The organism is Allosaccharopolyspora coralli, assembly GCF_009664835.1.
Lineage (GTDB): Bacteria > Actinomycetota > Actinomycetes > Mycobacteriales > Pseudonocardiaceae > Allosaccharopolyspora > Allosaccharopolyspora coralli.
Map to the genome: position 1 here is coordinate 4302855 of NZ_CP045929.1, position 57142 is coordinate 4359996.

A 57142-nucleotide genomic window follows, 5' to 3' on the forward strand; every position below is an offset into this window, starting at 1 on the left:
GCGCCACCGTCGGGCAGACCGTGGCCGGCCGAGTGGAACACGGCGGCTGCGACCGGTTCCGGCACCAACACCGACTCACGACCGAGTCCCTGCGCAGCCGCCCGCAGCACGCTCGTGCGCACCGAGCCCCAATCGGCCGGGTGAGTGAGCACCAGCAGATCCACCGCTGCGCCGCCCGCGTATCGCCGCGCCTCACCGACGGCGCGCTGCAGGACCGCGCGGATCACGTCGACCACCGGCAGGACGCTGCTGCCCAGCAACAGCTCTCCGTCGTCGATGCGGCGTTTCGGGTGCGGCTCGAACCGGGCCGGGTCGACGGCCGCCTGCCGCTCGGCCTCCTGCCCGACGAACAGCGTGCCGTCCGCGGCCGCGAACACCGCCGACGGCACCAACGGCTGACCGTCGATCACGACGACCTGCGGTTCGGCACCGTCGCGGGACACGACCGTGCAGGTACTGGACGTGCCGAAGTCGACAGCGACGTGCAGGGTCACGCACTACTCCTTCACCGTCGTCGGACGTGGTGCGCAGGCCGGCGGCGCGGCAGGCCCCAAAACGTGGACGACGTCGTCTTCCGACCCCCGGCACGACCGGACGGTCGGTTCCCCACGAGCACCCTAGGCAGCGGGCGCGAACGTTCCAACAGTCTGCCCCGGATCGAGTGATCACGGCGAGAGCCTCTTGACGAAACGAGCCGGTCGCCGAAACGTCCGGTGCAGGAAAAGCGGGAACCTCTCCACCCGAGGGCGGAGAGGTTCCCGTTCTCGTTCAACCGCGTTCGGCCAGCGGCACTCGCGTCGGACCGGTCACTCGGGACGGAGGAACGCGGTCTGGATCATCTGCGGCCCGCCCCGCATGCTGCGACTGACCAGCGTGCCTCGTCCGGGAGGCAGCTCACGCGACTTGATGTTCGCGACCAGCTGCCCCTCGTCCTTGTTCGCGCTCATGGCCAGACCCGGCGAGGACACCTCGCGCATCTTCGCCAGCACCGGGTCGTAGAGACCGCGACTGGCGCCGCCCGAGTTGCGGGCGAGGATGACGTGCAGCCCCACGTCCTGAGCCTGCGGCACGAAGTCCGCCAACGGCTGCAGCGGGTTGTTGCCCGACGGCGCCACCAGCTCGTAGTCGTCGACGACGACGAACAACTCCGGGCCGGTCCACCAGGAACGGTCCTTGAGCTGCTGCTGCGTCACGTCCGGACCTGGCAGGCGCTTCTTGAGCGCCGCGCACACGTCCTTGACGTTGTTCTTGAGCATGTCCGCGCTGACCGAGTACTCGAGCTCGTGTTCCGGGTTGAGGAACCCGATCAGCGTGCGCCGATAGTCGACGAGCAGGACGAGCGCTTCCTTCGGCGTGTACCGCGTGGTGATGCCCTGCAGGATCGTGCGCAGCAGCGCGGTCTTGCCCGATTCGCGCTCGGCCAGCGCGTAGAAGTGCGGCTCCGCCTTGAAGTCGAGGTACACCGGGTTGAGGCCGTCCTCGTTGACACCGATCGGCACCAGCTTCGGCGAGGGCTGCTGGTCGACGGACGGCATCTGCTCGTACGGCAGCAGGTCCGGCAGCAGCCGCACCTGCGGGGCCGGACGGCCCATCCACGAGCTTCGGACCCGGTTGACCAGGTCGGCGGCACCGTCGGCGAGGTCGTCGTTGTAGAGCTGCCACCCGGGCCGCGGAGCCTCGCGCTCCTCCTCGGCCCTGGCGGCCTCCGCCTCGATGCGACCGGCGAGCTGCTCGCTGTCCACTCGGGGCAGTGCGGTGAGGAAGTGCAACTCCGACGGGTGCACTCCGCGGCCGGGACGCCCGTTCGGGACGTTGACGGCGACCTTGCGGTTGATCTCGGACTCGCTGGAGTCACCGAGGCACAGCTCGAGGCGGGTGCCGATGAGGTCCTTGAGCGCCGGACGGATCTCGGCCCACCGGTTCGCCGAGACGATCACGTGGATGCCGAAGGTCAGACCCTGCGCGGCGAGGTTGAGCACGTCCTGTTCGAGCGTCTCGAAGTCGTTGCGGAACGAGGCCCACCCGTCGATGAACAGGAACACGTCCCCGTACGGATCGTTGGTGATCTCGCCCTTGCGCTTGCGGTTGCGGAAGTCGGTCATGCCCTCGATGGCCGTCTCCTGGAAGCGTGCTTCCCGCTCGGCCATCAGCGACTTCAGCTCGGCGATCGTGCGGCGCACCGTGTCGACGTCGCGACGACCGCCGTAGCTGCCGACGTGCGGCAGGTTCTTCAACGCGGCCATCGAACCACCGCCGAGGTCGACGCAGTAGCACTGCACCTCCTGCGGCGTGTGGGTCAGCGCGAGCGAGGCGATCAGCGTTCGCATCAGGTTCGACTTGCCCGTCTGCGGGCCGCCGACCACGGCGCCGTGCCCTGACGCGCCGCCCAGATCCAGCATCATGTGGTCCTGACGCTGGTGGTACGGCACGTCGATGATGCCGACCGGAACCTGCAGGCGACCGCTCCCGGAGAAGCCGACCGAGCTGTAGCCGCGGTCGTCGGTCGCCGACAGCGGCGGCAGCAGACCGTCCAACGTGGGCGGCGCGTCCAGTGGCGGCAACCACACCTGGTGCGCGGGCGGACTCTGGTTGGTCACCTTGTCGATGACGATCTGGAAGTCCGTCGGAGCGAGATCGTCCTTCTTCTCCTCCTTCGGGGCTTCCTCCACCTCGGGAACCTCCGGTTCCGGCGGCGGTTCCACGTAGTCGGCGACGAACAGCTTCGGCCTGCGCTCGCCGGTGACCTTCGCCGCCGCCGCGCCCGCCGGGCGGCGACCGGAGGTCTGGTGCAGGTGACCGGACACGTACGCGGCGCGGAACCGGTCCATGCCGTTGGGGTGCTTGAGGTAGCCGTGACCACCGCTGGCAGGCAGGTCGGCGGCATCGGGGATGCCGATCGCCGAGCGGGATTCCGCCGCGTTGAAGGTCTTCAGACCGATCCGGTACGACAGGTGGGAGTCGAGACCGCGCAGCTTGCCCTCTTCGAGCCGCTGCGACGCGAGCAGCAGGTGCACCTGCAACGAACGACCGAGCCGGCCGATCATGGTGAACAGGTCGGCGAAGTCCGGCTTCTGCGAGAGCAGCTCGGAGAACTCGTCGATGACGACGAACAGCGCGGGCAGCGGTTCCTGGGCCTTCTCGTCCCCGGCGTCCCGCTGTTTGCGGTAGTCCCACACGTTCTTGGCGCCCGCCTTCTGCAGGATCTCCTGGCGGCGGTTCATCTCGCCCTCGAGTGCGTCCTTCATGCGGTCGACGAGCGTGGTGTCGTCACCGAGGTTGGAGATGCTCGCCGAGACGTGCGGCGCCGACTCGAAGCCGTTGAACGTCGCGCCACCCTTGAAGTCGACGAGCACGAAGTTCAGCGACGTGGACGGGTGCGTCGCGATGAGTCCGAGCACGATCGTGCGCAGGAACTCGGACTTACCGGAACCGGTCGCACCGATGCACAGCCCGTGCGGGCCCATCCCGCCCGACGCGGTCTCCTTGATGTCGAGGTGGACGATCTCGCCCTGCTCACCGGGGCCCATCGCGACCCGGTAGAGGTTGTCACGCTGGCGCGGGCGCCATGCTTCACCGAGGTCGAAGGTGATCGGGTCGCCCTGCAGGCCGAGCTGCTCGACGTAGTTCAGGTGCGTGGTCAGCGGCTCGTAGCCGCCGGTGTCGGCCTCGGCCTGTCCGCCGCTGCCCGCGACCCGGTAGGGCGCGAGGCGACGGGCGAGCGCGGTCGCCTCGGTGGCGCTGAGGGTGTCCGGCTCGCCGAACCACTCGACGCCGGTGTTGCTGCGGGCACCGACGCGGTCGGGTTCGACCACGATCCGCATCCCGCGCTTGGCGGAGATCGGGTCGAAGACGTCGGAGAGGTCGAGCACCGTGACGCCCGCGAGGCCCGCGGAGAGATAGATCTCCTCTTCGCGGCTGATCTCCGCGTCGTCGATGACCACGACGACGTGCGGCTGTCCCTCGGGCGGGGCGGCGTTGCGCTGGAACCGCTGGCGCCCGGCGAGCTCTTCGTCGAGCACCTCCTCGATCCCGCGCAGCGACGGTTCGATGAGACGGACCGAACCGAGTCCGTCGGTGCGAGTCGGGCTCTGGGCGTGCGGCAGCCACTTCACCCAGTCCCACTCCGCGCGGGTGCGCGCACCGGCGGCGACCGCGATGACCAGGTCGTCCGGAGTGTGGAAGGTGGCCAGCTGCGCCAGGATCGCGCGGACCAGGCCTCGCGTGAGCTCCCGGTCGCCCTGGAACCCGACGGAGGCGAAGCCCTTCAGCGAGATCGCGATCGGCAGGTCCGACACCAGCGAGTGGGCGCGCACGAACCGGCGCAGCGCCAACGTCGTGATCGGCTCCAGTTCATCGACCGGGCCGGTCTGCGGCGGCACCAGACGGGTCTCCAGACGCTGCGAACCGCGTCCGACCCGCACCTGGCAGAAGTCGTTGTCGCCCGGCCTGCGTTCCCACAACCGACGCGGCGACTGCGCGATCGACCACAGGGTCTGCGGGTCCGGATGCACCCAGTCCCGCGCCAGTCGCTGCTCGTCGGCGGCCTCGCGCGCACGCTCGCGCATCTGACCGAGATACCGCAGGTAGTCCTTGCGGTCCTCGTTCATCTCGGCCTTCTTCTGGCCCTGGCCCTGGCCTCCGCCCGCCATCATGCCGAACGTCGACACCAACATCATCATCGGCATCATCAGCATCATCGGGTTGTTGGAGGCCCGCTGAAGCATGAAGACCATCATTCCCAGCGACGCGACGATCATCACGACCGGCAGGAACTTCTGGACGATGTTGCCCGGGACCGCCCTGGGGATCTCGGGTGGTGGTTCGAGGTGCACCTCCCCGCCCGGTGGCCGTGGAGCGGCCAGGCGTGGCTTGCGCTTGAACTGCAGCGTGCTCACCGGACGCAGCAACCTTTCCGTCTCGAACGTGCGCGACCGGACCGGCCGCAGCAAGCATTCTGTACTGTCCGCACCGCCGACGTGAGCGGGGTGGCCGACCGTCCGTGCCACCTCGGTTCACCAACCGATCGGCACGAGTTCGACCAAACCGTCACCCGCTCGCGGGCGGTGCGGCCATACTAGGGGCGCTCTCCGTCCCGGCGGGTGCGTTTCGGAAGAAAACGTGCGCGCTAGGTTGGTCCGGTCACGGGAACCCGGTTCCCCGCGCCGCCGCCCCCGCGTACCCGCGCGAGGACGCGAGAGCGCTCGACGAGGAACGACAAGTACAGGGACTGGAAACGAAGTAGGGGGCCCTAGTGGCGACCGGTACGACGGTGTTCAGCCGCGTGACAGTGGTGGCGCCGAATACACGCATCGATGTGGCGCTGCCCGCTGACGTCTCGGTGGCGGACCTGATGCCGATGCTGCTCGAGATGGCCGGCCAGCTGACGAACGACGGCGGTTCGCGGCACGGCGGCTGGTGCCTGGCCAAGCTGGGCGAGGACGAACCGCTCGACGCGAGCGAGACCCTCGCCGCGCTGCGGGTCGTCGACGGCGACATGCTCCAGCTGCGCCGCCGCTCGGACAATCCGCCGCCGCCGCTCTACGACGACGTCGTCGACGCGCTGGCCGAAGCGGAGCCGGGTAGCTACCGCCCGTGGACGAAGGAGACCGCCGCCAAGATCGGCCACGCGGCGGGCGCCCTCGCGCTGATCGCCGCCGCCGTGGCACTCGGCATCGCAGGCGCCGGCGGGGTGCTGCTGCAGATCGTCGCCGCCGTGACAGCCGCCGTCGTGGCGATCTTCGCTGTCGGTACCGGCGCAGTCGTTGCCCGCGCTTACGGTTCGGCGACCACCGGCACCGTGATCGCCGCCGCAGGCGGTCTGCCGATGGCGTTCGTTGCCGGCCTCAACATCGTGCCGGGTACCGACCTGCGGCCGAAGCTGCTGCTGGCCGCGGCGCTCGTTCTCATCTTCGCCTCCGTGTCGATCATGGTCAGCGGCGCGGGAATCGTGGCGTTCATCGGTGCCGCGACCGTGGGGCTGTTCGGGACGCTCGCGCTGGTCGTGGCCACCCTGCTTGGCGCGAAGGCCACGGCCGCCGGGGTGGCAGCCGGTGTCGCCGCCGTGGGACTGGCCGGGATCTCCCTGCTGCCGCGGCTGACGATCCAGCTCGCGAAACTTCCGCTGCCACACGTGCCCGGCAGTGCCGAGGACCTCAAGGAGGACTCGAGCTTCCCGGACTACCGGGTGATCGAGCTGCAGTCCGGTCGCGCACACGAGTACATGACCGGCATGATCATCGGCTGCGGTGCGACCGCCGCGCTCGGCGCCGTCGTCGCCGCGACCGCGCCCAACGTCTGGGGACCGCTGCTGGCCGTCGTCGTCGCCGCCGTGCTGTTGCTGCGCGGGCGCAACTACGCCAACAGCAGCCAAGCCGTCGCGCTGCTGGTCAGCGGCCTGCTCGCCGCCGTCGGCGTCACGGTCGGACTGCTGATGCCGGTCGAGCTCGTCGGTTTCGGCACCACCGCGGCACAGAAGCTGATGTTCGTGTTCGGGCCGCTGCTGCTGATGGGCATCGCCGCGCTGATCTTCGGGGTGGTGTTCCCGCACCGCCGGTTCTCCCCGGTGCAGCGCCGGACCGTCGACATCCTGGAAGCGGTGCTCATCGCGCTGGTGCTGCCGCTCGCACTCGGGGTGATGGACCTCTACATGACGATCCGCGACCTCAACCTCAACCTGTTCTGAGGGGCTGCTCGATGGCTTCCAGCACACACTCGCGCGGGCGTCGCTGCCTGGCGTTGACGGCGGCGGCCGGGCTGCTGGCCCTGACGGGTCCGGTCCTGCCCGCCACCGCCCAACCCCCGGCACCCGGGCAACCGGCGGAATCCGGGCAACCGCCGCCGCAGAACGACGCGTTCCAGCCGGACAGCGGTCCCCTCAGTCCCGTCGGACCGGAGTATCAGCAGCAGACCGCGTGCATGGCACCCAATCCGGGCGGCGGGGCCATCGAGGAACGGCCGTGGAGCCAGATGGTCCTCGGCTACGAGCAGGCGCACTCCGAGGAGCTGACCGGCGAGGGCCGCAAGATCGCCGTCATCGACACCGGGATCAACCCGCACCCGTTCCTGCCGCCCGTCGACGACGGAGGCAGCAGCGTTCCGGGTGGCGGCGCGAACTTCGACTGCGACGGCCACGGCACCATCGTCGCCGGGATCCTGGCGGCACAGCCGAACGACGGCTCCGGCTTCATCGGGGTGGCACCCGACGCCCAGCTCATGTCGCTGCGACAGTCGTCGAAGCTGTGGCAGACGCAACAGGACGGTCAGACCGTCGGCGACACCGAGACGATGGCGCAAGCCGTGCAGCACGCGGTCGACTCCGGCGCGAACGTGATCAACATTTCGCAGTCCTCGTGCCAGGCGATCGCGCAGGCCGCCAACCCGAACGATCCGTTCAACGGCGCCCTGCACACGGCCGTCAAGAACGCCTACGAGCGCGGCGTCGTGGTGGTCGCGGCCGCGGGCAACGTCGAGGGCGCGTGCCAGAAGAATCCCTCCGGCGACCCCACGACAGCGGTGCTGCCTGCATGGTTCGACGACTACGTCCTCACCGTGGCCTCGGTGAACGAGCAAGGCGCTCCGTCCGAGTTCACGGTGCCGGGCCCGTGGGTCGACGTCGCGGCTCCCGGCGAAGGGCTCGTGTCGCTCGACCCGGGCCCCGGCGGCACCGGGCTCGCGAGTCAGATCGCAACCGGCCAGGGCGGCGAGCTTGGACCCATTCAGGGCACCAGCTTCGCCGCTCCCTACGTCTCCGGCCTCGCGGCCCTGATCCAGGAGCGGGGAATCGAGGAAGGACAGCAGTACTCCGCCCAGCAGGTCATGGAGCGGATCAAGAAGACCGCGTTGAGCCCGGGCGGCACCGGCGGCCGCAACGACATCGTCGGTCACGGCATGATCGACCCGATGGCGGCGCTGCACAACGTGATCCCCGCCGAGCACGGCAAGGCTCCCGCCGACACCGGGCCTGCCCGGCTCGACGCGGACGTCATCCCGCAGAAGAACTGGCCGGCCATCATGGTCGCGCTCGGCACCACCGGCGGCGGCATCGCGGCGCTGATCTTCACCGCGTTCCTCATCAACGCCGTCAAACGAGTCCGCAGCCGGCAAGGCTGACAGCACCACTCGACGGAGCGAACGGCACTTTCGCCTCACCAGACGAGGTGAGAGTGCCGTTCGTCTCACCACCGGATTCCGCGGACGCACCCCCTCCAGCACACCCAGCTACCCGTCCCAGCGAGCGAACGGCACTTTCGCCTCACCAGACGAGGTGAGAGTGCCGTTCGCTTCACTCCAGGGGCCTCTTCTGGGGCGCGCCGAAGATGGCAGGAGCGGTGTGGTCCGGCTTGCCGAACAGGTCCTCGGGGCTCGCCTTCAACCGCGACGCGTTCTGGCGCGGGCTTTCCTGGTTCCGCCCCATCATCCCGGCCATCGGCATCGCCCCCACCATGCCGCCGCCCCACGTGCCACCGACTGCAGCGGCCGCCGAACCGGCATGACCGGTTCCCGCCGCGGCAGCGGGAACCGGAGACTCCGGAACCTCCTCTGGGCTCGGACGGCCACACTCCGCGAATTGACTGCACGAGCTCTCGGCGTCCACAGGGGACACACCGTCAGCACCTCCCACCGACGGTGCACCACTGCCTGTGGACGCCGAAACCGCCTCGCTTCCGCTCGCCCCCTCCTGGCGAGCGGAAGCGGACTGTGGTGCGGGCGAGCCGTACGCGTGCTGCGACGCACTCCGCAACGGCGTCTGCTCCGAGACACCGCGACCAGAGTCGAACTCGTCGCAGAAGCGCACGAAATCGCGCACCACGTTCTCGGCCGACCGGACCAGCTCACGTGCCGGTTCCTCCGCGTCGAGCAGGAGTCGGCGTACCCGACCCTGCTCGACGCCGGGAACCACGGCGGCCGAGACGTTCTCCGCCGTCTCGGCCACGTGGTCGGCGAACTTCTCTCCCACGATGCGGAGCGCCTCGGCGGCGCGATCCAGCGCGTCGGCCCACTCCCGTATCGCGTCGACCACGTCGTTGCTCGCGAGCCCGACGTCCCCGAACCAGCGCTCGCCCAGCCGCCCGGTCTCGTCCAGCAACGCCCGAGACACCCGCTCGTAGGCATCAGACGCTCCCAGCGAACGACCGACACCCCCGAACGCGTCCACCGGCTCCGGCGCCACGCACGTGCTCCGCGTAACGCCGCAACGACTCCGTGTCCACCCGAATGCCCGTCACCGTGACCTCCCGATCGGACCCGCTCGCCAAAAAGCGAACCGCCCGCAGCGTTCCCACACAGGGTGCTGCGGGCGGAATCGCTTCCACTCCGACGGGCCGGGACCGGCGACGGTTCCCGCAGTCAGCCTCCGGCCGGGCCGCCTGCCGCGGCGGCGCCGTTCTCGTTCTCCGGTGGCCGGTTCACGCCCTCCTGGACCTCGATGGAGTCGTAGACGAAGCTCGCCTGCGCCGGATCCAGGTAGTCGCCCTTCGGCAACGTCCGCATCACCCAGCCCGGAGCGTCCTTGATGTCGCCCGGCGCGTTGATCACGCCGAGTCCCTGCGCCGTAGGGGCGTCCTTCACGCCGTACACGACACCCTGGTCCGAGACGAAGTAGGTCGGACCGATGCCCGAACCCGCCTCGTTCGTATTGCCGTGCACCACGGCCGCCTTACCCGGCGGCATGAAGAAGTGGTCGACGCTCGGTCCGGCGTCGTCGGCCTGAGCCAGCTTCACCGGAGCCTTCGGCGTGTTCACCTCGTCCCGGTACAACGTGGCCCGGATCTCGTGATTGCCGCCGTTGTCCACCCAGCTCAAGCACGAGCTGTTGAAGTCGCGGAACGGCACCGGGTCCGGCACCTTCGCCGGGAAGTTGCCGAGCTGCTCGATGCCCTCCGGCACGTCGTTCACGTTCGGCAGCTGACCCGTGGTGTTCGGGATCGCGTCGATGTTCGTGCTGTTGGTGCGGCTCGCGTGCATCACGGCGGCGGCGCCTGCCGAGATCGGCTGTTTGCCGTTGCCCAGCAGCAGGAAGAACTGGTCCGCGTCGCCAGGGACGGTCTGCTTGACGACGTCACCGATCGCCTGCCCGCGCGGCAGGTTCGGCGACGTCCCGCCCTGGTTCGGCACCTGCGGCAGCTCCAGCGGCGCGACCTCCGGGATCGCGTTGAGCATGTGCGTACTCACCTGACGCGGCACTGCCTGGTTCAGGCCGTACATCTCCGTCACGGCGGCCTCGTTGGGGTTGATCCGAGCCTTCACCGTGTGCGTCGAGCTCGGACGGTCCGAGAGGTTCGGGTCCACGTTGTACACGAGGTACTGCTGGCCGGACGCCGTGTCCTGCACGAACAACGACTGGTCGTCGCGCAGTCGCTGACCGTGATCCGTGACACCGCCCATGACCGTCGTGGAGATCTTCGCCGACTCCTCGGCCCGCTGCTGCCCCAGAGCCTCGTTGACGTCGGCCTGATCGCAGACGGCCCACGCGGCGGGAGCCTGATCGTTCGCCGACGGCAGGAACTCGGGCGCGTTCGGCATACCGGTCCGAGGGCCCCGCGGGAACTCCGCCAGCGCGGCCTCCTTCACCGTCGTCGGCTCGATCGCCTGGCCCTGACCGCCGCCGCCCTGCGCCATCACCAGCAGCTTCGCCGAGGCCATGTTGAGCATCGGGATGAGTCGTTTGTCGGCCGCGTCGTCGGCGGTGACGACGTAGACACTGCCGCTCTCCTTCGCGATCACGACGGAACCCGGATCCGGCACGGACCCCTTGCCGCCGAACAAACCCCAGACCAGGAACCCGATGCAGCCGATGCACGCGAGGACCACGCCGCCGATCGTGGCTCGCTTGTGGGAGCCCATGGGGTCGTGCAGCATCACGGAGTCCTTGCGCACCAGCGCCGACTCCATGCGACGCACCACGAACTTGTACGCCTGAACCTGTGACTTCGTTGTGGGTGTTGATGCCATTCTTCGCCTACAGCTCTCCCGGTCGCGGTACCGTTCGGCAGGATAGCCGCACGGGGGCACCGCACGGGTCCAGTTCCGACGACTCGGCAGTATTCTCTCCGCGCGGCTCCGCCAGACAACCACCCGCCTGGTGACGTCCGCCGCACCAACTCCGAGGGGGAGAGACCGAACGGATGGCCGTGAACACGCAACATCCGGCCCAGCAGCAAGAAGCACCAGGGCAGCCCGGCGCGGCCCGCCCCGCGCGAATCCGCGCGCGGCGGCGCACCATCGGCGCCAGCCTCGGATTCATGCCGGTGGCCAACATCATCGTCATCGAGATCGGCCTCGCGATCGGGCTGATCCTCGTCCTGGTCAACACGGCGTTGTGGCCCGTCGCCGCCGGTGTCGCCGGCTTGGCGCTGGTGATCGCCCTGCTGCGCCGCAAGGGCCGCTGGTTCACCCAGTGGTGCGGGCTCGTGCTCGAGTACGCGATGCGCGACCACATCCGGGTCTCGGAACCTCCGGTCACCCAGTTCGACGACGACGAGACCGGCGACCGGCAGGACGACACCAAGCTCATCGGTGGTGAGAACCACCGCGTCGCGCTCCTGCGGCTCGCCGTCCCGGGGCTCGTCGTCGCGAGCCGTGACGACCACAACCACAACCCCGTCGGGATGGCCTGGAACAACGGCACCTGGTCGGCGGTGCTCATGGTCGAACCCACCCCCTCGCTGATCAACGAGATCGGCAGCGACACGAACCTACCGCTGAGTGCACTGAGCGGCTGTCTCGAAGATCGCGGCGTGGTGCTCGACTCCATCCAGGTGTTGTGGCACTGCTACCCGGGCAGCGCGGCGCTGCCCGCGAACTCCCCCGCGCTCAACGCCTACCTCGACCTGCTCGGGCCGCGACCGGCGGCCGCGCGGCGCACGACATGGATCGTGGTGCGCCTCGACCCGCAGCGCTGCGCCAAGGCCGTCCAGGAACGAGGCGGCGGCGTCGTCGGCGCCCACCGCGCGCTCATCGGTGCCCTGTCCCGTGTTCGCAACGCGATGGAACGCAGCGGCGTCTCCACCCGCCCGCTCGCACCCGACGAGCTGCTGCAGGCGGGCATCACCTCGGCGGAGCTCAACGACTCGCTGCGGACCCCGCGCCCCGTCGGCCTCCAGGAACGATGGAGCGGGGTCACGGCGGGTGGCGTCGGTCACACCAGCTTCGCCATCACCGGCTGGCCGAGCCAGATGGGCAAGCCGCTCAACGAGATCACCGGCGTCCGCGCACTGTCCACGACGATCGCGATGGAGATCTCGCCGAGCGGGGAACCCGACGAGGTGGGTCTGCGCGGTCTCGTCCGCGTCAGCGCACGGGTGCCCTCCGAGCTCAGCGCTGCCGAGACGCAGCTGCAGAGCGTCAGCAAGAAGGTCGGGATCACGCTGACCCCGCTGCGGGGACTCCAGATATCCGGCTTCTCCTCGACGATCCCACTGGGAGGTGCGGCATGAGCCGGACCCGCGCAGTCGACAAGCCCGGCAACCCGCACGGTGCCGCGCCGCAGTTCCTCATCGACCCCGAAGCCCTCGACACGATCGCCCCGTCCGGTGACCGTGGCGGGGTGCTCGTCGGCGCGAGCCCGCACGGTAAACCGCTGAGCGCCTCGGTGCTTCGGCCGCAGCCGACCCGCATGGTCATGGTCGGCGGTCTCTACCTCGCCCGCCAGATCGCGCTGCGCTCGCTGGCCACCGGCGCCTGGGTGCAGATCGCCACCGGACGGCCCGCCGCGTGGAAGATGCTCGAACGCGCCGCCGGGCTCGCCCCGGACGGCAGACCCGTCCCGTCGATGCAGATCAAGAAGCTCGCTCCGTTCGAACTGCCGACGGCCACCGAGGACGCACCGCTGCTGGTGATCCACGACGGCGGTGCCGTGCCGCAGGAACTGTTCCCGCCACGGTCGCCGTGGCAGACGACGCTGTACGTGCTGCCGTACCTGCACCCGCAGGTCGGCAACGGCACGACCGCCAACGGCGCGGACCTCGTGCTGCTGCAGCGGCTACCGCTGAACCAGGCCGAGCTCGCGGCCCGGATCTGGCATCTCGACCCGGCGACGAAGCAGCGGCAGGTCAACGAACTCACCCAGCTACCGGACGACATCGTCATCGCACTCGGCAACAACCTGTGGGAGCCGATCCAGCTCGGCACCAAACCGGCCGAGAGCGAGATCCTCGGCCCCGTCCGCCGCGGCGACTGACGGGGGTGGCAAATTCGCGCGAATTTGCCACCCCTCCATCCACAGGCGCCGGAGTTGTCCACAGATTTCGATTCGGGGCTGCAGCCCTCGAGCGGTCGTGACGACTCTGGAGTGATGGACGAGACTGCGAGGTCGGATTGGCTCGCCCGGCGAGTCACTCCGACCGAAACACGATTCGGCTTGTTCACCCGGGCGGAGGCGCTGAGCCGGGGCGTGACCGACCGCCGCTTACGCAGCGGGGAGTTCGGACGAGTCCTACAGGGCGTCTACTGTCCCGGTGACAAGCCGATCGATCACGAACTCCGTTGTCACGCCGCAGCACTCGTGTTGCCGCCGTCGGCGGTCCTCACCGGCAGATCCGCGGCCACGCTCCACGGAGTGCCACTCGCCAAGACGTGGGACCACGTCGAGGCTCTCGTCAGCGGCGCGAAGTACATGAACCGCCGCAAGGGCCTTCGATGCTGGTCGGTCCGCAGCCGTCCCGCGGAACACCGGCCGTGGCACGGGATTCGTCTCGCGACACCGCTTCGCACGGCCTTCGACCTGCTGGCTCGCAAGCCGCTCCGGCAGGCGGTGGCCTCGTGCGATGCCATGCTGCACGCCTGCGTAATACAGCTTCCGGACCTGGTGCGCTTTCTCGCGGGGCGCAGTGATCGCGGCATCACCAGGGCCAGGATCGCTCTCCAACACCTTGACGCGCGTTCGGAGTCCGTCCCCGAGTCCGAGCTGCGATTGCTGCTGAACTGGAACGGATTCCCGGTAGAACCCCAGGTGCAGGTGCACGACGAGTTCGGGTTCGTGGCCCGGGTCGACCTCGCCCTTCGGTCGCGCAAGGTCGCCATCGAGTACGACGGGGCGTGGCACGGGAATCCTGCACAGTTCGCCCGCGATCGCATCCGCCAGCAACGGCTCGAGCGATGCGGCTGGACCGTGGTCGTGGTGACCGCCAAGGACCTGTACGGCTCACCGGACGACGTCGTCGCCAACGTTCACCAGGCGGCCCGCATCAAGGCCTGAGGCACGGCGGAGCGGCAAATTCGCGCGAATTTGCCACCTGGCTATCCACAGGTGTCGGAGTTGTCCACAGGGTGGGTGGTCTCCCCGAATGCTCCCTCAGGGAAGGGTGCGCACGGCGCGGATCCGCGCGGCGCGGGCGGCCAGATGCTCGTCGTCCGGGTAGTCGACGCCGACGAGAGCAAGACCGTGCGGCGGCGCCACCGCGCTCGTCCGGACGCCTGCGGCGAGTATCTCCACAGCCCACGACGGCTCACGGCGCCCGTCACCGACCATCAGCAACGCGCCGACGAGGCTGCGCACCATCGAGTGGCAGAACGCGTCCGCGCTGACCTGAGCGACGACCAGGTTCTGGTCGACCCGACGCCAGTCGAACCGCTGCAACTCGCGCACCGTCGTCGCGCCCTCGCGCTGCTTGCAGAACGCCGCGAAGTCGTTGAGCCCCAACAGCTCCTGCGCACCACGGTTCATCCGGTCCACGTCCAGCGGCCGGTTCCAGGCGAGCGTGTCCCCCCGGCGCAACGGATCGGCGCCCCAGGGCGCGTCCGAGACCTGGTATCTGTAATGCCTGCGCAACGCCGAAAACCGGGCGTCGAAGCCGTCGGGCGCGAGCCGGGCACCGAGCACGCGCACGTCGCCGGGAAGGATCCGGTTCCAGCGCGCACACATCCGCTCCAGGTCCGGCACACCCCGCTCGCCCGCGGGAACACGTCCGGACTCACCCGGGGAGAACGGCTCCACGTCGACGTGGACGACCTGCCCGTGGGCGTGCACACCCGCATCGGTTCGTCCCGCCACGACGACCGACTTCACGACCGACCGCCCTGGGGGCTGTTTCGCCAACGCGTCCTCGAGCAGTCCCTGCACCGTCCGCAACCCCGGCTGACGCGCCCAACCGGAGAACCCCGCCCCGTCGTAGGCGACGTCGAGACGCAAACGAACGAACCCGCCGCCCCCGGAGGGTGCGACGGGTTCGTTCACAGAATCCTCGTGCGCCGAGATCAGGACTCGTCCTTCTTCTCCGCGCCCTCGGTGTCCTCAGCGGACTCGGCGGACTCGCCGGACGCAGCGGCCTCGGAAACCTCGGTCTCAGAAGCGTCGGTGGACTCCGTCGACTCGGTGGTCTCCTCGGCTACCGGAGCCTGCTGCTGGTCCTTGGCGAACTTGGTGCCGCGAGCGGCCTCCGCCTCCGACGTAGCCGTCTTCTCCGTCACCAGCGCGAGCACCGCCATCGGCGCGTTGTCGCCACGACGCGGCATCGTCTTGACGATCCGCGTGTAACCACCGTGGCGATCGGCGAAGAATGGACCGATCTCGGCGAACAGCTTGTGCACGATGTCCTTGTCGCGGATGGTCTTCATGACCTCGCGACGGTTGTGCAGGTCGCCTTTCCTGGCCTTGGTGATCAGGCGCTCGGCGAGCGGCCGCAGCCGCTTCGCCTTCGCCTCGGTCGTAGTGATCCGACCGTGCTCGAACAGCGACGTGGCCAGGTTGGCCAGCATCAGCCGCTCGTGGGCCGGCGACCCGCCGAGACGCGCTCCCTTGGTGGGGGTGGGCATCGGATTGCTCCTCTCAAGGCGCGGTCGGACACGCCGTCCCGCGCATCACAGCTACAGCTGCTCTGTCTCCGCGTAGTCCTGGCCGTCGTCGAAGCCACCGTCGTCGAAGCCGCCTTCGTCCAGCGACACGCCTTCGATCGCGCCCTCGTCGGCCGACCAGCCCTCGCCCGGGTATTCCGCCGCGGCGGCGGTCGGGTCGAATCCGGGCGGGCTGTCCTTGAGCGCGAGCCCCAATCCGACCAGCTTCAACTTGACCTCGTCGATGGACTTCGCACCGAAGTTGCGAATGTCCAGCAGATCCGCCTCGCTGCGCGAGACCAGCTCGCCGACCGTGTGGATGCCTTCCCGCTTGAGGCAGTTGTAGGACCGCACCGTCAGGTCGAGGTCCTCGATCGGCATCGCGTAGGCCGCGATGGTGTCCGCCTCCGCCGGAGACGGCCCGATCTCGATGCCCTCGGCGTCGACGTTGAGTTCCCGCGCCAGACCGAACAGCTCCACCAACGTCCGACCGGCCGAGGCGACCGCGTCACGCGCGGTGATCGACGGCTTCGTCTCGACGTCCAGGATCAGCTTGTCGAAGTCGGTGCGCTGCTCGACACGGGTGGCCTCGACCTTGTAGGTCACCTTCAGCACCGGCGAATAGATCGAGTCGACCGGGATCCGGCCGATCTCGGCGCCCGCCTGCTTGTTCTGCACAGCAGGGACGTATCCGCGGCCGCGCTCGACGACCAGCTCGATCTCCAGCTTGCCCTTGCCGTTGAGGTGGGCGATGTGGAGATCGGGGTTGTGCACGGTGACACCCGCGGGCGGCACGATGTCGGCGGCCGTGACCTCACCCGGTCCCTGCTTGCGCAGGTACATGGTGACCGGCTCGTCCTCTTCGGAGCTCACGACGAGCTCCTTGAGGTTCAGGATGACGTCGGTGACGTCCTCCTTCACGCCCGGGATCGTGGTGAACTCGTGGAGCACACCGTCGATGCGCAGGCTGGTGACGGCCGCACCCGGGATCGAGGACAGCAGCGTCCGACGCAGCGAGTTGCCCAGGGTGTAGCCGAAGCCCGGCTCCAGCGGCTCGATGACGAACCGGGAGCGAGTCTCCGACACGGCCTCCTCGGCCAGTGTGGGTCGCTGGGAGATGAGCACTGGTACTTCCTTTCCTCACGACGCCCGCTATTTGACGCCGATGGGACGGGATGCCCGCGTCGACTGCGCGGGCGGTACGGCGGCGTATCGGACGCCACCGCACCACGCACGTCCGGCGGGGCGGCCGTGTGACCGCCCCGACCGGATGTCACTTCGAGTACAGCTCGACGATCAGCTGCTCGGTGACCGGAGTGTCGATCTGTGCGCGCTCCGGACGCTGGTGAACCAGCACCCGCAGGTTGGACGGCACGACCTGCAGCCACGCCGGGACGGGACGCTCGCCGAGGGTCTCCTTGGCGATGACGAACGGCGTGGTGGCCAGCGACTTCGGCTTCACGTCGATGATGTCGAACTTCGAGACCTCGAAGCTCGGGATGTCGACCTTCTTGCCGTTGACCAGGAAGTGGCCGTGGTTGACCAGCTGCCGCGCCATTCGGCGGGTGCGGGCCAGACCTGCGCGGTAGACCACGTTGTCGAGGCGGGACTCCAGCAGCTGCAGCAGGTTCTCACCCGTCTTGCCGGGACGCCGGTTGGCTTCCTCGTAGTAGCTGCGGAACTGACGCTCGAGCACGCCGTAGGTGTACCGGGCCTTCTGCTTCTCCTGGAGCTGCAGCAGGTACTCGGTCTCCTTGATGCGGGCGCGACCGTGCTGCCCCGGCGGGTACGGCCGACGCTCGAACGCCGTGTCACCGCCGATCAGATCGACCTTGAGACGGCGGGACTTGCGGGTCGCGGGACCGGTGTAACGAGCCATCTTTGTCTACTCCCTTCCCGCGATCAGACCCGGCGCCGCTTCGGCGGGCGGCAGCCGTTGTGCGGCTGCGGGGTCACGTCCTGGATCGTGCCGACCTCGAGGCCGGCGGCCTGCAGCGAGCGGATCGCCGTCTCGCGACCCGAGCCAGGGCCCTTGACGAAGACGTCGATCTTCTTCATGCCGTGTTCCGACGCCTTGCGGGCGGCGTTCTCGGCGGCCATCTGCGCGGCGAACGGGGTGGACTTCCGGGAGCCCTTGAACCCGACGTGGCCGGCGGAGGCCCAGCTGATCACCCCACCGGTCGGGTCGGTGATCGAGACGATGGTGTTGTTGAACGTGCTCTTGATGTGGGCTTGCCCATGAGCAACATTCTTCTTTTCCTTGCGCCGGACCTTCTTGACGGCCCCAGCGCGTGACTTGGGTGGCATAAGTGTCGTGGTCTCCTACCGAGGCTTACTTCCGACCGGCCTTCTTCTTGCCTGCGACCGTCTTCTTCGGTCCCTTGCGGGTGCGGGCGTTGGTCTTCGTCCGCTGCCCGTTGACCGGGAGCCGACGACGGTGACGAAGCCCCGCGTAGCAGCCGATCTCGATCTTCCGACGAATGTCGGCCTGGACCTCACGGCGGAGGTCACCCTCGACCTGGTAGTGGTTCTCGATGTGCTCGCGCAGCGTGGCGAGCTGATCGTCGTCGATGTCCTTCGCACGGACGTCCGGCGAGACGCCGGTGTCCGCGAGAATCTTCTTCGAGCTCGTTCGGCCGACCCCGAAGATGTAGGTCAGCGCGATCTCCATCCGCTTCTCGCGCGGGAGATCGACGCCGGCGATCCGTGCCATCAGGCAGATCCCTTTCGTCGTATCCGGGTCTGCTCCCTCACCGTCCCCGCCCGGTGGTCCACCTCAGGGTGGCCGCTCCGCCACGGAGCCCCGGCCCGAATTCCGGGGGTCAACCGACTCACTCCCGAGTCGGCAGGTTGGAGGGAGGTCTCTGTTGTCTGAGATCCTGCGACGGCTCGCTCAGCCCTGGCGCTGCTTGTGGCGCTGGTTCGAGCAGATCACCAGTACCCGCCCGTGACGGCGGATGACCTGGCACTTGTCGCAGATCTTCTTCACACTCGGCTGGACCTTCACGGTCGTGCTCTCCTGCTCGGACGCGTGTCCGGTCTCCCGGACACCGTGGAGGTCACTTGTAGCGGTAGACGATGCGCCCACGGGAGAGGTCGTACGGGGAAAGCTCCACCACGACCTTGTCCTCAGGCAGGATGCGGATGTAGTGCTGTCGCATCTTGCCACTGATGTGTGCGAGGACCTTGTGGCCGTTTTCCAACTCGACACGGAACATCGCGTTGGGAAGCGGTTCGATCACCCGACCCTCGACCTCAATGGCCCCGTCTTTCTTGCCCATGTCCTCCGCGTTTCGTGACGGTGACGTTTGTCTTGCCGCCGACCCCGGAGGGTTCCGGAACCGACTTTCGGGCACACTGCCACCGGCCCGACGAGCCAAGGAACACCGAGCGAGAATCACTCGGCGAACGCAACCGCGGGAGCGAGCCGGGCTGTCCGGTTGACCGGACCACCGAGCGCGCCTCCGACGAGCGCGAGGCACAACGAACCGGCGCGACGAATGCGCCGTTGCTCCACTGTACGCGCCGCTCAACAGAGGCCGCACGCGACCCCTGGCCTCGACGAACGTCGCTCCGATGGACGCGGACAGTGTTCGGGATCATACTGAGGGCGGTCACGCGTTCGGCACGTCCCCCGGGGCGCCTTGCGAGTCGTGACAGCGCGTGGCTACGGTCGATCATGTTTGTCCTGGGGACGATTCACGAGCCTATCGAGGAGACGTGTGACCTCTCGCGCCGCCGACCGAACCTTGCCCCTCGGACGGTTCTTGCCGACCCCGGAAACCGTCGATGAGTACCGCACGTTCTTCACCACGGCGCTGCGTCACCCGACGATGCTCGGCGCGGCCACCCCCACCTCGCACGCCGTCGCGGCCACGGTCGCGCAGGTCGTTCCGACCACCGGCACCCCCACGGTCGTCGAACTCGGACCCGGCACAGGCTCACTGAGCGGGGCGATCCGCGACCGCCTCCCGCGCGGTGCGCGGCACATCGGCATCGAACTCAACAACGTCCTGGTGGCCCACCTCCGCGAACACAAGCCGTGGCTGGAAGTGGTGCACGGTGACGCGCGGGACCTCACGGTCCTGCTCGACAAGCTGGCCGTCGACCACGTGGACGCCGTCGTGAGCAGCATCCCGTGGTCGCTGCTGCCGGACGAGACCCAGGCGGACATCCTCGGGCAGGCCACCGACAGGCTCGCTCCGCACGGTGCGTTCACCGCGCTGACCTACCTCACCGCACTCCACCGCACCGGCGGCAAGCGATTCCGGCAGCGGTTGGAGGCCCGGTTCGACGAGGTGCTGACCCACACGACGTGGCAGAACGTGCCGCCGATCCTGCACTACCTCTGCAGGCGCCCGCTGCACTGACCACCTGGCACCAGGCCCAGCCGTCCGGCGAGAGCACCCGCGAGCAGGACCGCTCCCCACGGGCCGGCCACCCAGATCCACCACGGATGGACCGGTTCGTCGACGCCGACCGAGACCAGCGCCCAGATCACCACGTTCACGGCCACCGCAAGGAGCCAGGCTCCGAACGAGGTCCGCAGCACCATACGCATCCATTTCGGTGTCGAGGACCGCGTCGTCGCAGGTGAGGAAGGCTGTTCCGGGAGGTCGGCTGTGAGGCGGGCGAGGTCGTCGGCCGTCTGCGCCGCCCACGCGAGCCGGACCCGCTCGTCGAACTCGGCCAGCTCGATCCGCCCCTCGGCCACGGCCTGCTGAAGTCGGTCACCGACACGTCGGCGGTCGGCGTCGGAGACTCGGATAGTCGGCATGACGCACCCCCTTTGGGATCCCGAAGCTACTGTAACAGCGTTACGTTTCTTCGGCATCGACTCCCGGCAGTGCCGTCGAGAGAGCCCCGGATACTGTTGACGGCGAACCCGCCACGTCCGGACCGGGAGTCCGTGTTGAACTCACGCGCCACCCTGCACGAGTACCGCACTTTCCTCAGCCGAGCGCTGCAACGGCCGTCGACGGTCGGTGCCGTCCTGCCTACGTCGCAGCACGTCGCCTCCGCCGTCGCCGACGTCGTCCCCGCCACCGGTACGCCGACCGTCGTCGAACTCGGCCCGGGAACCGGCGCGCTCACCGACTTGGTCGAACAACGCCTCCCCAGCGGGTCACGGCACCTCGCCGTCGAGATCGACCCGGACATGGTCGACTACCTGCGCCGGTCGCGCCCCTGGCTGGAGGTGCACCACGCCGACGCGGCCGACCTGCCCACCCTGCTGAACCAGCAAGGCATCACGCACGTGGACGCGGTCATCAGCAGCATTCCGTGGACCCTGCTGCCGCTGTACCAGCAACGACGAGCGCTCGACGCGGTGGCGCACAGCCTCGCACCACACGGAGTGTTCACGGCGCTGACCTACATCACCGCACTGTGGCGGCCCGGCTCGGCCGCGTTCGACAGGGCCCTGCGCACGACATTCGAAGAAGTCGTCCCTCGCACGCCGGTGTGGCGCAACGTCCCCCCGGCCCGCGTCTACATCTGCCGCCGCGCCCGCCCCTAGCTGAGACGGCGAAAGTGCCGTTCGCTTCATGTGGACTGGTTGGCTTGAGTGCTGCGGTCAGGCACCCAGCACCTACAGTTTCCCCGGCGCCTACGCAGACCGCTCACCCGCGGGTTCTCACCTCGCGGCTGGCGAGGACAGCGTCGACGAAATGTAGGGCGCTACCTGATGTCGACGATCCCGCAGCCAGCCGCGAGGTGAGGTTCCGCCACGGAACCACCCACGCAGGTAACTGCGCGCACCCCTCTAGCTAAGGTCAGTCCGCGTCGGTGAGGACCCAGGGGCCGGAGTCGGTGATGGCGACGGTGTGCTCCCAGTGCGACGCACGCGAGCCGTCGAGAGTCACCACGGTCCACTCGTCATCGAGTTCCTCGGTGTCGGCCGATCCCAGCGTGAGCATCGGCTCGACCGCGATGGCCATCCCCACCTTGAGTCTCGGTCCCTTGCCGGGCTTGCCGAGGTTCGGCAGGAACGGCTCCATGTGCATCTGCGAACCGATGCCGTGGCCACCGTACTCGGCGATGATGCCGTACTCGACACCGTCGGCCGCCCGCGAATCCAGCACGGAGTGCTCGATGGCGTGTGAAATGTCGGTCAATCGGTTCCCCGCGCGGACCTGCTCGATCCCCGCCCACATGGACCGCTTGGTCGCCTCGGACAGTGCCAGGTCCCGCGGCGAGAGCTCTCCTACCGCGACCGTCACCGCCGAGTCGCCGTGCCAGCCGTCGAGTATGGCCCCGCAGTCCACGGACAGCATGTCGCCCTCGTCGAGCACGTCCGTGGAAGCGGGGATGCCGTGCACCACCCGCTCGTTCCGCGAAGAACAGATCGAACCGGGAAACCCGTGGTAACCCTTGAACGACGGCACCGCCCCCGCGTCCCGGATGATCTGTTCCGCGACGGCGTCCAACTCGGCGGTGCTCACCCCCGGCTTGGCCTGCGCCGTGACCTCGGCGAGCGCGCGGGCCACCACCAGACCGGCGGCCCGCATCGCCTCGATCTCACCGGAGCTCTTGAGCTCGATGCCCTTGCCACGGCGGAGCAACGCGTTCACCCGCGCTCGGACCCGGCGGGCAGCGCCTGCAGCGCTCGCCCGGTGACGTCCTCGACCTCGCCGACCGCGTCGATCGTGAGGACCTTGCCGCGGTAGTACTCCAGCAGCGGGGCCGTCTCCGAGTGGTACACGGACAGCCGGCGACGGATGACGTCCTCCGTGTCGTCGGCACGCCCACGGCTCAGCATCCGCCGTACCAGTTCCTCTTCCGGCACCTCGAACTGCAGTACCGCGTCCATCTCGACGCCGTACTCACCGAGAATGGCCGTGAGCACGTCGGCCTGGGCGGTGTTGCGCGGGTAGCCGTCGAGCAGGAACCCGCAGCGCGCGTCGGACTCGGCGAGCCGCTCGCGCACCATGTCGTTGGTGACCTCGTCCGGCACGAGCTCACCCGCGTCGAGGTAGCTCTTCGCCTTCTGCCCCAGCGGGGTCGACGCGCTGATGTTCGCGCGGAACAGGTCACCGGTGGAAATGTGCGGCACCTTGAGGTGCTCGCTCAGCACGGCCGCTTGGGTGCCCTTGCCCGCACCCGGCGGGCCGACGAGAACCAATCGCACCAAGGGTCTGCCTCCGAATCAGTCTGATGGCGCACGCCACCGATCTTTCAGCGCTCCGCGAGTGAAGCACCGCCCGCAGAACGGGACTGGACGACGCCGCACGGACGACGATCCCGATCGGGACCTCCGCACCGCGTGAGGCGCCGCGATCGGCGACGCCACCACACACGGCATCCGCGGAACGAAGCACGTTCCGCCCGGACGGTTGAGCTTACCGGAGGAAGCCCTCGTAGTTCCGCTGCGTGAGCTGGCTCTCGATCTGCTTCACCGTGTCCAGACCCACGTTGACCATGATCAGCACCGCGGTACCGCCGAACGGGAAGTTCTGGTTCGCCCCCTCCCCGGTCAGGCCGAGGAAGAAGTTCGGCAGGATCGCGACGATGCCCAGGTACAACGCACCCGGCAGCGTGATGCGCGAGAGCACGAAGCTCAGGTACTCCGCCGTCGGCCGTCCCGGACGGATCCCGGGGATGAACCCGCCGAACTTCTTCATCTCGTCCGCCCGTTCCTCCGGGTTGAACGTGATCGAGACGTAGAAGTAGGCGAAGAACACGATCATCGCCATGTACAGCAGGATGTGCACCCAGCTGGACGGATCCACGATGTAGGTCTGGATGAACCGGGCCCACCAGCTGTCCTGGTTGCCCGCGAGCTGGCCGAGCAGCTGCGGCAGGTACAGCAGCGACGAGCCGAAGATGACCGGGATGATGCCCGCCTGGTTGACCTTCAACGGCAGGTAGGTCGAGGTGCCGCCGTACATGCGACGACCGATCATCCGCTTCGCGTACTGGACCGGGATCCGGCGCTGCGCCTGCTCGATGTAGACGACGGTCGCGATGATCGCCACGGCGAAGGCGCAGACCACGGCGAAGACGAGGCCGCCGTGCGTGTTCAGGATCGAGCCGCCCTCGGCCGGGATCCGGGCCGCGATCGAGGTGAAGATCAGCAGCGACATGCCGTTGCCGATGCCGCGCTCGGTGATGAGCTCGCCCATCCACATGAGCAGCCCGGCACCGGCGGTCATGACGATGACGATGGTGACGAGGTTGAGCACCGACTTGTCGGGGATGACCTCGGCGCTGCAGTTCTGGAAGAGCTGTCCCCGCACGGCCAGGGCGACGATGCCGGTGGCCTGCAGCAGCGCGAGCGCGATGCACAGATACCGGGTGTACTGCGTCAGCTTGGCCTGGCCGGACTGGCCTTCCTTCTTGAGCTGCTCGAACCGGGGAATGACCACCTGGAGCAGCTGCACGATGATGCTGGCGGTGATGTAGGGCATGATGCCCAGCGACAACACCGACAGCTGCAGCAGCGCACCGCCACTGAAGAGGTTCAGCAGCGAGAAGACGTTCTGTCCGCCGCCTTCCATCTCCTGGATGCACTGCTGAATGTTCGGATACGACACCCCGGGAGAGGGAATCGTGGCGCCGAGCCTGTAGAGGACGACCATCCCCAGTGTGAACAGGATCTTGCGGCGCAGGTCCGGCGTCGCCAGAGCCGAGCGGAAGGCGCCGAGCACGCGAGACCTCCTGTGCGCGAGCCGGAATGAGCCGGCCGAAGACGGTGGCCGGCTCCGCGAAGAACCCGACCGGGGCTGAATTCAGGCAGCACCGCACGCATGCACGGCTGCTGCGCCCGCGACTCTAACAGGCCGACGACCGGACACTTCCAGTGACCGGTGCCCACGCTGTGATCACGGACCCATTCCGAAATACGGGAAACAGCCGGTCCGAAACTGGCGGGAGACCAGCGGCTCACGAGTCTGCTGGTGCGCGTGAACAGCCGCGGACACACCGAGGCCGGCCGACCCGTGGGTCGACCGGCCTCGGTGCTACTGCTGGGTCGCTCAGGCTTCCAGCTTGGTGGCGCTGCCACCCGCGGAGGTGAGCTTCTCCTGCGCGCTGCCCGTGAACGCGTGCGCGGTCACGTTCAGCTTCACGCCGTCGAGGTCACCGCCGCCGAGGATCTTCACCAGCTCGCCCTTCTTGGTGAGCCCGGCGGAGATCAGCTCGTCGAGACCGACCGTGCCGCCCTGCGGGAACGCGGCGGCCAGCCTGCCGAGGTTGACGCCCTGGTACTCGGTGCGGAACCGGTTCTTGAAGCCACGGAGCTTCGGAAGCCGCATCTGCAGCGGCATCTGCCCGCCCTCGAAGCGCGGGGCGACGTTCTTGCGTGCCCTCGTGCCCTTGGTGCCGCGACCGGCGGTCTTGCCCTTCGAGCCCTCGCCGCGACCCACACGGATCTTCTCGCGGTTCGAACCCGGTGCCGGACGCAGATCGTGAATCTTGATGGCCATGCTCAGTTGACCTCCTCGACCGTCACCAGGTGACGAACGACGTTGACCAGACCGCGCACGTCAGGGGTGTCCGGACGGACGACCGACTGGCGGATCCTGCGCAACCCGAGGGTGCGCATGCTCGCCTGCTGGTTCGCCCGCGTTCCCACCAGACCCTTGGTCTGAGTGATCTTCAGCTGTCCCATGTGGATCACGTCCCCTGACCGGCACGCGCACGCAGCACGCTCGCCGGAGCGATGTCCTCGAGCGGAAGGCCACGACGCGCCGCGACCTCTTCCGGACGCTGCAACATCTTCAGTGCCGCCACGGTCGCGTGCACGATGTTGATCGCGTTGTCACTGCCCAGCGACTTGCTCAGCACGTCGTGGACGCCGGCGCACTCGAGCACCGCACGCACCGGACCACCGGCGATGACACCGGTACCGGCGCTCGCCGGACGCAGCAGGACGACGCCGGCGGCGTCCTCACCCTGCACCGGGTGCGTGATCGTGCCTCCCAGGCGCGGGACGCGGAAGAAGTTCTTCTTCGCCTCCTCGACACCCTTGGCGATCGCGGCCGGAACTTCCTTGGCCTTGCCGTAACCGACGCCGACCATGCCGTCGCCGTCACCGACGACGACCAGCGCGGTGAAGCTGAAGCGACGACCGCCCTTGACGACCTTCGCGACACGGTTGATGGTCACGACCCGTTCGAACTGCGGGGTCTTCTCTTGGGCCGCCCCGCCACGGCCACCGTCGCGACGGTCCTTGCGGTCTTTGCCGCCGGATTCCGAACCGCCGTCACGCCGAGTGCGTCCAGGCATCAGGCGTCCCTTCCGTTCCTCGCTGTCATGGTCAAACCCGGAGTCCTGTCAGTGTGTGCCACTCGTCAGAACTCCAGACCGCCGTCGCGCGCGGCGTCGGCGAGCGCGGCGATCCGGCCGTGGTAGGCGTTGCCGCCACGGTCGAACACCACCTTCTCGACGCCGGCGTTCTTGGCGCGAGCGGCGACGAGCTCCCCGACCTTGGTGGCCTTGGACTTCTTGTCGCCCTCGACTGTGCGGACGTCGGCTTCCAGCGTGGAGGCCGAGGCCAGCGTGTGACCCGCGACGTCGTCGATCACCTGCGCCACGATGTGGCGCGTGGATCGGGTGACGACCAGCCGCGGACGAGCAGGCGTTCCGCTGATCTTCTTGCGGAGCCGGAAGTGCCGCTTGGCGCGGGAGATCCGACGGGTGGTCGAGATGTCCTTGCCCACGGGCTTCCGCTTCGCTGTGGTGGTCTCGCTCATGTCACTTACCCGTCTTTCCGACCTTGCGGCGGATGTTCTCGCCCGCGTAGCGCACGCCCTTGCCCTTGTACGGGTCGGGGCGACGCAACTTCCGGATCCTGGCGGCGATCTCACCGACGAGCTGCTTGTCGATGCCCTTGACCGACAGCTTCGTCGGGCCGTCGATCGCGAACTCGATGCCCTGCGGCGGCTCGATCACGATGGGGTGGCTGTAGCCCAGGGCGAACTCGAGGTTCGCACCCTTGAGCTGCACGCGGTAACCCACGCCGTGGATCTCGAGGTCCTTCTGGTAGCCCTGGCTGACGCCGAGGACCATGTTGTTCACCAAGCTGCGGGACAACCCGTGCAGCGAACGGTTCACCCGCTCGTCGTCCGGGCGGTTCACCACGAGCGCTCCGTCGGAGTCCTTCTCGACGGAGATGGGCTCGGCGATCCGCTGCTCGAGAGTGCCCTTCGGCCCCTTGACCGTGACTGCCTGGCCGTCGATCGTCACCTCGACGCCGGAGGGCACGGTGATCGGCAGCTTTCCGATGCGCGACATACCGGTACTCCTCCCTTACCACACGTAGGCGAGGACTTCCCCGCCCACGCCCTGCTTGATGGCCTGCCGGTCGGTCATGAGACCGCCCGAGGTCGAGATGATCGCGATGCCCAGCCCACCGAGCACCTTCGGCAGGTTCGTGGACTTGGCGTAGACCCGCAGACCGGGCTTGGAGACCCGCCGGAGACCGGCGATGCTCCGCTCACGGTGCGGGCCGAACTTCAGCTCGACAACCAGGTTCTTGCCCTTGTCGCCGTCCTCCACACGGGAGCCGGAGACGTAACCCTCACGCTTGAGGATCTCGGCGATGTTGCCTTTGAGCTTGGAGTGCGGCATCACGATCTCGTCGTGGAATGCCGAGTTGCCGTTGCGCAGACGCGTCAGCATGTCTGCGATGGGGTCGGTCATCGTCATGAGTGACCTTGTCAACCTTTCTCGTCTGGTCCCCTGGGCCCCGACGCGGCCGAACGGGTCGACCGGACTGGGCCCGGGCCTGGACGAAGTCGAGAGGCACCTGCCGTGCGACAGGGCTCAATGTCACGCGTGGGCGCGAGCAAGGAGGCGGACCGCGGGTGGAACACCCTGGTCACGCCCGACGAGAGTACCTGTCACCAGGACACTCTCGTCGGGCGGGACCTGGCAGGTCACCAGGAAGACTTGCTCACACCCGGCAGCTCGCCCGCGTGGGCCATGTCGCGGAAGCACACACGGCAAAGTCCGAACTTGCGGTAGACCGAGCGCGGACGGCCGCAACGCTGGCAGCGGGTGTAGGCCCGCACAGCGAACTTCGGCTTGCGAGCAGCCTTGTTGATCAGTGCCTTCTTGGCCATCGGCTCAGTTCTCCTTGAACGGGAAGCCCAAGCGCTTCAGCAGCGCCCGACCCTCCTCATCGGTGGTGGCCGTAGTCACCACGGTGATGTCCATACCGCGGGGACGGTCGATCGAGTCCGGGTCGATCTCGTGGAACATCGACTGCTCATCGAGACCGAAGGTGTAGTTGCCCCTGCCGTCGAACTGCTTCGGCGACAGACCCCGGAAGTCGCGGATGCGCGGCAGGGCGATCGTGACCAGCCGGTCGACGAACTCCCACATGCGGTTGCCGCGCAGCGTCACGCGGGCGCCGATCGGCATGCCTTCACGCAGCTTGAACTGGGAGATGGACTTGCGGGCACGGCGGACCTCCGGACGCTGACCGGTGATGATGGTCAGGTCGCGGACCGCACCCTCGATGAGCTTGCTGTCCCGCGCAGCGTCGCCGACACCCATGTTGACGACAACCTTGACCACACCGGGGATCTGCATCCGGTTGTCGTACGAGAACTCCTCGTTCAGAGCCGGGACGATCTCGTCGCGGTAGCGGGTCTTGAGCCGGGGGACGATCTTCTCGGTCGTGGTCATGATCAGACGTCCTTACCGTTGCGGCGAGAAATGCGCACCTTCTTGCCGTCTTCGCCTACGCGGTATCCCACACGGGTGGGCTTGCCCTCCGAGTCCACGACCATCACGTTCGAGACGTGGATCGGGGCTTCCTGCGTGACGATGCCGCCGGACTGCGCACCACGCTCGGTTCGTGAGACCTTGGTGTGCTTCTTGATCCGGTTGACGCCCTCGACCAGGACGCGCGAGCGCTGCGGATAGGCCTGGATGACCTTGCCCCTGGCGCCCTTGTCCTTGCCCGAGATGACGACGACCGTGTCACCCTTCTTGATCTTCATCACAGCACCTCCGGCGCGAGCGAGATGATCTTCATGTACTTCTTGTCACGCAGCTCGCGGCCGACGGGCCCGAAGATGCGGGTCCCACGCGGCTCGCCGGCGGGCCTGATCAGCACCGCGGCGTTCTCGTCGAAACGGATGTAGGAACCATCCGGGCGACGACGTTCCTTCTTCGTGCGGACGATGACGGCCTTGACCACATCGCCGCGCTTGACTCCGGCAGCGGGGATGGCGTCCTTGACGGTCGCCACAACGACGTCCCCGATGCCCGCATAGCGCCGACCCGAGCCGCCGAGAACCCGAATGGTCAGGATCTCCTTGGCCCCGGTGTTGTCGGCGACGCGCAGTCGCGATTCCTGCTGGATCACAGCTTTCTCCCTGACCCTAAGTTTCCGCACTCACGTGCGGAGACACTGTGGCGCGCCGGATCCCGACCCGACACGCGCGGTCACTTCCGATGTCCGTCCGCCCCGAAGACCGAACGAACATCCAGCGCCACTCGACACGAGCATTTCCCACCCTCGCCGGGTGACCACCGGCGGGTTCTCACGGGTCTTCTCGCAAGGACAGCCCGGACGCTGTGTAGTGGCATACACGAGGTCCGGGCTCCCGCAGCGAGAAGGCCCGTGAGGTTCCGCTTACCGGACCGAGCACGCAGCGCGCACTCGATACCGAATTACTTGGCCCTCTCGAGGACCTCGACCAGTCGCCACCGCTTGGTCGCGGACAACGGCCGGGTCTCCATCAGCAGCACCCGGTCGCCGACACCCGCCGTGTTGTCGTCGTCGTGCACCTTGACCTTGGTGGTCTGGCGCATGACCTTGCCGTACAGCGCGTGCTTTTTGCGGTCCTCCAGCGAGACCACGACCGTCTTGTTCATCTTGTCCGAGACGACGTAGCCCTCGCGGGTCTTGCGGTAGTTGCGGCTCACGCCCTGTCCTTCACTCATGCGGCGCCCTCCTCGGTGTCCTCAGGGGAAACCGTCAGGCCCAGCTCACGCTCACGCATGATCGTGTAGATCCGGGCGATGTCCCGACGCACGACGCGCAGCCTGCGGTTGTTCTCCAACTGGCCGGTCGCCATCTGGAAACGAAGGTTGAACAGCTCTTCCTTCGATTCCCGAACTCGCGACAACAGCTCCTCGTCGTTGAGCTCGCGGAGCTCGGAAGCGGTGACACCCGCTGCCATCAGAAGTCACCACCCTCGCGAGACACGATCTTGCACTTCATCGGGAGCTTGTGCACCGCGCGGGTCAGCGCCTCGTACGCGATCTTCTGGTTCGGGTAGTTCAACTCGAACATGACGCGGCCGGGCTTGACGTTCGCGACCCAGTACTCGGGCGAACCCTTACCGGACCCCATCCGGGTCTCGGCCGGCTTCTTGGTCAGCGGGCGGTCCGGGAAGATGTTGATCCAGACCTTGCCGCCACGCTTGACGTGCCGGGTGATGGCAATACGAGCCGACTCGATCTGACGGTTCGTCACGTAGCCGTGCTCGATCGCCTGAATACCGTACTCACCGAAGTTGATGCGGGTGCCGCCCTTGGCGAAGCCCTTGCGCTTCGGTGCGTGGCTCTTGCGCCACCTCACCTTACGTGGGACCAGCACTCGTCAGCCCTCCGTCTTCTCGTCGGCGGACGGCGAGCTGACCTCGGGAGCGTCGGCGGCGGCCACGTCACCCGCGGTCTGCGCCTGCTCCGGGCTCTCCGCCGAGCCGCCCTTGTTGCCCTTGTCGGCAGCGGCCCGACCGGCTTCCGTGCCCACCGCGGTGGTACCGGAGGCACCGGAACGCTTGCGGCCACCACGCTCGGAGCGACGGCCACCGCCGCCCTCACGCTCACCGCCGCGCGGCGGACGAACCTCGGACTCCTGCTGCTTCTGCTTGAGACCACCGACGAGCTCGCCCTTGTAGATCCACACCTTCACGCCGATACGGCCGAACGTGGTGCGGGCCTCGAAGAAGCCGTAGTCGATGTCCGCGCGCAGCGTGTGCAGCGGAACCCGACCCTCGCGGTAGAACTCCGAACGCGACATCTCCGCGCCGCCGAGACGGCCACCGCACTGCACACGGATGCCCTTGACCTGCGGCGACCGCATCGCCGACTGCATGGCCTTGCGCATCGCGCGGCGGAAGGAGACGCGGTTGGACAGCTGCTCTGCCACACCCTGCGCCACCAGCTGCGCGTCCGCCTCGGAGTTCTTGACCTCGAGGATGTTGAGCTGGACCTGCTTGCCCGTCAACTTCTCCAGCGAACCGCGGATGCGGTCCGCCTCGGCACCGCGACGGCCGATGACGATGCCCGGCCTGGCGGTGTGAATGTCCACCCTGACCCGCTCGCGGGTGCGCTCGATCTCCACCTTCGAGATCCCGGCGCGCTCCATGCCGCGAGAGAGCCGGCGACGGATCTTGACGTCCTCCGCCACGTACTCCGCGTACTGCTTGTCGGCGTACCAGCGAGACTTCCAGTCCGTGGTGATGCCGAGTCGGAAGCCGTGCGGGTTGATTTTCTGACCCACTACCGGGCACTCCCCTTCTGGCTGTTCTTCCGAGCCTTGCCGGCGGGGCGAGACTCGACCTCGACCGTGATGTGGCTGGTCCGCTTGCGGATCCGGTACGCACGCCCCTGGGCGCGCGGCTGGAACCGCTTCAGCGTCGGACCCTCGTCCACGTACACCCGGTGCACCCACAGGGTTTCCGGGTCGAGGCCGAGGTTGTTCTCCGCGTTGGCCATCGCACTGCCGAGCACCTTCGACACCGGACCGCTGGCGGCCTGCGGCGCGAACTTGAGCACGGCCAGGGCCTCGCTGGCGCTGCGGCCCTTGATGAGCTCGACCACGCGACGGGCCTTCATCGGCGTCACGCGGACGAAGCGGGCCCGCGCCACTGCGCGCGAGGTTTCCTCCGCGGCAGTGTCGTCGATACGGGCGTTCATCCTGGTTACCCCTTGCTTGCTAGTTCGTGTCACAGACCGCTCAGCGGCGGCGCGACTTCCGGTCGTCCTTGACGTGGCCCTTGAAGGTGCGGGTCGGGGCGAACTCGCCCAACTTGTGCCCGACCATGGACTCACTGACAAACACCGGCACGTGCTTGCGGCCGTCGTGGACCGCGAAGGTGTGCCCGAGCATGTCCGGAATGATCGTCGACCGGCGCGACCAGGTCTTGATCACTGTCTTCTTGCCCGAGTCGTTCAGCGCGTCCACCTTCTTGAGCAGGTGGTCGTCCACGAACGGGCCCTTCTTCAGGCTGCGTGGCATGGTTGCTTACCTCCCTGCTCAGCGCTTCTTGCCGGTACGCCGGCGGCGGACGATGAGCTTGTCACTGGGCTTGTTGCGGCGGGTGCGGCCTTCCGGCATACCCTTCGGGTTGACCGGGTGACGACCACCCGAGGTCTTACCCTCACCACCACCGTGCGGGTGGTCCACCGGGTTCATGACCACACCGCGGACGGTCGGGCGCTTGCCCTTCCACCGCATGCGGCCTGCCTTGCCCCAGCTGATGTTGGAGTGCTCGGCGTTGCCGACCTCACCGACCGAGGCGCGGCACCGGGCGTCCACGTTGCGGATCTCGCCCGAAGGCATCCGCAACTGGGCGTACGGGCCGTCCTTGGCCACCAGCTGCACCCGTGCACCCGCCGAACGCGCGATCTTGGCGCCGCCACCGGGGCGGAGCTCGATCGCGTGGATCACGGTGCCCGTGGGGATGTTGCGCAGCGGGAGATTGTTGCCGGGCTTGATGTCGGCCCTGGCACCGCTCTCCACGCGGTCACCCTGCCGGACCTTGTCCGGCGCGATGATGTAGCGCTTCTCCCCGTCGGCGTAGTGCAGCAGCGCGATACGTGCGCTGCGGTTGGGGTCGTACTCGATGTGCGCGACCTTGGCCGGCACACCGTCCTTGTCGTTGCGGCGGAAGTCGATCAGGCGGTACGCCCGCTTGTGACCGCCACCCTTGTGCCGCGTCGTGATCTTGCCGTGTGCGTTGCGACCGCCACGACCGTGCAGCGGACGAACCAGCGACTTCTCCGGCTCCGACCGAGTGATCTCGGAGAAGTCGGCCACGCTGCCGCCGCGACGACCTGCCGTCGTCGGCTTGTACTTGCGAATGCCCATCTCTAACGCAGTCCTCGTCTGTATCGGCGCCGTCAGGCGGCCGGTCCGCCGAAGATCTCGATCGGCTTGCTGTCGGAGGACAGCGTGACCATGGCCCGCTTGGTGTCCTTCCGCTTACCGAACCCGGTCCGGGCCCGCTTACGCTTGCCCTGACGGTTGATCGTGTTGACGTTCACGACCTTCACGTCGAAGATCTTCTCGACCGCGATCTTGATTTCGGTCTTGTTCGAGCCGGGACGGACCAAGAAGGTGTACTGGTTGTTCTCGAGCAACCCGTAGCTCTTCTCGGAGATCACCGGCGCGATCACGATGTCGCGCGGATCGGGGATCACTGGTCTGCCTCCTCAGCCTCGGCGGACGTGGCCGCGGCCTTGGCCGAACGACCCTGGGGCGGGCCCGCGACGAAACGCTCGAACGCGTCACGGCTGAACACGACGTCGTCGTTGACGAGAACGTCGTAGGTGTTCAGCTGACCGGGCTCGATCACGTGCACGTTCTGAAGATTGCGCAGGCTCAGCCGCGTCGTCTCTTCGTCCCTGGTCAGCACGACCAGAACACGCTTGGCTCCGGTGACCGCCCGCAGTGCGGCCTTGGCCTGCTTGGTCGACGGCGTCGTCCCGCTGAGCAGCTCGGTCACGACGTGCAGCTGCTCGGATCGAGCACGGTCCGAGAGCGCACCGCGCAACGCGGCCGCCTTCATCTTCTTCGGGGTGCGCTGGCTGTAGTCGCGCGGGGTGGGCCCGTGGACCGTGCCACCACCGACGAACTGCGGCGCGCGGATGGAGCCCTGCCGGGCGTTACCGGTGCCCTTCTGCCGGTAGGGCTTCTTGCTCCCGCCCGCGACCTCGCCGCGCGTCTTCGTCGAGTGCGTGCCCTGGCGCGCCGCTGCCAGCTGGGCCACGACCACCTGGTGCATCAGCGCGATGTTGGCCTGCGCGTCGAAGATCTCCGCGGGGAGGTCGACGGAACCGTCGGTCTTGCCGTCCGGGGTACGGACGTCGAGCTTGGCGGTCATCACGCACCACCCTTCGCAGCACTCTTGACGACGACCAGGCTGCCCTTGGGGCCGGGGACGGCGCCCTTGATCAGCAGCAGGCCCGAATCGCCCTCGACCTGGTGGACCTTGAGGTTCTGCGTGGTCACCCGCCGGTTGCCCATCCGGCCGGCCATGCGCATGCCCTTGAACACCCGTCCCGGGTAAGCGCAGCCGCCGATCGAACCGGGCTTGCGGTGCACCGCCTGCGTACCGTGGCTCATGCCCTGACGGCTGAACCCGTGACGCTTGATGGTGCCCGCGAAACCCTTGCCCTTGCTGGTGCCGACCACGTCGACCACGGTGCCGGCTTCGAACGCCTCGGCCGTGATCTCCTGGCCCACTTCGTACTCACCGGTCTGCCCGGTCCGCAGCTCCACCACGTGACGGCGCGGGGTGACACCAGCCTTGGCGAAGTGGCCGCCGCGCGGCTTGTTCACCTTGCGCGGGTCGATCGCGCCGAACGCCAGCTGCACGGCCGAGTAGCCGTCCTTCTCCTGGGTTCGAATCTGGGTCACGACGTTCGGCCCGGCCTGCACGACGGTCACCGGGACGACCCGGTTGTTGTCGTCGAAGACCTGGGTCATGCCGAGCTTCGTGCCCAGAATCCCCTTGATCTGCCTGTCAGACATCAGTCTCGTTCTCTCCGCCGCTCATCTCGAACGCGTCATGTTCACTGCGCGAGCCCACTCCCGGGCCCTCGACGCACTTACTGGATGTTCACGTCGACGCTGGCCGGCAGGTCGATGCGCATGAGCGCGTCCACCGTCTTCGGCGTCGGTTCGAGGATGTCGATCAGCCGCTTGTGCGTGCGCATCTCGAAGTGCTCCCGCGAGTCCTTGTACTTGTGCGGCGAGCGGATGACGCAGTAGACGTTCTTCTCGGTGGGCAGCGGCACAGGACCGACGACCCGAGCGCCGGTGCGCGTCACGGTCTCGACGATCTTGCGCGCGGACGCGTCGATCGCCTCGTGGTCGTAGGCCTTGAGCCGGATGCGGATCTTCTGTCCCGCCATAGTGGCTTGCCGTTCCTCTAGTCTCGTGCCGCTAGGTCAACTAGCGCGGTGCGGTTGATGCTGGCGTCCGTCGAGGAAATCGGTCCCGCCGGTCACGAGCCGGAGCTCGCACACCGCCGGGGCGCTTCCCGTCGCGGGACTTCACAGTCCGCGGTCCGCCCCTGTTCAGGTGTATGGGTGCCCGGTACACGCGGTCGGGCGTGTCGCCTTCCCGTCGCAGACCGGTCCCGCCGAACATCGCCAGCGGGATGGACCCTGGGGTCCGTACACCAAACTTTGTCCTACCCCGGTACGCGGACGAACCAGACGGTCGATCCTCGTCGATGCGATCGACGAACCAGGGGTATGGATTTCTCGCAGCAGAGCGGCCGGGCTTCCTCACGGAACCGGCCGCCCTGACGAGCAACCCGTACAGGATGGCACACGCGGTGCACCAGCCTCAAATCGGGGGGTGGTGAGCCACGGCTCGTGCCGAACTCACCGCAGAGGCCCTGCCCCCGGACTGCGAGAGCAGGGCCTCTGCCGGAGTCACTTCTTGATCTTGGTGACGCGGCCCGCGCCGACCGTGCGGCCACCCTCGCGGATCGCGAAACGCAGACCTTCGTCCATCGCGATCGGCTGGATGAGCTGCACCGCCATCTCCGTGTTGTCGCCGGGCATGACCATCTCCGTGCCTTCGGGGAGGGTCACGACGCCGGTGACGTCGGTGGTGCGGAAGTAGAACTGCGGCCGGTAGTTGTTGAAGAACGGCGTGTGCCGCCCGCCCTCGTCCTTGGACAGGATGTAGACCTGTGCGTCGAACTCGGTGTGCGGGGTGGTGGTGCCGGGCTTCACGACGACCTGGCCGCGCTCGACGTCCTCGCGCTTGATGCCGCGGATCAGCAGGCCGACGTTGTCCCCGGCCTGACCCTGGTCCAGCAGCTTGCGGAACATCTCGACGCCGGTGACCGTGGTCTTGGTCGACTTCTGGTTGATGCCGACCAGCTCGACCTCTTCGCCGCTGTTGACGACGCCGCGCTCGACACGGCCGGTGACGACGGTGCCGCGACCGGTGATCGAGAAGACGTCCTCGACCGGCATCAGGAACGGCTGGTCGGTGGCGCGCACCGGGTCCGGAACGCTCTCGTCGACGGCGTTGAGCAGCTCCATGATCTTGGAGCCCCACTCCGCGTCGCCCTCGAGCGCCTTGAGCGCGGAGACACGCACGACCGGCACGTCGTCACCCGGGAAGTCCTGCTCCGAGAGAAGCTCACGGACCTCCATCTCGACGAGCTCCATGATCTCCTCGTCGTCGACCATGTCGGCCTTGTTCAGTGCGACGAGGATGTAGGGCACGCCGACCTGACGGGCGAGCAGCACGTGCTCACGGGTCTGCGGCATCGGGCCGTCGGTGGCGGCGACCACGAGGATCGCACCGTCCATCTGAGCGGCACCGGTGATCATGTTCTTCACGTAGTCGGCGTGACCGGGGGCGTCGACGTGTGCGTAGTGACGCTTCTCGGTCTGGTACTCGACGTGCGCGATCTGGATCGTGATGCCGCGCTGCTTCTCTTCCGGCGCCTTGTCGATCTCGTCGAACGGCGTGTACGGATTCAGCTCCGGGTGATTGTCGTGCAGGACCTTGGTGATCGCCGCGGTCAGCGTCGTCTTGCCGTGGTCAACGTGACCGATGGTCCCGATGTTGACGTGCGGCTTGTCCCTCTCGAACTTCGCCTTCGCCACTGGATTGTCCTCCTGGACTTGTGTTCTCTTTCCGCCGTACGAACCCCGCGTTGATCGCGGAGAAGCTGTGCCAGGCGGAGTCCTGTCGGGTTGGCAACGGGCCGGCACCTCGTCGTCGAGTGCTCACCGGAGTCGGAACCGGCCCCTCACCGAACTACAGGGGATCACTCCCCGTTGCCTACGCAGTGTTGACGCGGCACGTCGGTCCTGCTCGACCCCGGGAGAGTTCCCCCACTGCTACGCAGTGGTGTCACTCACCCGTAGCCTTCGCAATGATCTCCTTCGCCACGTTCGCGGGAACCTCGGCGTAGGAGTCGAACTGCATCGAGTAGTTCGCACGACCCTGCGTCTTCGAACGCAGGTCGCCGATGTACCCGAACATCTCGGACAGCGGTACGAGCGCCTTGACGACGCGGGTCCCACTGCGCTCCTCCATGGACTGAACGTGTCCACGACGGGAGTTCAAGTCGCCGATGACCTCACCCATGTACTCCTCGGGAGTGGTCACCTCGACGGCCATCATCGGCTCGAGCAGCGCGGGGGACGCCTTCTGGGAGGCCTCCTTCAGCGCGATCGAGCCCGCGACCTTGAACGCCATTTCCGAGGAGTCGACCTCGTGGTACTGGCCGTCCAACAGGGTCACCTTGAGCCCGACGAGCGGGTAGCCGGCCAGCACGCCGTACTGCATGGCGTCCTGGGCACCCTGGTCGACCGACGGGATGTACTCGCGCGGAACGCGGCCACCGGTGACCTCGTTCTTGAACTCGTACGTCGCGCTCTCGTTGGTCTGCTCGATGGGCTCGAGCTTGATGATCACACGCGCGAACTGACCGGAACCACCGGTCTGCTTCTTGTGCGTGTACTCGTACTTGTCGATCGTCTTGCGGATCGTCTCGCGGTAGGCCACCTGCGGCTTACCGATGTTCGCCTCGACCTTGAAGTCGGTCTTCATCCGGTTGACGAGCACCTCGAGGTGCAGCTCGCCCATACCCTCGATGATCGTCTGACCGGTCTCCTCGTCGTGGTTGACCCGGAAGGTCGGGTCCTCCTCGGCGAGCTTCTGGATGGCCGTGGACAGCTTCTCCTGGTCGGCCTTGGTCTTCGGCTCGATGGCGACCTTGATGACCGGCTCGGGGAAGCTCATCGACTCGAGCACGATCTGGTTCTGCGGGTCACAGAGGGTGTCACCGGTGGTGGTGTCCTTGAGCCCGACCACCGCGTAGATGTGGCCGGCCTGGGCCTCGTCGACCGGGTTCTCCTTGTTGGAGTGCATCTGGAAGAGCTTGCCGATGCGCTCCTTGCGCTCCCGCGTGGAGTTCATGATCTGCTGCGCCTGCGCCACCTTGCCGGAGTAGACCCGGATGTAGGTGAGCTTGCCGAAGAACGGGTGCACGGAGATCTTGGACACCAGCGCCGAGAACGGCTCCTCGGTGCTCGGCTTGCGCTCGGCCTGCGTCTCACCGTCGGTGAGCAGACCCTGCACCGGCGGAACGTCCAGCGGCGAGGGCAGGTACTCGACGACCGCGTCGAGCATCGGCTGCACGCCCTTGTTCTTGAAGGCGCTACCGCACAGCACGGGGAAGGCTTCCCTGTCGACGGTGAGCTTGCGGATGCCTGCCTTGATCTGCTCGGTGGTGAGTTCCTCACCGGCGAAGTAGGCCTCCATCAGCGCTTCGTCGCTCTCGGCGACGGCCTCGACGAGTTCCTCGCGGTACTTCGCGGCGGTCTCGGCGAGGTCGGCCGGGATGTCCTCGATCTCGTACTGCTCGCCCTTCTTGACGTCACCACGCCAGGTGAGCGCCTTCATGGCGACCAGGTCGACGACGCCCTCGAAGTCGGACTCCGACCCGATCGGCAGCTGCAGGACCAGCGGACGGGCACCGAGACGGTCCTTGATGGTCGAGACGGTGAAGTAGAAGTCCGCACCGAGCTTGTCCATCTTGTTGACGAAGCAGATGCGCGGAACCTCGTACTTGTCCGCCTGCCGCCAGACCTGCTCGGACTGCGGCTCGACACCCTCCTTGCCGTCGAAGACGGCGACCGCACCGTCGAGGACGCGCAGCGAGCGCTCCACCTCGACGGTGAAGTCGACGTGCCCCGGGGTGTCGATGATGTTGATCTGGTGGTCGCCCCAGAAGGTCGTGGTAGCAGCCGAGGTGATGGTGATACCCCGCTTCTGCTCCTCTTCCATCCAGTCCATCGTCGACGCACCGTCGTGCGTCTCGCCGAGCTTGTGGTTGATCCCCGTGTAGAAGAGGATCCGCTCGGTCGCGGTGGTCTTGCCCGCGTCGATGTGGGCCATGATGCCGATGTTGCGGACCTTGGTGAGGTCCGTCAGCACGTCGCGTGCCACGAGTTTCTTCCCCGTTCCTACAGCAGGTGTGAGCTGTCAGATCGGTGAGCCGAGGCGGGCAGGAGCCGACCCGGTGTCACCAGCGGTAGTGCGCGAAGGCCTTGTTGGACTCCGCCATCTTGTGCGTGTCTTCGCGCTTCTTGACGCTCGCGCCCAGACCGTTGCTCGCGTCCAGGAGCTCGTTGGTCAGACGCTCGATCATGGTCTTCTCCCGGCGCTGCCGCGAGTAGGTGACCAACCAGCGCAGGGCCAGCGTGGTGGAACGACCGGCGCGGACCTCGATCGGCACCTGGTAGGTCGCGCCACCGACGCGGCGGCTGCGGACCTCCAGGGTCGGCTTGACGTTGTCCAGCGCGCGCTTGAGCGTGACGACCGGATCGGTGCCGGTCTTCTCGCGGCAGCCTTCGAGCGCCGCGTAGACGATCTTCTCGGCCAACGAGCGCTTGCCGTCGACCAGGACCTTGTTCACCAGCTGGGTGACCAGCGGCGCGCCGTACACGGGGTCGGCGTTCAGCGGTCGCTTCGGGGCCGGTCCCTTACGGGGCATCAGCTCTTCTCCTTCTTCGCGCCGTAACGGCTGCGAGCCTGCTTGCGGTTCTTCACACCCTGCGTGTCGAGCGAACCGCGGATGATCTTGTAGCGCACGCCGGGGAGGTCCTTCACACGGCCGCCGCGAACGAGCACGATCGAGTGCTCCTGCAGGTTGTGACCCTCACCCGGGATGTAGGCCGTGACCTCGATACCGCTCGTGAGCTTCACACGGGCGACCTTGCGCAGGGCCGAGTTGGGCTTCTTCGGGGTGGTGGTGTACACGCGGGTGCACACGCCACGCCGCTGCGGGCTCCCCTTGAGCGCCGCGGTCTTGGTCTTCGCGACCTTGTCCTGGCGGCCCTTACGGACCAGCTGCTGGATGGTGGGCATGGACCGGCTTTCTTCTCAGCGTTCGCGTCGGTGTGGCGCCCGGACGGGCACCGTGTCGTGCCCTGGCGTCGAGCACCGGTAGGCACTGTGTACTTGGGCCCCCTGCACCACGAGGTCGGGCGTGTCGCCCTCTCCTCGGCCTTGCGGCGCTGATGGCGTCCCGCCGGGAAACACCCGTGGGGTTTCAGGAGGAGTCCGCACGGCCCGTCTCGCAGGACGCCCCCACGGCGACCGGCGGAACCGGTGTTCGCGAGCCTCGTCACGTCACGGGCATACGGATCGGCCCGATGGCTGTCGGGTCCGTTGGATAAAGATACCTGCCCCGTTCTGAGAGGGTCAAAACGGGGGTACCCACCAGCGATCCTACCTGGCTGACAGTCCGGCCACGGCTACGTGAGCTGCGGGGACGACGAGGCAGAGCTGCAGGCGGAGTCCGGGCTCGGCGGTCGCACTGTAACCCGAAACACCGCCGGAATCATGTCACCACCGCGCGAGAGCCGACGGCGCCACTCGCCGGCAGCCGGTCTCGGTCACCGGGGAGCGTCCTCCTGGGCCAACCCGTGGACGCGGCGCGGCGTCGGCTTCGGCGCCGGGAACTCACCCACCGCGTCGTCGGCGAACACCTCCGGAGCCGCGCCAGTGGTCGGGGCGGTCGGGGCGAGGCTTCGCGCAGGGTAACGGTGCCAGTCCTCTTGGCCGGCGCCGTCCAGCTCGGGGGCGAACTCGCCGGTACCGAACTCGGCGACACAGTCCAGCGCGAGCTGTTCGATCACCTCGCGCAGTTCCAGATCCACCAGCCAGTCGACCGGTAGCGCCGCCACACCCGTCAACGCACCGACGATGTTGCCGCAGATCGCGGCCGTGGAGTCGCTGTCGCCTGCGTGGTGCGCGGCGACGCGCAAGGCCAGCTCGACATCGTCCCCGCCGATCAACGCGGCACAGACGGCGATCGCGAGAGCCTGCTCGCCGACCCAACCGCCACCGAGCGTGTCGTGCAGCCGATCGGGTGCCGGCACCCCGTGCGACGCGAACTCGACAGCGGTTTCGAGCAGGGCGCTGGTCTCTTCGTGCCCTTCCCAGGTCTCCAGGACCTGGAGGGCGAGCCACACGCCGTCGTCGAGACTCCGGCCGAGCAGCGCCTGCTGCACGATCACCGCGAGCGCTCCTGCGGAGTGATACCCGGCGGGATGACTGTGGGTCAGAGCCGCCGTGCGCGCGGCGACGGCGAAGACCTCGGTCGGGTCGGTCGAGCACATCGCCGCCGGGGCGGCTCTCATGACCCCGCCACAACCCTTCGAGTCGTTGATCTTCTCCTCGAACGAACCGATCGGCGCCCCGTCCGCGAACCCGTGGAGCGCGGCGAAGACCGTCTTGCCCGGTCCCCTGGTGGCGAACAGGTCGGGCACACCGGCGAGCCAGCCGTCGGGCTCGGGGGTCCCATCGAGGAACGTCCCGGCCGCTTCGCGCCACGGGATGCCCTGGGTGTGCAGCCAGCGTTGGTACGCGAGGTGCACGTGCGGCAGGAGGTCGCCGTCGCCGTACTCGCGCGCAGCCATCCTGCCCCGGATGAGCCCCTCAGCGGTGTGCAGCGTCATCTGCGTGTCATCCGTGATCGCGCCCCGCACCCCGTAGGCCATCGGCAGTCCTCGGGGCTCGTCGCCGCCCCACTCGGCGGTGATCTGTGCGGGAGTGCGGAACTCGAGATTCGCACCGAGCGCGTCGCCGAGGGCGCCGCCGAGGAAGCAGCCGAGCACCCGCTCGGTGAACAACGGCTCGGCCCCGGCGCCCGTGTCGGCACCGGTGTCGGCGGAGTCGCCGGAAACGGCAGTGCCGGGCGCCGCCGCCGACTCGGCAGCGGCCGACGGGGTCGGTTCCTCCGGTTCGGGCGCTTCCATGGGGACCGGCGCGCGAGCCGGGGACACTGCGGATCCCGACGAGTCGGGATCCGGCGTGCCGGGCGTCTCGGCGGAAGACTCGCTCCGACCCGGGAGCACCGAGAGACCGGCGAGCGCGGGAACGTCGGCACGCCCGCGGGTGGGACGCCCCGGGAGGTCGACCGGCGTGGGAGTGTCCACTTCGGCCACCCCGTCGGCCGCGGCGTCCGTCCCCGGTGAAGCGTGGTCGCCCAGAATGGGGTTCTCGTCCGGAGTGACGCTGCGGTCGGCGACGGCGTCGTCAGCGGCAAGGCTGTCATCGGACGCGATGGTGTCGTCCGGCGCAGGATTCTCGTCCGGGACACGGCCGCCGGCTTGGGCCGCGTTCTCGGACCCGTTCGAGATGTCGTCCTTCACGGAAAAGTTCTCCGACACGGCTTCCGGTTCGGGGGCCACCAACTCGCGCGAACTCGAGTCCCCGACAGCGGCACGCTCGCCGTGAGCAGCCTCGAGGCCGGCGGCGTCGCAGTCGGCAGGCTCGGAGTCGGTGGCCGCCTCCGGCTGGAGGACGTGCTCGGGCCACGCGGGCGCCGACTCCTCGACCGGCCCGTCCCGGTACGCGGCGAACCGCATCGTGTCCTCTGTGGACGGGACGACCGAGTCCTCCGGCTCGGTGGCGGGAAAAGCAGGGCCGGCCTCGGGCGAGGCGTCGAACGGTGGTTCCGGCTCGGCGAGATCGGCGTCGAGCACGGGCAGCGTCATCGTCTGTTCCGGGTCGGAACTCGTCGCCTGAGCGCCGGCGAGTTCCGGTGCCGCCGTGCCGCCGACAGGACGAGCGGGTCGAGCGGGGTGGACGTACCGCTGTGCCCAATTTCCCGCCGCGGGCCGTACCTGCGGCGGGAAGGCTTTCACCGCGTCCGCCGCCAACGTGTCGACAACTTCCCGAAGTTCGAGATTGTCCAGCCATTCGGGGGGAATTCCACCCACGCCGAACCGCGCACCGGCCAGCTGGCCCGCCAGTGCGCCCGCCACGCTGCTGTCGCCGTTGGTTCGCATCCCCCATCGGACGGCGTCGAAGAAGTTCTGGCCGCTCACGACACCGGCTAGCGCACTGGCCACCTCACCGAGGCCACTGGCGGTGTCGAATCCGGGGTGGGGCTCGCCCGGGTGAGATCCGGTCGTCTCACCGAACCCGTTGGTGAGGACCGCGTCGACCGCGGCCCACGCGGACCATTCGTCGAACTCGGGTCGCGCCTCCAGCAGGTCCTCGATACGACTGGTCCTGTCGTTGCCGCACAAGGCTTCGACCAGTGGCACCCCGCGGACGAGCCTGCCGAGCAGCGTCGCCTGGAACGCCCCAGCCGCCATCACCGAGCGGGAGGTGGTCACGCGGGAGGCCAGATCTCGCGCGAGCGCGTTCGTCGTCGTGTCGTCGTGCGCCCACAACAGCGTCGGAGACAGGCACGCCACCAGGACCAGAGACTGCCGCGGGTCACGGGTCCACGTCACCGGCGTCGGGTGTCCGAGGGTGAAAGCGGCGACGTCGCGCACCGTGTTCCCGAGCGGGTTGCCGTGCGAGTAGAGCTCAGCGCGGTTCGTCAGCCACCCACTCGGTTCGAACCGCGCGCCAGGGAATCGCCGCATCGCCTGGCTTTTCGGCACGCCCTGCGTGTGCAGCCACGCCGCGAGGTTGGCCTCGACGATCTCGCGTGCGTCGCGGTCCAGGGTCCGCGCGCGGATGAGCCCCTCCAGTACGAACGCCGTGATCTGGGACACGTCCGTTCCGGAATGAGGCGCACCGTAACGACGCAGATACTCGGCGACGTCCCCGGCATCGGGACTCACCGCCATCTGGTCGATCGTCGCGTAGCGCACGACCGCACCGAGGGCATCGCCGACGGCCCCACCCAGCGCGGCGCCGACGAACCGCTCGGACCAGGTCACCTCGGGCCGTCCCGAGGTGGTGTTGTCGATCATCCCCAAGTCTCCTGTCACCGAGCCTGCGGCGTCACGGGATCGCACCGGGCGGAAGCGCGCATGGTGCCGCCGTGCCACCACATCAGTGGAATCGGTCGCTGCATCACCCATCGTGCCCGACGGTGATCTCGGAACGTCACGAGGCCGGGCAGTGCCTGATTCGCGCTGCCTGAACCACGGTTCCGGTTCGCCCCTCGCCTACGTCGAAGCGAGCCCGCACACCTGGAGGGGAACAGGTGTTCTATGGTTGCTCGGCACGTCACGAGAGCCCGAGGGAGCGCACATGAGCGACGAGCAGTCCACGCAGACACAGCCCGCCACGGAGCAGCCTGCCGCCGAACAGTCCGACACACCGGCGAGCGAGACCGCTGCCGCGCCCGCCGAGACTCCGAAGAAGCGCACCCGCAAGGCCAGCACTGCGCGCAAGACTCGCACCGTGGAACTGACGTTGACCGTCACCGGCACCCTCGACGGCGAGTGGCAGGCCGAACTGGTGCACTCCGGCAAACGGGTCGTCCAGGGTCTGCCCGTTCCCGCGTCCAGCGTGTCGAAAGCGGCCGCCGAGCTGCACGGCGACATCTCCGAGGCGATCGAGAGCGTCCTGTCGCAGGCCCGGGAACAGCACGAAGCCAAGCTCGCCGAGCTCGAAGCCGAGGTCGAACGGGTCCGCAAGGCCCTCTCCGACCTGGAAAGCTGAGCCGCGCGACTGCCCGCGCCCTCGTCATTTCGGGACTCGCCGCGCCGTACGCACCGAAGTGCACAGTCCTGCACAGCTCGCGGTCGGATTTCTCGAATCCACACACGATCGATGTCGGATTCGAGAAGATGTCTCGACGCCATCCGCCCGACCACGACATGGGGCCGCACATGCCAGGACTGGAAGACATGCAGCGCAAACTCGACGCGCTCAAAGCGACCGCCGAGCGCGCCGAGAGCCAGCAGGGCGATCTCGCGCGGATGCGCGAGGAGATCACCGCGATCGAGGAGAGCGCGACCTCGTCCGACAAGACGGTGACCGTGACCGCCGGCCCGGGCGGTGCGGTGACGAACGTCAGCTTCACCCAGGAAGCGATGCGGCTCTCCGCCATCCAGCTGTCGAGCACCGTGATGAGCACGCTGCGGCAGGCCGTCGCCGCCGCCGCCCGCAAGCAGGCCGAGATCGTGCAGGGCCACGTTCCCGAGGGCGACGTTCTCGAACGCGTACTCCAGACGCAGGAAGAAATGCTGGGAACCAGCATCGAACGACCGACGTCCGACTCGGGACAGCAGAGTTCGGCGCGGCACGACGACGATGACGAGGGCCCGGACTCCTTCCTCGACAGCAGGGGGTACTGATGCCGGGCTTCGCGGTCACGCCGCAGAGCGTTGTGTCGTGCGGCAGCAACGTCGGCGGCATGACGAGCAACGTCGACACCATCAAGAGCCAGGCCAGTGGCGCCGAAGTCCCCGAGGTCTCCTGGGGCATTCTCGGCATGGCCACCACCTACAACTCGTACCGCGAGCTGCTCGAGAAGTTCAGCAGCCACCTCGACGAGGTCGGCGAGGGGCTGAAGTCCTGCGGGGACAAGCTCACCGAGTGCGGAAAGTCCTACCAGCAGGTCGACGAGGAGATCGCCGCCAAGCTCCAGAAGATCGCCGGTGAGCTCGGGAAGGTGGCCTGATGTCGTCGGTGGAAGCCAACGTCGAGGCACTGAGCGAGAACTCCGCGGTCAACCCCACTTCCGGCGTCGTCGACGCGTCCGCGTTCGGTGATCTCCCCTTCGTCAAGGACGCGATCAGCGCGACGGACAACGCCGCCGCCGGGGACGTCGAAGCGCTCCGCGGGGACATCGAGAGTTACGTGGGCAGCGCGGTCAGCGTCGCGCTGGATCCGATCGGGTTCCTGGTCGGCACGGGTGTCGAGTTCGTCCTCGACTTCGTCGCGCCCGTCCGGGACGCGATCCAGCTCGTCACCGGCGACGCCGAGGCGCTCACCGCCGGCTCCCAGGCGTTCGACCAGGTGAAGGCGGAACTGGACAGGCTCGGCCAGGATCTCACCGAGACCCTCGACAGCGAACTCAAGGACTGGGACGGGCAGGCTGCCGACTCCGTCCGCGCCAAGATGGCCACATTCGTCGAGGGCGTGCAGAACACCGCCGGACAGGCCAACAACCTCTCCGAGCTGCTTCAGATGAGCGCGACGATGATGGAGGCGGCCGAAGGCGTCATCAAGGGCATTCTCGGGGATTTCATCACCTGGGCGATCATGACCTGGGTTCCCGCGCTCGCCTCTGCGGGTCCGACGTTCGGTGCTTCGACCGCGGCCGCGGGCGCGGCCACCGGGGTGCAAGCGGGTATCACCTGCGCGAAAACCGCACAGAACATCCAGCGCATCACGAAGATCATCAACACGATCATGAACGTGATCACGGCGATCAAGGCCGTGCTCGACACGATCCGGATCGTCGAGAGCGTCGAGCAGATCACCAGCGGCTCCGGCGGCGGCACCGGCGCCGCGGGAGTGGGCAGCTCGGCGGCAGGCACCGCCAACAGCGATCTCGGGTCCGTGAAAGAACACGCCGGTGAAGTCGCGGGCGGATACCAGCGCGGAGCCGAGCAACACGGCGTCACCGTCGACCCCGACAACGACATCGCACGGACGAACGCCGACGGCAGCAGCACCAAGATCAACGACGACGGCAGCCCGACGCTCGACAGCCAGGGCAACGAGCAGAGCTCGCCGACGGACAGTTTCGGCGTCGGAGAGTCCGCTCTGAACAACACCGGCGAACAACTCGGGAACGCGGCGGACGCCCTGGAAGAGCAGGCAGAAGGCGGCGGGTTCTCGGACGTTCCCGCGGACCGAACGATCAGCGGCCAGCTCGACGTGTGACCGGCGAGTGCGACCAGCGGCGCGGGCTACCGCACCGCTGGTCGCGCTGAGAACTCTCAGAGTGCATTGGAAAACTGGCTTTTGTGCCCGTAGGGCACGGTCATACGTAACCAGCCTCGGCAGGGTGAGGGGCTCCAGCGTTCAAGACCTTCTGCTAGTAGGAGCTCTTCGGGGATGCGAGTGCTCGTACCAGCGTCTCAAGTGGCGCGTGCTGACGGTCGGCCTCGACGGAGGCAGGCTCCTGGTAGGCCGCAGCCGGAATCCAGCTGATGATCTGTTGGGCGATGCCGGTCAGCCGATCGATCGCCGCCGGGTCGTGCAGCGACGGGCCCCACACGAACAGTTTCCGCCCGGAGAGCCGGAACTGGATGGCGGGCTGCCCGAACGCGGCCAGCCACTGCACACGTTCCCGTGTCGCCACGGCACGAACGTAGTCCGGGACGGCACCCGAGAGGTGGTAGCGCTGCCCGGTGCCGCCGAACGGCACCGTGTCGATCGCCTGCCCCTGAAACGCGCCCTGCCCCCGGTTACGAGTGAACAGGTTGTGCACGTCATCGAGGGTGTTCCGCTGCAACGCCACAACCAGCTCCGGCACCGGGTGACGAAGCTCGACGACGAGCACACCGGGCCGGGCGACGACCTTGTCCTCCCAGGAGAAGCTGCGGGAACTCGCCGCCCCGGACTGTCTCGTCACCCATGCCCGTTGTTCGAGTTGCGCGGCGAGAGCGGGTAGACCATTCCACTCTCCACTCAGAACGGCCGGAATCTCCGTGCGGCGGTAGTCGTGCACCGGCTGCCCAGCCACTCCGTCCAACGCGGTCGCAGGAACGGAACGGTACAGACGCCAGTTGCGTTGCGCCGCCCACTGCGCGAGGTAGTCGACGCCGGTCTCGTTCACACCGACCGGCGGTGCGTCCCGGTCCTCCCGGCACCACGCCCGGGTCGGTGCCAGCATCGACAACACCGTCACCGCGACCACGGCGACTCCGACGACGAGCATCATCGCCCCGGCCGTCGAAAACTCCGGCTGGACGATCGCGAGTCCGAGCACCACGCCGAGCGACAGGAGCAGCCCGCACACGCGCAGGACCCCGCGCCCGCGTTCGCTGCCGTTGAACACCAGGAAGGTGACACCGAGCAGCGCCACGCCGAGCAGCATGTGCACGACGAAACTCGGGAACAGGACCGCATCCGGGTCCGCAGCGCCCGCGGCGACGAGCCAGACGACTCTGGCGATCATGGCGCCGGCCACGAGCACCGGTAGCGCCGTCACCGTCCACGGGCGACTCATCTCCCGGCCCTGGTGCCGGAAGACCGGTGCATGCTGCCGCGGATCCATCGAACCTCCCACGCCGACGACGACCAGCACGCTACCCGGCAGGACGCCCACGTGGTGCCGGTTCGACAAGGACGCCCAGGCCGCCTGTGGTCACCCGAGGCGCAGTGCGCCGACAGGTTCCCCGCCACCTACGCAGACCAGCCACCCGCGGGTTCTCAGCGCCATCCTCGCGAGGACAGCGATATCGCAGCGTAGGTCGCTACTCAAGAAATCGATCCCGCAGCGAGGATGGCGCTGAGGTTCCGCCACGGAACCACCAACGCAGAGCACCGCGCACATCCCATAACGCACAGCAAAGGGCCCCTGTCCGGAGGAGACGGACAGGGGCCCTCGTGCTCGTACCCGCGACGCGGGCGGTGCCTCAGCGGTAGTCGCGACCGAAGTCGTAGTCGTCGAGCGGAACCGCCGCACCCGTCCCGGCGCCGAAGACGTCCGGGGTGTAGTAGCCGTCGTCGTAGGACGGGATCGCGTAGGCCGCGGCCCGAGCCTCCTCCGTCGGCTGCACCTGGATGTTGCGGTACCGGTTGATGCCCGTACCGGCCGGGATCAACTTACCGATGATGACGTTCTCCTTGAGGCCGACCAGCTTGTCACTCGCGCCCTCGATCGCGGCGTTCGTGAGAATGCGGGTCGTCTCCTGGAAGGACGCCGCCGACAGCCACGAGTCCGTCGCCAGCGAGGCCTTCGTGATGCCCATGAGCACCGGACGACCCGAAGCCGGGTCACCGCCCTCGGAGACCACGCGCCGGTTCTCCGACTCGAACGTCGAGCGCTCAACCGGGGCACCCGGCAGGAACTCGGTGGCACCCGAGTCGATGATGATGACCCGCCGCAGCATCTGGCGGACGATCACCTCGACGTGCTTGTCGTGGATGCCCACGCCCTGCGAGCGGTACACCTCCTGGACCTCCCGGACCAGGTGCAGCTGCGCCTCCCGCGGGCCCATCACACGCAGCACCTCGTGCGGGTCGACCGCACCTTCCATGAGCTGCTGGCCGACGTCGATGTGGTCGCCGTCGGCGACCTGGCGCTCGGTGCCGTCCACCGCGATCACCGCGAGACGCTGACGCTTCGAGAGCTTGTCGTAGACGATCTCGTCGCTGCCGTCGTCCGGAATGATCGTGATCTTCCAGTACCGGTCGTTGTCCTCCAGCCGGATCCGGCCGGGCGCGTCGGCGATCGGCGCCTTGCCCTTCGGGATCCGTGCCTCGAACAGCTCCTGCACACGCGGCAGACCGGTCGTGATGTCGTCCGCGGTCACACCACCCTGCTGGAAGGTGCGCATCGTCAGCTGCGTGCCGGGCTCACCGATCGACTGCGCGGCGACGATACCGACGGCCTCACCGACGTCGACCAGCTTGCCGGTCGCCATCGAACGGCCGTAGCAGACCGCGCAGACCCCGACGCCCGACTCACAGGTCAGGACGCTGCGAACCTTGACCTTCGCGATCTTCGCCCCGACGAGCTTCTCGATCGCCGGGTCACCCAGGTCCGCACCCCGAGCGAGCACCACGTTGCCGTCGGCGTCGGTGACGTCGTCGGCGGTGGTCCGGGCGTAGACGCTGGTCTCGACGTGGGCGTCGCGCATCACCGTGCCGTCGGGCAGGACCTCCGCGATCGGCATCGTGATGCCGCGCTCGGTCTTGCAGTCCGTCTCGCGCACGATCACGTCCTGCGAGACGTCGACCAGACGGCGGGTCAGGTACCCCGAGTCGGCGGTCCGCAGCGCGGTGTCCGCCAGACCCTTCCGGGCACCGTGGTTGGAGATGAAGTACTCCAGCACCGACAGACCCTCGCGGAAATTGGCCTTGATCGGACGCGGGATGTACTCACCCTTCGGGTTCGACACCAGTCCACGCATCCCGGCCAGCTGCACGACCTGCGTCATGTTACCGGCGGCACCGGACTTGACGATCGTGGCGATGGAGTTGTCCTCCGGGAAGTTGTTCTCCATCTCCTCGGCGACCTCCTCCTTGGCCGCCGTCCACACCTTGACGAGTTCGGCGTTGCGCTCCTGGTGCGAGAGAGCACCGCGGCGGTACCGCTTCTCGACCTGGTCCGCCCGCTGCTCGTAGCCGTCCAGGATCTCCGTCTTGTTCGGCGGCACGACCACGTCCGAGATGGACACGGTCACGCCCGAGCGGGTCGCCCAGTAGAAGCCGGCGTCCTTGAGCTTGTCCAGCGTCTTCGCCACGGCGACCATCGGGTACCGCTCGGCGAGATCGTTGACGATCGCCGCCTGCTTCTTCTTCGGCAGCAGCTCGTTCACGAACGGGTAGTCAGCGGGCAGGTTCTCGTTGAAGTACACCCGGCCCAACGTGGTCTCGGCGAGCCACGTGTCCCCGGGCTCCCAGCCCTCCGGCGCCATGTCCTTGTTGGGCGCGGCGTCCTTGAGCCGGATCTTCACCTTCGCCTGCAGGTCGAGGCCACCGCGGTCGTAAGCCATGATCGCCTCGCCGACCGACGAGAACGCCTGACCCTCACCGTCGGCGCCGTCCACCTGCTTGGTGAGGTGGTACAGGCCGGTGACCATGTCCAGCCGCGGCATCGCCAGCGGACGGCCCGACGCAGGCGAGAGGATGTTGTTGCTCGACAACATCAGCACGCGCGCCTCGGCCTGAGCCTCCGCCGACAGCGGCAGGTGAACGGCCATCTGGTCACCGTCGAAGTCGGCGTTGAACGCCTCGCACACCAGCGGGTGCAGCTGGATCGCCTTGCCCTCGACCAGCTGCGGCTCGAACGCCTGAATACCGAGGCGGTGCAGCGTGGGGGCACGGTTGAGCAGCACCGGGTGCTCGGCGATGACCTCTTCGAGGACGTCCCAGACCTGCGCACGCTGCCGCTCCACCATCCGCTTCGCGGACTTGATGTTCTGCGCGTGGTTGAGGTCGACCAGCCGCTTCATCACGAACGGCTTGAACAGCTCGACCGCCATCTCCTTCGGCAGACCGCACTGGTGCAGCTGCAGCTGGGGACCGACGACGATGACCGAACGACCGGAGTAGTCGACACGCTTACCGAGCAGGTTCTGCCGGAACCGGCCCTGCTTCCCCTTCAACAGGTCGGACAGCGACTTCAACGGACGGTTGCCGGGACCGCTGACGGGGCGGCCACGACGGCCGTTGTCGAACAGCGCGTCCACCGACTCCTGCAGCATCCGCTTCTCGTTGTTGACGATGATCTCGGGCGCACCGAGGTCGATCAGTCGCTTGAGGCGGTTGTTGCGGTTGATGACCCGGCGGTACAGGTCGTTGAGGTCGGAGGTCGCGAACCGGCCACCGTCGAGCTGCACCATCGGACGCAGGTCCGGCGGGATGACCGGGACGGCGCCCAGCACCATGCCGCTCGGGTCGTTGCCGGTCGACTGGAACGCCGCGACGACCTTCAGCCGCTTGAGCGCGCGCAGCTTCTTCTGCCCCTTGCCCGAGCGGATGACCTCGCGCAGCGACTCGGCCTCGGCGTCGATGTCGAAGCCCTGAAGCAACGACTCGATCGCCTCGGCGCCCATGCCGCCGGTGAAGTACTCGCCGTAGCGATCGTAGAGCTCGCGGTAGAGCAGCTCGTCCGGGATGAGCTGGCGCGGCTCGAGCTTGGTGAACGTCGACCAGATCTCGTCGAGCTTGTCGAGCTCCCGCTGCGCGCGGTCGCGGAGCTGGCGCATCTCACGCTCGCCGCCCTCCTTGACCTTGCGGCGCACGTCGCTCTTGGCACCCTCGTTCTCGAGTTCGGCCAGGTCGGCCTCGAGCTTCTGGGCGCGCGCCTCCAGGTCGGAGTCACGTTCGTCGGAGACCCGCTTGCGCTCGACGTTCATCTCGTTCTCGAGCGTCGAGAGATCGTTGTGCCGCATCTCGGTGTTCACCGATGTGATCACGTACGCGGCGAAGTAGATGATCTTCTCGAGGTCCTTGGGGGCCAGGTCGAGCAGGTAGCCCAACCGGCTCGGCACACCCTTGAAGTACCAGATGTGCGTCACCGAGGCGGCGAGTTCGATGTGGCCCATCCGCTCACGGCGGACCTTCGCGCGGGTCACCTCGACGCCGCAGCGCTCACAGATGATGCCCTTGAAGCGGACCCGCTTGTACTTGCCGCAGTAGCACTCCCAGTCCCGGGTCGGACCGAAGATCTTCTCGCAGAAGAGCCCGTCCTTCTCCGGCTTCAGGGTGCGGTAGTTGATGGTCTCGGGCTTCTTGACCTCGCCGAACGACCACTGGCGGATGTCGTCGGCCGTGGCGAGGCCGATGCGGAGTTCGTCGAAGAAGTTGACGTCAAGCACGTCGGGTCTTCTCCCTTAGTTGAGGTGTCAGCCGGTGCTGGCGACCGGCTGTCGGTGCCGAGTTGGGTCGGACGCCGGTCCGCGGAACGCAGGCTCCGCGGACCGGCGGCGAGGTCAGTTGACGACGTCGTCGACCGACGGGGACTCATTGCGGGACAGGTTGATGCCGAGGTTGGCCGCGGCACGCTCCAGGTCCTCGTCGTCACCGTCGCGCATCTCAATCGCGGCGCCGTCGCTGGAGAGCACCTCGACGTTCAGGCACAGCGACTGAAGCTCCTTCAGCAGCACCTTGAACGACTCGGGGATGCCCGGCTCGGGGATGTTCTCCCCCTTCACCACCGCTTCGTAGACCTTGACGCGACCGAGCACGTCGTCGGACTTGATCGTGAGCAGCTCCTGCAGCGTGTACGCCGCACCGTAGGCCTGCATGGCCCAGCACTCCATCTCACCGAAGCGCTGACCACCGAACTGCGCCTTACCGCCCAGCGGCTGCTGGGTGATCATCGAGTACGGCCCGGTGGAGCGAGCGTGGATCTTGTCGTCCACCAGGTGCGAGAGCTTGAGGATGTACATGTATCCGACCGAGATCGGGTACGGGTACGGCTCACCACTGCGCCCGTCGAACAGCTCGGCCTTGCCGTCGCCGCCGACCATGCGCTCACCGTCACGGTTCGGCCTGGTCGAGGCGAGCAGACCGGTGATCTCCTCTTCGCGGGCACCGTCGAACACCGGGCTCGCCGTGTTCGTGCCTGCTTCGACGTCGTAGAGGTCCTCGGGCAGGCGCTTGGCCCAGTCCGGGTCGCCGTCGATGGACCAGCCCTGGGAGGCGATCCAGCCGAGGTGGGTCTCCAGGATCTGCCCGATGTTCATCCGTCGCGGCACACCGTGGGTGTTGAGGATGATGTCGACCGGGCTGCCGTCCGCGGTGAACGGCATGTCCTCGGCGGGCAGGATCTTGCCGATGACGCCCTTGTTGCCGTGCCGGCCCGCGAGCTTGTCGCCGTCCTGGATCTTGCGCTTCTGGGCGACGTAGACCCGGACCAGCTCGTTGACACCCGGCGGCAGCTCGTCCTCTTCCTCCCGGTTGAAGACACGGACGCCGATGACCTTGCCGGTCTCGCCGTGCGGCACCTTCAGCGAGGTGTCGCGGACCTCGCGGGCCTTCTCACCGAAGATCGCCCGCAGCAGCCGCTCCTCCGGGGTCAGCTCGGTCTCACCCTTCGGCGTGACCTTGCCGACGAGGATGTCGCCGCCCTGCACCTCGGCACCGATGCGGATGATGCCGCGCTCGTCGAGGTCGGCCAGCACGTCCTCGGAGACGTTCGGGATGTCCCGGGTGATCTCCTCGGCACCGAGCTTGGTGTCCCGGGCGTCGACCTCGTGCTCCTCGATGTGGATCGAGGTGAGCACGTCGTCCTGCACCAGCCGCTGGGAGAGGATGATCGCGTCCTCGTAGTTGTGGCCCTCCCACGGCATGATCGCCACGCGGAGGTTCTTGCCCAGCGCCATCTCACCGTTCTCGGTGCACGGCCCGTCGGCGATGACCTGCCCTTCCTCGACCCGGTCGCCCTCGTTGACGATCGGCTTCTGGTTGGTGCAGGTGCCGTGGTTGGAGCGGTTGAACTTCTGCAGCCGGTAGGTGCGACGGTTGCCGTCGTCGGCCATGATCGTCACGTAGTCGGCGCAGAGTTCCTCGACCACACCGGCCTTCTCGGCCACGACCACGTCGCCGGCGTCGACGGCGGCACGCAACTCCATGCCGGTTCCGACCAGCGGGGACTCGCTGCGCAGCAGCGGGACCGCCTGACGCTGCATGTTCGCGCCCATCAGTGCGCGGTTGGCGTCGTCGTGCTCGAGGAACGGGATCATCGCGGTCGCGGCGGAGACCATCTGCCGCGGCGAGACGTCCACGTAGTCGATCTCGGTCGGCGCGAGCAGCTCGACCTCGCCGCCCTTCCGGCGGCCCAGCACCCGCTCCTCCTGGAAGTGACCGTCGGCGTCGATCGGCGCGTTGGCCTGCGCCTTGACGAAACGGTCCTCCTCGTCGGCGGTGAGGTAGTCGATCTCGTCGGTGACCAGGCCCTCGACGACCCGGCGGTACGGGGTCTCGATGAAGCCGAACGGGTTGACCCGCCCGAAGGTCGCCAGCGAGCCGATCAGACCGATGTTCGGGCCTTCCGGCGTCTCGATCGGGCACATCCGGCCGTAGTGGCTCGGGTGCACGTCGCGGACCTCCATCTGGGCCCGCTCCCGGGAGATACCGCCCGGGCCGAGCGCGGAGAGGCGGCGCTTGTGCGTGAGACCCGCGATCGGGTTCGTCTGGTCCATGAACTGCGACAGCTGCGAGGTGCCGAAGAACTCGCGGATCGCGGCCACGACCGGACGAATGTTGATCAGCGTCTGCGGCGTGATCGCCTCGACGTCCTGGGTGGTCATCCGCTCACGGACGACGCGCTCCATCCGGGACAGCCCGACTCGGACCTGGTTCTGGATGAGCTCGCCGACGGTGCGCAGGCGGCGGTTGCCGAAGTGGTCGATGTCGTCGACCTCGACCGGGACGTCGGTGACCTCCGAGCCCTCGGGAACCTGCTGCGCGGGCATCGAGTCCTCGCCGGCGTGCAGCCGGACCAGGTACTCGATGGTGGTGACGATGTCGTCCTCGGTGAGCACGCCCGACTCGAACGGCAGGTTCAGGCCGACCTTCTTGTTGACCTTGTACCGGCCGACACGGGCGAGGTCGTAGCGCTTCTCCTTGAAGAACAGGTTCTCCAGGAGGGTCTGCGCGCTCTCCTTCGTCGGGGGTTCACCGGGGCGGAGCTTGCGGTAGATGTCGAGCAGGGCCTCGTCCTGCCCGGCGGTGTGGTCCTTCTCCAGGGTCGCCATGAGCGTCTCGGAGAAGCCGAACCGTTCGCGGATGCCTTCGTCGGTCCATCCGAGCGCCTTGAGCAGCACGGTGACCGGCTGCCTGCGCTTGCGGTCGATGCGCACACCCACGGTGTCGCGCTTGTCGACGTCGAACTCCAGCCACGCACCGCGGCTGGGGATGATTTTGACGCTGTAGACGTCCTTGTCGGTGGTCTTGTCCACCGACTGGTCGAAGTACACGCCGGGCGAGCGGACGAGCTGCGAGACGACGACGCGCTCGGTGCCGTTGATGATGAACGTGCCCTTGTCGGTCATCACGGGGAAGTCACCCATGAACACCGTCTGGCTCTTGATCTCGCCGGTGGTGTTGTTGGTGAACTCCGCCGTGACGAACAGCGGGGCGGCGTAGGTCATGTCCTTGTCCTTGCACTCCTCGACGGAGGCCTTGACCTCGTCGAAGCGTGGGTCGGAGAAAGACAGCGACATCGAACCGGAGAAGTCCTCGATCGGAGAGATCTCGCCGAGAACCTCCGCGAGACCGCCGATGGGATTGTCCTCGCCTGCGTCGACCCGGCGCTGGAACCAGGACTCGTCGCCGACGAGCCATTCGAAGGACTGGACCTGGAGATCGAGCAGATCGGGAACTTCCAACGACTCGCGAATGTTCGCGAACGAGACTCGCCTCGGTGCCCCAGGGATCCCCGATGCGTTGTTGGAAGCTGCAGAGACCTTGGTCGCGCGGGAGACTGCCAAGATGCGTCCTTCCGGGACTCTGAACTGGCTACAGCCGAACCGAGGCGCGGGGACCTCAGCTAACACGGCTGTCAAGGGTGCAAATGCGGCCACCATCCTACGGCCCCACGCGGGGACGCCGGAATGCGGGCAGCGCAAAGGGGCAGTCTAGCCGGAACAGCGCCAGCTGTCGAGGGGGCCCCGACAGTGCACCCTGTCGGTCTCGTGCCGCGCCCTCGCCAGTTCGGTCCCGGGATCAGCCGTCCGCGTCGGGAACCAGCGTGACCCCAGCGGGCGCGAACGTCAAGAGATGCCGTTTCGATCACCCTCGTGGCGCAGGCAACGGCGCGGGCGGCCGACCATGCAAGCGGTCATTTTCGCTGCGCACGGACATCGCTACGAGGTTTCGCAGGTCGATTTGTCGACACGCCCGCGTCGCGATCCCGACAGCGTGACCACGTCTTCGACCAGCGCGGACGCCACGTGCTCCGAACCCACCCGGGTGCGCCGAAGGACCGCGAGTCGAGCGTGCCGTTGCCCGGCCCCGGCGGACCGGGAACCCGGATGAAGCGGACACCGGCGTTTGCTACGAACGGGCTACACGGGAACGCGGAACGCCGGTAACGTGTGACGACCGCGAAACCCGGGACAGCCACAGGAGACGCAATGAACGACGAGGTGGGTCGACGCGGCGAGACGGCCCACCGGCACCACCGTCAGGACACCGCGGGCAACTCGTGGTTCGCCAGTCCCGACGCCGAATCGGACACCGGGCGGGACCAGTCCACGTCCGCGACACCCGAGTCCACGACCGGGGCCCAGGCACCGCCCGCGGCCGATCCCGCCCCGACCCAGCACCGTTACGCCGAGGCGCTCGAAGCCCTCAACAGGATCGTCAGCACCCGTGACTTCCAGGCCCTGCCCTGGGTCACCCAAGTCCTCAAGGCCACCGCGAACACGCTGCACGAGCGCGACCCCGCGCGGGCCGGTGTACTCAACAACCTCGGCAGCGCCGCCCAGCTCGCGTTCCTCGCCAGCGGATCACCCGAGGACCTCGAGGACGCGACGTACCACTACCGCGCCGCCGCCTCCGCCGCCCGCGAACGCGACCCGGATCGGGTGCTCTATCTGAGCAACCTGTCGCTGGCACTGACCGATCGAGCCTTCCGGGAACGCCGCGCCGACCTCGCCGCCGACGCCGTCGACAGCGGCCGCCGCGCGGTCGACCTCACCGCGGACAACGATCCACGCCGACCGACGGCGCTGGTCAGGCTCGCGCACTCGCTGAAGCTGCACGCCACGCTGGCCGACGACGTCGCGTCCGGAGACGAAGCGATCAGCG

The 57142-nt window shown here is 67.9% G+C and carries 57 protein-coding genes (2 of these 57 only partly in view); 12 read left to right on the forward strand and 45 right to left on the reverse strand.

The window, feature by feature from the left end:
• Both GIY23_RS20020 and eccCa read right to left on the reverse strand, forming a co-directional pair.
• Window positions 1–494: the beginning of a type VII secretion-associated protein gene (locus GIY23_RS20020; RefSeq protein ID WP_154078067.1), read on the reverse strand. The gene continues 1351 nt to the left of window position 1, outside the view; 494 of the gene's 1845 nt are visible here — the first part of the coding sequence; the start codon lies at window positions 492–494; the stop codon falls past the left edge of the window.
• 312 nt (window positions 495–806) lie between these two features.
• Window positions 807–4895 carry a type VII secretion protein EccCa gene (gene eccCa / locus GIY23_RS20025; RefSeq protein ID WP_154078068.1) on the reverse strand — a complete coding sequence of 1363 codons (4089 nt, stop codon included), beginning with the start codon at window positions 4893–4895 and terminating at the stop codon, window positions 807–809.
• A 356-nt stretch (window positions 4896–5251) separates the two neighbouring features.
• Between eccCa and eccD the strand changes: the two genes are divergently transcribed.
• Together eccD and mycP are read left to right on the forward strand one after the other, a co-directional pair.
• Window positions 5252–6682: a type VII secretion integral membrane protein EccD gene (gene eccD, locus GIY23_RS20030; RefSeq protein WP_154078069.1), complete on the forward strand. Its 1431-nt coding sequence runs from the start codon at window positions 5252–5254 to the stop codon at window positions 6680–6682.
• Window positions 6683–6693: 11 nt separating this feature from the next.
• Window positions 6694–8109 (forward strand): type VII secretion-associated serine protease mycosin, encoded by a 1416-nt coding sequence (gene mycP, locus GIY23_RS20035; RefSeq protein WP_154078070.1) that lies wholly within the window; start codon window positions 6694–6696, stop codon window positions 8107–8109.
• A gap of 172 nt (window positions 8110–8281) precedes the next feature.
• On the opposite strand, the gene GIY23_RS20040 is transcribed toward mycP, so the two are convergent.
• Both GIY23_RS20040 and eccB read right to left on the reverse strand, forming a co-directional pair.
• On the reverse strand, window positions 8282–9169 hold the full coding sequence (locus GIY23_RS20040) for a hypothetical protein (RefSeq protein WP_154078071.1): 888 nt from the start codon (window positions 9167–9169) through the stop codon (window positions 8282–8284).
• 176 nt (window positions 9170–9345) lie between these two features.
• Window positions 9346–10950 carry a type VII secretion protein EccB gene (gene eccB / locus GIY23_RS20045; protein ID WP_154078072.1) on the reverse strand — a complete coding sequence of 535 codons (1605 nt, stop codon included), beginning with the start codon at window positions 10948–10950 and terminating at the stop codon, window positions 9346–9348.
• Between the two features lie 173 nt (window positions 10951–11123).
• Here eccB and eccE point away from each other — a divergent pair, with 173 nt between their 5' ends.
• From eccE to GIY23_RS20060, 3 genes are all read left to right on the forward strand, one after another.
• Window positions 11124–12434, forward strand: coding sequence for a type VII secretion protein EccE (eccE, locus tag GIY23_RS20050; protein ID WP_154078073.1), 1311 nt, complete (start codon window positions 11124–11126; stop codon window positions 12432–12434).
• Entirely contained in the window at window positions 12431–13177 is a 747-nt protein-coding gene (locus tag GIY23_RS20055; RefSeq protein ID WP_154078074.1) for a hypothetical protein, read from the forward strand. The genes eccE and GIY23_RS20055 overlap by 4 nt, the downstream gene beginning before the upstream one ends.
• 114 nt (window positions 13178–13291) lie before the next feature.
• Complete coding sequence (locus GIY23_RS20060) at window positions 13292–14194, forward strand: DUF559 domain-containing protein (protein WP_154078075.1); 903 nt, start codon at window positions 13292–13294, stop codon at window positions 14192–14194.
• A gap of 96 nt (window positions 14195–14290) precedes the next feature.
• On the opposite strand, the gene truA is transcribed toward GIY23_RS20060, so the two are convergent.
• The 8 genes from truA to infA all read right to left on the reverse strand — a co-directional run bounded on the left by truA (window position 14291) and on the right by infA (window position 19049).
• Entirely contained in the window at window positions 14291–15172 is an 882-nt protein-coding gene (gene truA / locus GIY23_RS20065; RefSeq protein WP_154078076.1) for a tRNA pseudouridine(38-40) synthase TruA, read from the reverse strand.
• A 20-nt stretch (window positions 15173–15192) separates the two neighbouring features.
• Entirely contained in the window at window positions 15193–15750 is a 558-nt protein-coding gene (gene rplQ / locus GIY23_RS20070) for a 50S ribosomal protein L17 (RefSeq protein ID WP_154078077.1), read from the reverse strand.
• A gap of 51 nt (window positions 15751–15801) precedes the next feature.
• Window positions 15802–16893 carry a DNA-directed RNA polymerase subunit alpha gene (locus GIY23_RS20075; RefSeq protein WP_154078078.1) on the reverse strand — a complete coding sequence of 364 codons (1092 nt, stop codon included), beginning with the start codon at window positions 16891–16893 and terminating at the stop codon, window positions 15802–15804.
• A gap of 148 nt (window positions 16894–17041) precedes the next feature.
• Window positions 17042–17647, reverse strand: a complete 606-nt coding sequence (gene rpsD / locus GIY23_RS20080; protein ID WP_154078079.1) for a 30S ribosomal protein S4 — start codon at window positions 17645–17647, stop codon at window positions 17042–17044.
• Window positions 17648–17670: 23 nt separating this feature from the next.
• The gene (rpsK, locus tag GIY23_RS20085; protein WP_154078080.1) at window positions 17671–18075 is read right to left on the reverse strand and encodes a 30S ribosomal protein S11; all 405 of its coding nucleotides are present in this window, start codon (window positions 18073–18075) and stop codon (window positions 17671–17673) included.
• 25 nt (window positions 18076–18100) lie between these two features.
• On the reverse strand, window positions 18101–18481 hold the full coding sequence (gene rpsM / locus GIY23_RS20090; RefSeq protein WP_154078081.1) for a 30S ribosomal protein S13: 381 nt from the start codon (window positions 18479–18481) through the stop codon (window positions 18101–18103).
• 180 nt (window positions 18482–18661) lie between these two features.
• Complete coding sequence (rpmJ, locus tag GIY23_RS20095) at window positions 18662–18775, reverse strand: 50S ribosomal protein L36 (RefSeq protein WP_154079006.1); 114 nt, start codon at window positions 18773–18775, stop codon at window positions 18662–18664.
• A 52-nt stretch (window positions 18776–18827) separates the two neighbouring features.
• Window positions 18828–19049, reverse strand: a complete 222-nt coding sequence (gene infA / locus GIY23_RS20100; RefSeq protein ID WP_154078082.1) for a translation initiation factor IF-1 — start codon at window positions 19047–19049, stop codon at window positions 18828–18830.
• Window positions 19050–19490: 441 nt separating this feature from the next.
• Here infA and GIY23_RS20105 point away from each other — a divergent pair, with 441 nt between their 5' ends.
• Window positions 19491–20138 carry a class I SAM-dependent methyltransferase gene (locus tag GIY23_RS20105; RefSeq protein ID WP_228717413.1) on the forward strand — a complete coding sequence of 216 codons (648 nt, stop codon included), beginning with the start codon at window positions 19491–19493 and terminating at the stop codon, window positions 20136–20138.
• On the opposite strand, the gene GIY23_RS20110 is transcribed toward GIY23_RS20105, so the two are convergent.
• Window positions 20111–20545, reverse strand: a complete 435-nt coding sequence (locus GIY23_RS20110; protein WP_187351948.1) for a DUF1707 SHOCT-like domain-containing protein — start codon at window positions 20543–20545, stop codon at window positions 20111–20113. The genes GIY23_RS20105 and GIY23_RS20110 overlap by 28 nt on opposite strands.
• 132 nt (window positions 20546–20677) lie before the next feature.
• Here GIY23_RS20110 and GIY23_RS20115 point away from each other — a divergent pair, with 132 nt between their 5' ends.
• A complete protein-coding gene (locus tag GIY23_RS20115) occupies window positions 20678–21286 on the forward strand; it encodes a class I SAM-dependent methyltransferase (protein ID WP_228717414.1) in 609 nt (202 codons plus the stop codon).
• A 256-nt stretch (window positions 21287–21542) separates the two neighbouring features.
• Here GIY23_RS20115 and map read toward each other — a convergent pair whose 3' ends face one another.
• The 29 genes from map to GIY23_RS20260 all read right to left on the reverse strand — a co-directional run bounded on the left by map (window position 21543) and on the right by GIY23_RS20260 (window position 43719).
• Window positions 21543–22331, reverse strand: coding sequence for a type I methionyl aminopeptidase (map, locus tag GIY23_RS20120; RefSeq protein WP_154079009.1), 789 nt, complete (start codon window positions 22329–22331; stop codon window positions 21543–21545).
• Between the two features lie 5 nt (window positions 22332–22336).
• Window positions 22337–22900 (reverse strand): adenylate kinase, encoded by a 564-nt coding sequence (locus tag GIY23_RS20125; protein WP_154078084.1) that lies wholly within the window; start codon window positions 22898–22900, stop codon window positions 22337–22339.
• A 208-nt stretch (window positions 22901–23108) separates the two neighbouring features.
• On the reverse strand, window positions 23109–24416 hold the full coding sequence (gene secY, locus GIY23_RS20130; protein WP_154078085.1) for a preprotein translocase subunit SecY: 1308 nt from the start codon (window positions 24414–24416) through the stop codon (window positions 23109–23111).
• A 327-nt stretch (window positions 24417–24743) separates the two neighbouring features.
• Window positions 24744–25193 (reverse strand): 50S ribosomal protein L15, encoded by a 450-nt coding sequence (gene rplO, locus GIY23_RS20135; RefSeq protein WP_154078086.1) that lies wholly within the window; start codon window positions 25191–25193, stop codon window positions 24744–24746.
• Between the two features lie 2 nt (window positions 25194–25195).
• Window positions 25196–25378, reverse strand: coding sequence for a 50S ribosomal protein L30 (gene rpmD / locus GIY23_RS20140; protein ID WP_154078087.1), 183 nt, complete (start codon window positions 25376–25378; stop codon window positions 25196–25198).
• Between the two features lie 5 nt (window positions 25379–25383).
• Window positions 25384–25995 (reverse strand): 30S ribosomal protein S5, encoded by a 612-nt coding sequence (rpsE, locus tag GIY23_RS20145; RefSeq protein ID WP_154078088.1) that lies wholly within the window; start codon window positions 25993–25995, stop codon window positions 25384–25386.
• Window positions 25996–26060: 65 nt separating this feature from the next.
• The gene (gene rplR, locus GIY23_RS20150; RefSeq protein ID WP_154078089.1) at window positions 26061–26462 is read right to left on the reverse strand and encodes a 50S ribosomal protein L18; all 402 of its coding nucleotides are present in this window, start codon (window positions 26460–26462) and stop codon (window positions 26061–26063) included.
• A 1-nt stretch (window position 26463) separates the two neighbouring features.
• Window positions 26464–27003 (reverse strand): 50S ribosomal protein L6, encoded by a 540-nt coding sequence (gene rplF / locus GIY23_RS20155; RefSeq protein ID WP_154078090.1) that lies wholly within the window; start codon window positions 27001–27003, stop codon window positions 26464–26466.
• A gap of 15 nt (window positions 27004–27018) precedes the next feature.
• The gene (gene rpsH, locus GIY23_RS20160) at window positions 27019–27417 is read right to left on the reverse strand and encodes a 30S ribosomal protein S8 (protein WP_154078091.1); all 399 of its coding nucleotides are present in this window, start codon (window positions 27415–27417) and stop codon (window positions 27019–27021) included.
• A 230-nt stretch (window positions 27418–27647) separates the two neighbouring features.
• Window positions 27648–27833 carry a type Z 30S ribosomal protein S14 gene (locus GIY23_RS20165; RefSeq protein ID WP_154078092.1) on the reverse strand — a complete coding sequence of 62 codons (186 nt, stop codon included), beginning with the start codon at window positions 27831–27833 and terminating at the stop codon, window positions 27648–27650.
• Window positions 27834–27837: 4 nt separating this feature from the next.
• On the reverse strand, window positions 27838–28401 hold the full coding sequence (rplE, locus tag GIY23_RS20170) for a 50S ribosomal protein L5 (RefSeq protein ID WP_154078093.1): 564 nt from the start codon (window positions 28399–28401) through the stop codon (window positions 27838–27840).
• 2 nt (window positions 28402–28403) lie between these two features.
• Window positions 28404–28718: a 50S ribosomal protein L24 gene (gene rplX / locus GIY23_RS20175; RefSeq protein ID WP_154078094.1), complete on the reverse strand. Its 315-nt coding sequence runs from the start codon at window positions 28716–28718 to the stop codon at window positions 28404–28406.
• Window positions 28718–29086, reverse strand: a complete 369-nt coding sequence (gene rplN, locus GIY23_RS20180) for a 50S ribosomal protein L14 (RefSeq protein WP_154078095.1) — start codon at window positions 29084–29086, stop codon at window positions 28718–28720. The genes rplX and rplN overlap by 1 nt, the downstream gene beginning before the upstream one ends.
• A 308-nt stretch (window positions 29087–29394) precedes the next feature.
• Window positions 29395–29667 (reverse strand): 30S ribosomal protein S17, encoded by a 273-nt coding sequence (gene rpsQ / locus GIY23_RS20185; RefSeq protein WP_154078096.1) that lies wholly within the window; start codon window positions 29665–29667, stop codon window positions 29395–29397.
• Window positions 29664–29906, reverse strand: a complete 243-nt coding sequence (gene rpmC, locus GIY23_RS20190; RefSeq protein ID WP_154078097.1) for a 50S ribosomal protein L29 — start codon at window positions 29904–29906, stop codon at window positions 29664–29666. The genes rpsQ and rpmC overlap by 4 nt, the downstream gene beginning before the upstream one ends.
• On the reverse strand, window positions 29906–30325 hold the full coding sequence (gene rplP / locus GIY23_RS20195) for a 50S ribosomal protein L16 (protein WP_154078098.1): 420 nt from the start codon (window positions 30323–30325) through the stop codon (window positions 29906–29908). The genes rpmC and rplP overlap by 1 nt, the downstream gene beginning before the upstream one ends.
• 3 nt (window positions 30326–30328) lie before the next feature.
• The gene (gene rpsC, locus GIY23_RS20200) at window positions 30329–31234 is read right to left on the reverse strand and encodes a 30S ribosomal protein S3 (protein WP_154078099.1); all 906 of its coding nucleotides are present in this window, start codon (window positions 31232–31234) and stop codon (window positions 30329–30331) included.
• On the reverse strand, window positions 31234–31650 hold the full coding sequence (gene rplV / locus GIY23_RS20205) for a 50S ribosomal protein L22 (protein ID WP_154078100.1): 417 nt from the start codon (window positions 31648–31650) through the stop codon (window positions 31234–31236). The genes rpsC and rplV overlap by 1 nt, the downstream gene beginning before the upstream one ends.
• Before the next feature lie 40 nt (window positions 31651–31690).
• Entirely contained in the window at window positions 31691–31972 is a 282-nt protein-coding gene (gene rpsS, locus GIY23_RS20210) for a 30S ribosomal protein S19 (protein ID WP_154078101.1), read from the reverse strand.
• A gap of 18 nt (window positions 31973–31990) precedes the next feature.
• A complete protein-coding gene (gene rplB / locus GIY23_RS20215; RefSeq protein WP_154078102.1) occupies window positions 31991–32824 on the reverse strand; it encodes a 50S ribosomal protein L2 in 834 nt (277 codons plus the stop codon).
• A 32-nt stretch (window positions 32825–32856) separates the two neighbouring features.
• Window positions 32857–33156, reverse strand: a complete 300-nt coding sequence (rplW, locus tag GIY23_RS20220) for a 50S ribosomal protein L23 (RefSeq protein ID WP_154078103.1) — start codon at window positions 33154–33156, stop codon at window positions 32857–32859.
• Window positions 33153–33839, reverse strand: coding sequence for a 50S ribosomal protein L4 (rplD, locus tag GIY23_RS20225; RefSeq protein ID WP_154078104.1), 687 nt, complete (start codon window positions 33837–33839; stop codon window positions 33153–33155). The genes rplW and rplD overlap by 4 nt, the downstream gene beginning before the upstream one ends.
• On the reverse strand, window positions 33839–34489 hold the full coding sequence (gene rplC / locus GIY23_RS20230) for a 50S ribosomal protein L3 (RefSeq protein WP_154078105.1): 651 nt from the start codon (window positions 34487–34489) through the stop codon (window positions 33839–33841). Before rplC ends, rplD begins: the two co-directional genes overlap by 1 nt.
• Before the next feature lie 77 nt (window positions 34490–34566).
• Complete coding sequence (rpsJ, locus tag GIY23_RS20235; protein ID WP_009948626.1) at window positions 34567–34872, reverse strand: 30S ribosomal protein S10; 306 nt, start codon at window positions 34870–34872, stop codon at window positions 34567–34569.
• Between the two features lie 528 nt (window positions 34873–35400).
• Entirely contained in the window at window positions 35401–36594 is a 1194-nt protein-coding gene (tuf, locus tag GIY23_RS20240; RefSeq protein ID WP_154078106.1) for an elongation factor Tu, read from the reverse strand.
• 250 nt (window positions 36595–36844) lie between these two features.
• Complete coding sequence (gene fusA / locus GIY23_RS20245; protein ID WP_154078107.1) at window positions 36845–38947, reverse strand: elongation factor G; 2103 nt, start codon at window positions 38945–38947, stop codon at window positions 36845–36847.
• Window positions 38948–39023: 76 nt separating this feature from the next.
• On the reverse strand, window positions 39024–39494 hold the full coding sequence (gene rpsG / locus GIY23_RS20250; protein WP_154078108.1) for a 30S ribosomal protein S7: 471 nt from the start codon (window positions 39492–39494) through the stop codon (window positions 39024–39026).
• On the reverse strand, window positions 39494–39868 hold the full coding sequence (rpsL, locus tag GIY23_RS20255; RefSeq protein WP_154078109.1) for a 30S ribosomal protein S12: 375 nt from the start codon (window positions 39866–39868) through the stop codon (window positions 39494–39496). The genes rpsG and rpsL overlap by 1 nt, the downstream gene beginning before the upstream one ends.
• 530 nt (window positions 39869–40398) lie before the next feature.
• The gene (locus GIY23_RS20260) at window positions 40399–43719 is read right to left on the reverse strand and encodes an ADP-ribosylglycohydrolase family protein (protein ID WP_187351950.1); all 3321 of its coding nucleotides are present in this window, start codon (window positions 43717–43719) and stop codon (window positions 40399–40401) included.
• A 283-nt stretch (window positions 43720–44002) separates the two neighbouring features.
• Here GIY23_RS20260 and GIY23_RS20265 point away from each other — a divergent pair, with 283 nt between their 5' ends.
• The 4 genes from GIY23_RS20265 (at window position 44003) to GIY23_RS20280 (ending at window position 46591) form a co-directional block, all read left to right on the forward strand.
• Window positions 44003–44416 (forward strand): DUF6319 family protein, encoded by a 414-nt coding sequence (locus tag GIY23_RS20265; protein ID WP_154078111.1) that lies wholly within the window; start codon window positions 44003–44005, stop codon window positions 44414–44416.
• Between the two features lie 128 nt (window positions 44417–44544).
• Window positions 44545–45054, forward strand: coding sequence for a YbaB/EbfC family nucleoid-associated protein (locus GIY23_RS20270; protein ID WP_154078112.1), 510 nt, complete (start codon window positions 44545–44547; stop codon window positions 45052–45054).
• A gap of 59 nt (window positions 45055–45113) precedes the next feature.
• Window positions 45114–45380 carry a hypothetical protein gene (locus GIY23_RS20275; RefSeq protein ID WP_154078113.1) on the forward strand — a complete coding sequence of 89 codons (267 nt, stop codon included), beginning with the start codon at window positions 45114–45116 and terminating at the stop codon, window positions 45378–45380.
• The gene (locus GIY23_RS20280) at window positions 45380–46591 is read left to right on the forward strand and encodes a WXG100 family type VII secretion target (protein WP_154078114.1); all 1212 of its coding nucleotides are present in this window, start codon (window positions 45380–45382) and stop codon (window positions 46589–46591) included. Before GIY23_RS20275 ends, GIY23_RS20280 begins: the two co-directional genes overlap by 1 nt.
• A 154-nt stretch (window positions 46592–46745) precedes the next feature.
• On the opposite strand, the gene GIY23_RS20285 is transcribed toward GIY23_RS20280, so the two are convergent.
• The 3 genes from GIY23_RS20285 to rpoB all read right to left on the reverse strand — a co-directional run bounded on the left by GIY23_RS20285 (window position 46746) and on the right by rpoB (window position 55821).
• The gene (locus GIY23_RS20285) at window positions 46746–47930 is read right to left on the reverse strand and encodes a hypothetical protein (RefSeq protein WP_154078115.1); all 1185 of its coding nucleotides are present in this window, start codon (window positions 47928–47930) and stop codon (window positions 46746–46748) included.
• A 361-nt stretch (window positions 47931–48291) separates the two neighbouring features.
• A complete protein-coding gene (locus GIY23_RS20290; protein ID WP_154078116.1) occupies window positions 48292–52203 on the reverse strand; it encodes a DNA-directed RNA polymerase subunit beta' in 3912 nt (1303 codons plus the stop codon).
• Between the two features lie 114 nt (window positions 52204–52317).
• A complete protein-coding gene (gene rpoB / locus GIY23_RS20295) occupies window positions 52318–55821 on the reverse strand; it encodes a DNA-directed RNA polymerase subunit beta (RefSeq protein ID WP_154078117.1) in 3504 nt (1167 codons plus the stop codon).
• A gap of 645 nt (window positions 55822–56466) precedes the next feature.
• Between rpoB and GIY23_RS20300 the strand changes: the two genes are divergently transcribed.
• Window positions 56467–57142: the start of a CHAT domain-containing protein gene (locus tag GIY23_RS20300; protein WP_154078118.1), read on the forward strand. Its footprint extends 2513 nt past the window's final position; only the first 676 of its 3189 coding nucleotides appear in the window; it begins with the start codon at window positions 56467–56469; its stop codon lies beyond the right edge, outside the window.

What these genes read in the sequence shown, in the direction of transcription:
- mycP (WP_154078070.1), top strand. Translation starts at nt 6,694, where the DNA reads ATGGCTTCCAGCACACACTCGCGCGGGCGTCGCTGCCTGGCGTTGACG.
- eccB (WP_154078072.1), bottom strand. Translation starts at nt 10,950, where the DNA reads ATGGCATCAACACCCACAACGAAGTCACAGGTTCAGGCGTACAAGTTC.
- eccE (WP_154078073.1), top strand. Translation starts at nt 11,124, where the DNA reads ATGGCCGTGAACACGCAACATCCGGCCCAGCAGCAAGAAGCACCAGGG.
- GIY23_RS20055 (WP_154078074.1), top strand. Translation starts at nt 12,431, where the DNA reads ATGAGCCGGACCCGCGCAGTCGACAAGCCCGGCAACCCGCACGGTGCC.
- GIY23_RS20060 (WP_154078075.1), top strand. Translation starts at nt 13,292, where the DNA reads ATGGACGAGACTGCGAGGTCGGATTGGCTCGCCCGGCGAGTCACTCCG.
- rplQ (WP_154078077.1), bottom strand. Translation starts at nt 15,750, where the DNA reads ATGCCCACCCCCACCAAGGGAGCGCGTCTCGGCGGGTCGCCGGCCCAC.
- rpsD (WP_154078079.1), bottom strand. Translation starts at nt 17,647, where the DNA reads ATGGCTCGTTACACCGGTCCCGCGACCCGCAAGTCCCGCCGTCTCAAG.
- rpsK (WP_154078080.1), bottom strand. Translation starts at nt 18,075, where the DNA reads ATGCCACCCAAGTCACGCGCTGGGGCCGTCAAGAAGGTCCGGCGCAAG.
- rpsM (WP_154078081.1), bottom strand. Translation starts at nt 18,481, where the DNA reads ATGGCACGGATCGCCGGCGTCGATCTCCCGCGCGAGAAGCGGATGGAG.
- infA (WP_154078082.1), bottom strand. Translation starts at nt 19,049, where the DNA reads ATGGGCAAGAAAGACGGGGCCATTGAGGTCGAGGGTCGGGTGATCGAA.
- GIY23_RS20110 (WP_187351948.1), bottom strand. Translation starts at nt 20,545, where the DNA reads ATGCCGACTATCCGAGTCTCCGACGCCGACCGCCGACGTGTCGGTGAC.
- rplO (WP_154078086.1), bottom strand. Translation starts at nt 25,193, where the DNA reads ATGGCCATCAAGATTCACGATCTGCGTCCGGCACCGGGTTCGAACCGC.
- rpmD (WP_154078087.1), bottom strand. Translation starts at nt 25,378, where the DNA reads ATGGGACAGCTGAAGATCACTCAGACCAAGGGTCTGGTGGGAACGCGG.
- rpsE (WP_154078088.1), bottom strand. Translation starts at nt 25,995, where the DNA reads ATGCCTGGACGCACTCGGCGTGACGGCGGTTCGGAATCCGGCGGCAAA.
- rplR (WP_154078089.1), bottom strand. Translation starts at nt 26,462, where the DNA reads ATGAGCGAGACCACCACAGCGAAGCGGAAGCCCGTGGGCAAGGACATC.
- rplF (WP_154078090.1), bottom strand. Translation starts at nt 27,003, where the DNA reads ATGTCGCGCATCGGAAAGCTGCCGATCACCGTGCCCTCCGGCGTCGAG.
- rpsH (WP_154078091.1), bottom strand. Translation starts at nt 27,417, where the DNA reads ATGACGATGACCGACCCCATCGCAGACATGCTGACGCGTCTGCGCAAC.
- GIY23_RS20165 (WP_154078092.1), bottom strand. Translation starts at nt 27,833, where the DNA reads ATGGCCAAGAAGGCACTGATCAACAAGGCTGCTCGCAAGCCGAAGTTC.
- rplE (WP_154078093.1), bottom strand. Translation starts at nt 28,401, where the DNA reads ATGACCACGACCGAGAAGATCGTCCCCCGGCTCAAGACCCGCTACCGC.
- rplX (WP_154078094.1), bottom strand. Translation starts at nt 28,718, where the DNA reads ATGAAGATCAAGAAGGGTGACACGGTCGTCGTCATCTCGGGCAAGGAC.
- rpsQ (WP_154078096.1), bottom strand. Translation starts at nt 29,667, where the DNA reads ATGAGTGAAGGACAGGGCGTGAGCCGCAACTACCGCAAGACCCGCGAG.
- rpmC (WP_154078097.1), bottom strand. Translation starts at nt 29,906, where the DNA reads ATGGCAGCGGGTGTCACCGCTTCCGAGCTCCGCGAGCTCAACGACGAG.
- rplV (WP_154078100.1), bottom strand. Translation starts at nt 31,650, where the DNA reads ATGAACGCCCGTATCGACGACACTGCCGCGGAGGAAACCTCGCGCGCA.
- rpsS (WP_154078101.1), bottom strand. Translation starts at nt 31,972, where the DNA reads ATGCCACGCAGCCTGAAGAAGGGCCCGTTCGTGGACGACCACCTGCTC.
- rplB (WP_154078102.1), bottom strand. Translation starts at nt 32,824, where the DNA reads ATGGGCATTCGCAAGTACAAGCCGACGACGGCAGGTCGTCGCGGCGGC.
- rplD (WP_154078104.1), bottom strand. Translation starts at nt 33,839, where the DNA reads ATGACCGCCAAGCTCGACGTCCGTACCCCGGACGGCAAGACCGACGGT.
- rplC (WP_154078105.1), bottom strand. Translation starts at nt 34,489, where the DNA reads ATGTCTGACAGGCAGATCAAGGGGATTCTGGGCACGAAGCTCGGCATG.
- rpsJ (WP_009948626.1), bottom strand. Translation starts at nt 34,872, where the DNA reads ATGGCGGGACAGAAGATCCGCATCCGGCTCAAGGCCTACGACCACGAG.
- rpsG (WP_154078108.1), bottom strand. Translation starts at nt 39,494, where the DNA reads ATGCCCCGTAAGGGACCGGCCCCGAAGCGACCGCTGAACGCCGACCCC.
- rpsL (WP_154078109.1), bottom strand. Translation starts at nt 39,868, where the DNA reads ATGCCCACCATCCAGCAGCTGGTCCGTAAGGGCCGCCAGGACAAGGTC.
- GIY23_RS20260 (WP_187351950.1), bottom strand. Translation starts at nt 43,719, where the DNA reads ATGATCGACAACACCACCTCGGGACGGCCCGAGGTGACCTGGTCCGAG.
- GIY23_RS20265 (WP_154078111.1), top strand. Translation starts at nt 44,003, where the DNA reads ATGAGCGACGAGCAGTCCACGCAGACACAGCCCGCCACGGAGCAGCCT.
- GIY23_RS20270 (WP_154078112.1), top strand. Translation starts at nt 44,545, where the DNA reads ATGTCTCGACGCCATCCGCCCGACCACGACATGGGGCCGCACATGCCA.
- GIY23_RS20275 (WP_154078113.1), top strand. Translation starts at nt 45,114, where the DNA reads ATGACGAGCAACGTCGACACCATCAAGAGCCAGGCCAGTGGCGCCGAA.
- GIY23_RS20280 (WP_154078114.1), top strand. Translation starts at nt 45,380, where the DNA reads ATGTCGTCGGTGGAAGCCAACGTCGAGGCACTGAGCGAGAACTCCGCG.
- GIY23_RS20285 (WP_154078115.1), bottom strand. Translation starts at nt 47,930, where the DNA reads ATGGATCCGCGGCAGCATGCACCGGTCTTCCGGCACCAGGGCCGGGAG.